The sequence below is a fragment of the Corynebacterium sp. ACRQJ genome (assembly GCF_022346045.1).
Classification (GTDB): domain Bacteria; phylum Actinomycetota; class Actinomycetes; order Mycobacteriales; family Mycobacteriaceae; genus Corynebacterium; species Corynebacterium evansiae.
This window is the reverse complement of record NZ_JAKRMT010000005.1, coordinates 1-57,671: the sequence shown is the minus strand read 5'-3', so window position 1 is coordinate 57,671 and position 57,671 is coordinate 1. Positions and strand designations below refer to the sequence as shown.

The following is a 57,671-nucleotide window of genomic DNA, read 5'->3' as shown; positions in this document are numbered from 1 at the left end:
GGGCACTGATCGGCTCGATGTACGTGATTGTGCGCTGCACGCCCCGCTTGGCCGGGTTGCCGGGTTTGTTGGGCTTGCTGGGCTTATTGTCGGGCTGAGCGGGCTGGGTAGCCGCGTTGGTCTCCGGCGCCTTCTGATCGGCATTCGCGGTAGCCTTCTGCCCGGTCTCCGCGGCGGCCTTGTCACCAGTTTTCGCGGTGGTCTGGTTCTTCGTCGCAGCCTGATCCTGCACCGGCGCCTTGGCCTGCTCCGCCGGAGCGTTTTTAGCCTTATCCGCCGTTGCCTTCGCGTTCTTTGCGTTCTTTGCCTTCGCATTCTGCGCGTTCGCTGCGTTCTTGGCGCTCTTGGCCTGCGCGTTCTTGGCATTCTTCGCGTTCTTCGCGTTCGGCGGGGGCGTTTTGTGCGTCATCGCATCTCCGTACTTGTTCGTACTCTTCAGTACTCGTTCGTGCTCGGTTGTGCTCTTTTGTGCCTTTACGACAGTAGCCTAGCGGTATCGACCGCCAGGCTACTTTGGTTCAAGGCTTACCCTGCAGGCCTACCCGGACTGCCCGGGGTACTCGGCCTACTCGGATTCCGTTTCCGCCTTCGCGGTGGCCTCGGCAGACTCCTCTGCTTCTTCCTCCACGTTGCGGTCCACGGCAACCAGCTCGTTGCCCTTGGCCAGGTCCACCAGGCGCACGCCCATCGTCGCGCGGCCGCTGTGGCGGATCTGGCTGACCTCGGTGCGGATCACGCCGCCGTTGGAGGTCATGGCCAGGATCTCGTCGTCGTCATTGACTGTCAGCGCGCCGATCAGCTTGCCGCGCTTCTTGTCGTACTTGAACGCAACCACGCCCAGGCCGCCACGGCCCTTCGTCGGGTACTCCTCCATCGGAGTGCGCTTGCCGTAACCACCGGAGGTAGCCACGAACAGGGAAGAATCCTCTGCCACGACCGTCAGCGCCAGCAGCTGGTCCTCCTCGCGGAAGCGCATGCCCTTCACACCGGCGGTAGCGCGACCCATCGGGCGCAGCGTCTCATCGTCGGCGGTGAAGCGCATAGCCTGGCCCTCTTCGGAAACCAGCAGCAGGTCGTCCTCGGCGGTGCACAGCTGCGCACCGACCAGGCGGTCACCCTCGTTGAGGTTGATGGCGATCAGGCCGCCGGAACGGGCAGTGTCATAATCCGTCAGGCGGGACTTCTTCACCCGGCCATGTGCGGTAGCCAGCACCAGGTACGGGGCATCCTCGTAGGACTGGATCTGGATAACCTGGGCGATCTGCTCGCCCGGCTGGAACTCCAGCAGGTTAGCCACGTGCTGGCCACGGGCCGTGCGGGTGGCCTCCGGCAGCTCGAAGGCGCGCAGGCGATACACGCGGCCGAAGTTGGTGAAGAACAGGATCGTGTCGTGCGTCGAGCAGACGAAGAAGTGGCGCACCACGTCATCCTGCTTCAACTCGGCACCGCGCACGCCCTTGCCGCCGCGGCGCTGGCTGCGGTAGCTATCCACCTTCGTGCGCTTCGCATAGCCGGTGGAGGTGATGGTCACAACCACGTTCTCGCGGGCAATTAGGTCTTCCTCGGACACGTCGCCGGAAGCGGCGATGATCTGCGTGCGGCGCTCATCGCCGTACTTATCCACGATCTCAGCCAGCTCGGTGCGGACGATGTCGCGCTGGCGCTGCGGGGATTCCAGGATCGCCTTCAGGTCGGCGATCGTCTCCTCCAGCTCCGCCAACTCGTCAATGATCTTCTGGCGCTCCATCGCGGCCAGGCGGCGCAGCTGCATAGCCAGGATGTGGTCTGCCTGCACCTCGTCGACGTCCAGCAGGTCGATCAGACCGGTGCGGGCCTCGTCCACCGTCGGGGAGCGACGGATCAGGGCGATGACCTCGTCCAGCATGTCCAGCGCCTTCACCAGGCCGCGCAGGATGTGGGCACGCTTCTCAGCCTCGTCCAGGCGGAACTGGGTGCGGCGCACAATCACGTCGATCTGGTGGTCCACGTAGTGGCGCAGCATCTGGTCCAGGCGCAGGGTGCGCGGCACGCCGTCCACGATGGACAGCATGTTGGATCCGAAGCTGGTTTGCAGCTGGGAGTGCTTGTACAGGTTGTTCAGCACCACGCGCGGCACAGCGTCGCGCTTCAGAGTGATGACGATGCGCATTCCCACGCGGTCGGAGGACTCATCGTCGATCTTGGAGATGCCGGCGATCTTGCCGTCGCGAATCTGCTCCGCGATCGAGGCCACCAGGTTATCCGGGTTCACCTGGTAGGGCAGCTCGGTGATGATGATGACCTGGCGGTTGCCCTCTTCCTCAATGCTGGTCACGCCACGCATGCGGATGGAGCCACGGCCGGTGCGGTAGGTGTCCTGGATGCCCTTGTCGCCGACGATCAGGCCAGCAGTCGGGAAGTCCGGTCCCTTCACCCGCTCCATGCAGGCTTCCAGCGCGTCGGCTTCCTCTGCATCCGGGTTGTCGAGCAGCCAGTAGATGGCTTCCGCCAGCTCGTTCAGGTTGTGCGGCGGGATGTTCGTAGCCATGCCCACGGCGATGCCGCCGGAGCCGTTCATCAGCAGGTTCGGCACGCGGGACGGCAGCACTGTCGGCTCGGTGGTCTTGCCGTCGTAGTTGGGCTGGAACTCGACGGTGTTCTCGCGGATGTCGCGCACCATCTCCATCGCCAGGGGCGTCATGCGGCACTCGGTGTAACGCATGGCGGCCGCGCCGTCGTTACCGCGGGAACCGAAGTTGCCCTGGCCGTCGACCAGCGGATAGCGCATGGACCACGGCTGGGCCAGGCGCACGAGGGTGGCGTAGATCGCGATATCGCCGTGCGGGTGGTAGTTACCCATCGTGTCGGCGACGGGCTTCGCGGACTTCACGTAGCTGCGCTCGGGGCGGTAGCCGTTGTCGAACATCGCGTAGAGGATGCGTCGGTGCACGGGCTTCAGACCGTCACGGACTTCGGGCAGGGCGCGTCCGACGATCACGCTCATGGCGTAATCGATGTAGCTGGACTTCATTTCCTCCTGCAGATCGATCGGTGTGACTCGATCAAAGAGGTTGTCGCTACCGTTGTTGTCGTCGCTCACTGTTTTGAGAAGCCTTTCTGTTTAGCCTTCAGACCTATCCATTCTACCCCCTTGTTGTGGGTTTCCTGCGCTTTGGAGGCTTTGTGACGCCACCTTTCCCGCCCCGTTAGGTGAATTCGAGACAGGATCGTCTCTACGGCTTGAACTGATTTGGAACTTATAAATGAATTGTTAATACGTCAGTTACCCCCATAAGTGGGTAAACTAAAGTGGCTGGTGTGAAAAGTTGCGTATATGTGCAATCTCGCGCTGACCAGTCTCTTTAAAGAGAAAGCCTTGTTAACCCACCTGAGCAGGGATTTTTGTAATTTCTAGCACTGAAAAATCCCAGGGCGAAAGCTACTTTAAAAATGTCCGACGTTTCACCCAGAAGCCAAACGGTTTGGCTGCACACGAAAACATAGGAGAAAGACATGAAGCTGTCCAAGAAGATCACCGCTACCGCCGCTGCTACCGCTCTGGCTTCCGCAGCCCTGCTGACCCCGGTTGCTAACGCTCAGGAAGGAAGCGCTGGCAACGCTCCGGCTGCAGAGAACGAGAACACCCAGCCGGAGGACAACGGCGCCGAGGGCGAGGGCGACCAGACCGGCGACGAGACCGGCAACGAGGACGAGAACCCGGCCGGCTCCTCCAACATGAGCAAGGAAGATAAGATCGCTGCCGGCATCGGCGGCACCATCGTTGGCCTGGGCGTTCTGGGTGCAATCCTGGGCAACGCCGGCGACAAGGGCGAGGACAAGGCCGACGACGAGGCTGAGGCTCCGAAGGACGGCGAGAAGGAAGAAGCTCCGGCTGAGGGCGAGGGCAAGCCCGAGGCACCGGCTGAAGAGGCTCCAGCCAAGGAGGACATCGAGGCTCCGGCAGCTGAAGCACCGGCCGAGGGCGAGGCTGAGGCACCGGTCGCAGAGGCTCCGGCTGCAGACGCTGAGGCACCGGCAGAGCGCAACGTTCAGCTGGCTAACACCGGCGTTAAGCCGGAGATCTCCATCCTGGCTGGCCTGGCTCTGATCTCCATGGTCGCAGGCGCTTGGATGATGTTCGCTCGCCGCCAGGCATAACTCACGCTTCCACTGCGTAATCACGGAAAGGCGGATCACGCCTTCCGTTTAACCCACGAACCCGCGGCTCCTTCTCACTCTGGAAGGGACCGCGGGTTTTCCCATGCGTTCGAATGCTTTAGGCACGCTCCGGGCGCACCGCTAGTCGGCCATCCCCCTCCAGAACTCCTCCAGCCGATCGGAAACCAGCTCCGGCTCCCGCGCCCAGCGGTTATGCCCCAGCTGCGAATCGAGCTCTTCGACCTGCACCACATCGGCGGGCAACTCCGACCCCAGGTTCTCCGCGGAAGCAGTCGGACAATCCTCGTCGTTCGCGCAGCGCGTTAGCAGCACCGGTGTGCGCACGGACTTCTTCGCCTCTTCGTAGTCCATGTCCTGGTCCGCCAGCTTGTGCAGGCGGTTCGTTTGTCCATAACGGAACCACTCGCGCAGTTGGGTACCCGATTGGCGCCCATAGCCCGCCAAATCCAACACGCCCGCCGGCTGGTACCCAAACAGCAGGATATTCAGCATGATCTGGTAGGTACCGAAGCGCAGGCGCGTACGCTGCTTACCCTCAAACCCCTTGTAATACGGAGTGCCGGAACCCACGCCCATCATCCCGCGAATGCCCAGCTCTGCAGCCTCGGGGCGCGCAAGAAACAGCGCACCGATCTGTCCGCCCATCGAATGGCAAAGCATTAACGTGGGGTGATCCTTATTGACGCCCAACGCTTCCTTCGCAGCCCGAATCGTTCGCGGATAATCCTCAGAGGCCAGGTGGTGGTAACCCCACTGGTGCTTGCGGGTGGCCACGGCCGTGGAACTACCCTGCCCACGCAGCTCGCCGGTAACCACCGGGTATCCCCGGTCCGCCAACTCCCAGGCGATTGGGTCGTAATAGCGGGCACCCATTCCAAAGCCCGGCCAGACCACGATCAGCGGGCGGGCACGATCCCACGCGGCATCCGCTGGGCTGTTCGCTGAGTTCGCAGCGCTGCTGGAGGCGGTGGCGTCCGTACCTTCCTCCCCCACCTTCGCCGTGCCGGGCAGGAACAGGCGAACCTGCGACGTGGTGCCGTCGGCCATCTCAACCGGCAGCAGGGTCGGCTCGCGGCGCGGCTGCGTACGAGTGGTTTTCCCTTGGTGTTTCGAATCGCTCACAACACTCGATTAAACATCAAGGAAGCGCACGTCGCGCGCGTTCTTGGTAATGAAGCTGCGGCGAGCCACAACGTCGTCGCCCATCAGCACACTGAAGATCTCGTCGGCGGCCGCGGCATCCTCCAGATCCACGCGACGCAGGGTGCGCACCGTCGGATCCATGGTGGTTTCCCACAGCTCCTTGGCGTTCATCTCACCCAGACCCTTGTAGCGCTGGATGCCATCGTCCTTGTTGATCTTCCGGCCCTGCGCCAGGCCCTCCTCGAGCTGCTCGTCGCGCTCGCGGTCGCTGAAGGCAAAGCCCGGCTCGCCCTTCGCCCACTTCAGCTTGTACAGCGGTGGCTGGGCCAGGTACACGTAGCCCTCCTCCACCAGTGGACGCATGAAGCGGAACAGCAGGGTAAGCAGCAGCGTGGCGATGTGCTGGCCATCCACATCGGCGTCGGCCATCAGCACAATCTTGTGGTAACGCAGCTTCTTGATGTCGAACTCGTCGTGGATGCCGGTGCCCAGGGCCGTAATAATGGCCTGGACCTCGTTGTTCTTCAGAACCTTATCCATGCGGGCCTTCTCCACGTTCAGGATCTTGCCGCGCAGCGGCAGGATGGCCTGGTACATGGAATCGCGGCCGGACTTCGCGGAACCACCTGCGGAATCGCCCTCCACGATGTACAGCTCGCTGAGCTTCGGATCGCGGGAACGGCAATCGGCCAGCTTGCCCGGCAGGCCGCCGATGTCGGAGGCGGACTTGCGGCGCACCATGTCGCGGGCTTTGCGGGCGGCATCGCGAGCGTGGGCGGAGGCCACCGCCTTGTCCACGATGGCCTTCGCCTCCGCCGGGTTGGCATCCAGCCAATCCGCCAGGTGCTCGTTTACGGCCCTTTGCACGAAGCCCTTGATCTCGGTGTTGCCGAGCTTGGTCTTAGTCTGACCCTCGAACTGCGGGTCGCCGACGCGCACGGAGATAACCGCCGCGAGGCCTTCGCGCACGTCGTCACCGCTAAGCTTCGGATCCTTGGCCTTCAGCAGCTTGTGCTCGCGGGCATAGCGGTTCATCAGGGAGGTCAGCGCCGCGCGGAAGCCTTCCTCGTGCGTACCACCCTCGAAGGTGTTGATGGTGTTGGCGAAGGTGTGAACGGACTGGCTAAAGCCGCTGTTCCACTGCAGCGCAACCTCTACCTCGTGGTCCTCCTCGGCCACGTCGAAGGAGATGATGGTCGGGTGGATCGCGGTGCGCTTGCGGTTGATGTAGGCGACGTAGTCCTTCAGGCCCTCCGGGTAGTGGAAGACGCGGGTGCGCGGACCCTTTTTCTTCTCTGCCTCTGCCGCCTTTTCCTCGGCGGACTTCGGTGCCGCCGCATCCTCGGCTGCGGTCTCCAGCTCTTCGTCGTCCTCGAGGTTCTCGCGCTCGTCGACGAGCTTGATGGTCAGGCCCTTGTTCAGGAAGGCCATCTCCTGCAGGCGCTTCGCCACGGTGTCGAAGTTGAACTCGACGGTCTCGAAGATCTCCGGGTCCGGCCAGAAGCGCTGTTTCGTTCCGCTACCGCGGGCCTTCTTCACCTGCTGCAGCTCCTCGGGCACAGCCTCGTTGAAGTTCTGACGCCACAGGTACCCATCCCGCTTAATCTCAGTCTCCATGCGGGTAGACAGGGCGTTAACCACCGAGATACCCACACCGTGCAGACCACCGGATACGGCATAGGAGTCCGAGTCGAACTTGCCGCCCGCGTGCAGCTGCGTCATAACAACCTGCACGGTCGGCGGGCCGGTCGGGTGATCCTCCACCGGAATACCACGGCCGTCGTCGATGACCTCCACGCCACCGTCGGCCAGCAGCGTTACGCTGACTTCCTTGGCGTAACCCGCCATGGCCTCGTCAACCGAGTTGTCCACAACCTCCCACACCAGGTGGTGCAGGCCGCGCTCGCCGGTGGAACCGATGTACATACCGGGGCGCTTGCGAACGGCCTCCAAGCCCTCGAGGATCGTAATTGAACTCGCGCCGTAGTCGCTCTGCTTCTGTGGTTCAGCCACGGTGGGTCAAACTCCTTTTCTCGCGCGTAAATAACCACCCCATTCTAGCGCGTCGCGGGCCTAAAGGTGCCATTGGACAGGCCGTTTGAGCTATTTGAACCGTGTTTAGATCATCCGAAGTCGTCTCGCGGCCCGCGCCCTTGCACGCGCAACTTGCCGTATTTCGGCCGGCGGATGTTGGGTCCCTCGATCCGCAGCTGCGCCACCACGTCCTCGCCCGCACGCTTGGCAATGGCCTGCAGAATTACGGTCTGCATGTAGCGCAGCTGAGTGGTCCACGGGGTGGAATCGCACTCGATCACCAGAATCTGCGCTTCCTCCTCATACCGCACCGGGCGGGTGTGTTCGGCGATCTTGTCACCCACCAGCTCCGGCCAGGCGTTCATGATCCGTGCAACGCTCACCCGCTGCTGCCAGCCCTGCCGCTTGATCTCGCGCCCAATCAGCGCACCGAAACGCTTCGGGTCGCGGTAACTACGATCGAGCCGCCCATCCATGCGGGTCTTGTACCTGGTCGCCTTGCGGAACGTTGTCTTCTTGTTCTTTTTTGGTGACGCCACCAGCGGCAACTCGGCCTGTGGGGAACCACCGGCCTTCTTCATGGCGGCGAGGGCTTGGGCTACTGGGTCAGTCGCCATTGGCCTCGCCATCCTTCACAATGCGTTCCGTCGCGGCAGTCTTGAGTTCATCAATAGTGTAGATCTTTGCTACATCCCGCAGGGCTTCTGGAATGTCCTCATCCACCGCGGCCGTGATGAGGACCTGCTCTGCGCTGGAAATGAGGTCGACGAGGTGGTGGCGTCGAGAAGAATCGAGCTCCGCAAAAACATCGTCGAGGATCACGACGGGCTCAACCCCGTCCCCGCGCTGCATAAAAAACGCGGCGAGCCGCAGCGAGAGGGCAAATGACCAAGATTCGCCGTGCGAGGCGTAACCCTTGGCTGGCTGGTGGCCGAGGATCAAGTTCACGTCGTCGCGGTGGGGACCAAGCAGCGTGGTGCCGCGCTCGACCTCCTGGGGGCGCTTGGTGGCGAAGGCCTGCAGCAGCGTGGCCTCGGCGATCTCGGGGCTGAGAAGTGCCGTGGGCTGGTCTGGCTCGCTGACGCCCAGGCGAATGCCCAGGTCAGCGAGCTCCGCATCGATGGTGGACGTGTAAGACATGTGCGCGGGGCGCGACTGTGGAGCCAATGATTGGTAGGTCTGCTGCAGGTGCGGGGCAAGGTCGTGGACGATCTGCACCCGCGCCGACATGATCTGCCCACCCAGCGCGGCCAACTGGCTATCCCAAACATCGAGAGTGGCCAGGGCGGATTCCGCATCGGCCTTGATGTCCTCCGAGAGGTTGTGGCTGGCCCCCTTCGGGGCGCCGACGACAAGCCGCAGGGCGAAGGCCGACTGCCGCAGCAGCGCGTTCCGCTGGCGCAGGGCCTTGTCGTAGTCCGCCTTCACGGCAGCTAGGCGCGGATATCTGGAAATCATGATTGTGTCTAGGAAATGACGCCGCTGCTCGGGTTCGCCGCGGATCAGCGCCAGATCCTCCGGGGAAAACAGCGTGGTTCGCACAACCCCCAGCAGATCCCGCTGGGAATTCATGGCAGCGCGGTTTATGTGCGCGCGATTCGAGCCGCGAGCGCGGATGGCCAGGTGAGCGGTGAGCTCGCGGCCATTATTCACGGCGGTAGCGGAGATGTTGGCGATGTCTTCCCCACGCCGCACCAGGGCGGCGTCGGTGTTGACGCGGTGCGAGCTTAGGTGGGCTAGGTAACCGAGTGCCTCGACGATGTTGGTTTTCCCGTGGCCATTAGGGCCGGAAAAGATCGTGATGCCAGGGCTGAGCTGCAGGTCGAGTTCCTCCCACGACCTGTAATTACTCAGACGAAGATTGGAGACGTACACGGTTAGCCAGAAATCAACCTAGAAAAACAACCTCGAGAATCAACCTCGGCCTAGCCTGGCTTAACCCGGCAGGCGTACTGGCATCAGCAGGTAAGTGAAGTCCGTTTCCGGGGTTGCGAAGTTGCCCTCTGCATCGGCCTCGGGCAGCTCGCCCGGATCCGGCAGCAGGATCGCGGGGCGGGAGGCCATGGTGAAGCCGAAGACCACGCGCGGGGTGTGGATGGCGGCCAGGCCTTCCTTCAGGTAACTGGGGTTAAACGCGATGACCAGCGGCTCGCCGGCGAAAGCGCAGTCCAGGGTTTCCGTAGCGGAACCGACATCGCTGCCACCTGCGGAAAGGGTGACGGTGTTGTCCTTGAAGTCCATCCGGATCTGGGAGTTCCGCTCAGCGACGATGGAGACGCGCTTGATGGCCTCCTGCAGCGGGGCGATCTCCACGCTTGCGAGGGCGGTGTGCGTCTTCGGCAGCAGCGGGCGGAACTTCGGGAACTCCGCGTCGAGCAGGCGCGTGGTGGTATGCCGCGATTCGGTGGAGATACCCAGCAGACCATCGGCGCCGATGTCCTCACCGGTGCCCACTGCGATCTCGATGGGGTCGGTGTTATTCGGATCCATGGAACGCGCGGTATCCGCCAGAGTACGGGCCGGGATCAGCAACTTCGCCTGAGCGTCGGCCTGCGCCGGATTCCACTGGAAGCTGCGGACGGCCAGGCGGAAGCGGTCAGTGGCGACCATAATGACATTCTCACCGTCGATTTCCACGTGTACGCCGGTGAGCATCGGCAGGGTGTCGTCGCGGCCGGCCGCCACAGCGACCTGCGAGATAGATTCCGCAAAGAGGTTCGGGTCGATAGTGCCGGTGACCTCGGGCAGCTCCGGCAGAACCGGGTAATCCTCGATGGTCATTGCGGGCAGTTCGAACTTGGACTTGCCAGTCTTGAGAGTCACGGTAGTGCCGTCGAACTCGATGTTGATCGGCTTATTCGGCAAAGAGCCAACGATGTCGGAGGCCAGCTTGCCGGCTACGAGAATCTTGCCGGGCTCGTTGACCTCGGCATTGATGCGCACGCGAGTGGAAACCTCGCGGTCGAATCCGGAAAGCTCCAACCCTTCGTCGTCGGCGACAATCATCACGCCGCGCAGGATGGGCTGGGTCGGCTTGCTAGGCAGGGAGCGGGCTACCCAACCGAGGGCGGATGCGAAGTCATCCTTGGGAACAATGAAACTCACTGTTTGGCTATCCATGCTCAATCTAACTTCCGTGCTCTCGTCGCTCTCGTGGTTTTCGAGGTTCTCGGGGTCTAGCGGGCCTCGAGGTTCGTCTGATCAAGATTAACCCACAAGCTCTATTTCTGTTTATTCCCTTTTATTTAGAGAGATAGCAGTCGTAGTAGGTGTTGTGGATCCTGTGCACAAACCCTAATCGATGCATGTCGCACCGCAGGTTCGGGTGTTGATGATCCGGTGGACAAGCTGTGAATAACAGATCTCGACTGTGGATAACTTCGGCGGGTCGCGAGTTGTACACATCTTCTCCACTGCTGTTTACCCAGTTTAGGCGCAGTTTTCCCCAGGGGGCGGGGCGCTGTTTTGTGACGCAGCTAACTTTTCATCCTCTGCGGCGCACCCGGAGCCCGCCGAAACCGCTACCCCTTGAATTACAACTTTGAAATTACATCTGTGGAAAACCCTGTGGAATTGTGGATAACTCAGTTGAATCCTGATCTAGTAAAGGTCAGAGCCTCGTGAGTTATCCCCAGGCTCGCTGTGGATAACTCGGCGAATCTGGGGAAAACTGTGGGAAACTAGCGCCCTGCACTGCCGCCGGGGGTGCTACTACCGGCCGACGAAGCTAATCCCGGGCATGGGACTTGATCTTTTGTGTTAGTTCCTGCACCTGATCGAAGACCTTCTTGTTCTCCGACAGGGATTCCCGCACGCGCCGCTCCGCGTACATCACAGTGGTGTGGTCGCGGCCGCCAAATGCGCTTCCCAGCTTCGGCAGGGATAGATCCGTCAGCTCGCGGCACAGATACATGGCGATCTGCCGGGCCTGCACAAACTTCTTGGCCCTACCCTTCCCCACCAGCTCGTCCGTGGTCAGGTTGAAGTAGTTCGCCACTACCTCGATGACGTGCTGCGGCACGATTTCCACGTCCTGATCCGCCGGCGAAATATCGCGCAGCGCAATCTCGGCGGTCTCCACCGTCAAAGGTTCGTGGCTCAGCGCGCAGTAGGCCGTCACGCGGATCAAAGCACCGTCGAGCTCGCGGATGGACTTTTCGTAGCGGCTGGCGATCAGCACCTTCACGTCCTCCGGCAACTGCACGTTGTCGGATTCGGCCTTCTTCGTCAGAATCGCAATGCGCGTCTCCAGATCCGGAGTCTGCACGTCCGTAATCAGGCCGCCTTCGAAGCGCGTCCGCAGGCGATCCTCCAGGGTGGTCAGCTGCCGGGGAGGTCGGTCGGAGCTCAAGACGATCTGCTTATTCGCCTGGTGCAGTGCGTTGAACGTGTGGAAGAACTCCTCCTGCGTGGACTCTTTGTTCTGCAGGAACTGAATATCATCCACGATCAGCATGTCCAGGTTGCGGTAGCGCCGCTTGAAGGACTCACGGGTGTCGTTAGCAATCGAGTTAATGAAGTCGTTCGTCAGCTCCTCCGAGCTCACATACTTCACCCGCATATTCGGCTGCAGTTCTTTGGCGTAGTGCCCGATGGCGTGCAGCAGGTGTGTTTTGCCCAGGCCCGATTCGCCCCAGATAAACAGGGGGTTATAAGCCTTGGCCGGTGCCTCGGCCACGGCGCGGCAAGCCGCGGCGGCGAAGTTATTCGAGGAGCCAACCACGAAGTTTTCGAACGTGTAGTTCTTGTTCAGCAGCGATTCGCCGTCGAGCCCGTCGTTGAAACTCGAGGACGGCTGCGGCGAAGAGGTATGGGGCGAAGAGGTGTGCGAGGAAGGAGTATGCCGCGGGGCTGGACGGTGCGCGGTCTCCTTGTTCGTCCAGCGCGTAGGCGTCGGAGACGGGTTCGGGTCGATATGGTTCTCCGACGCAGCGTATTGCCCGGCGAGTTCGTCGGCGTCATGCTCCCGACGCCGCGCCGCTTCCTCAGCAGTTTCGGCCGCGCCGCTATCCCCAGCCTGCGCCGCGCCGTCCCTCTGCTCGGCCTTGTTGACCAGCTCCTCTACCTGCGACATCGAAAGGTCGTCTGCGGTTGCCACCGACCCTTTTTGTGACGCCCCTTCGTGGGTATCGCCGGCAGCATCAGCATCGGTGTGGCTGTCGTTGGCTGCCTCGGCGCGATCCTCGGTTTCACCGTTAGTGCTGGTGATGGCGAGGCTTACGGAGAGATCCAGCCGCGTCTTGAGGACGTGCTTGATGGGATCGATCAGGTCTTTCTCGATCGATTCCTTGGTCCACTTGTTCGGGGTCTCCAGCACCACAATGCGGCCCATGAGCCCCACCGGCCTGACCTTGCGCAGCAGGGAGCGCTGCTTGGGGGAGATCGCCGGCAGGTCCGGATCGGGATTAGCCGACGAGCTATCGGCAAGCCAATCGTGCATGATGGCATCCCACATGTCTGGGAAGTGTTCCTCGATGGAGAAATTCGAGTGGCTCATGGGGCTCCAGGGTTGGTCGGGGGTGGCCGAAAGGTTAACGGGGGTTAAACCACGGGTGGTTTAGCTAGTCGGGCTGTTCTGTAGTTGTTCACGGCCCAGTGCACAGTGCGAAACACCGATTGTCCTGCGTTTCCACACAGTTATACACACCTGTGGATAACTTCTCTGCACATGTTATCCCCAAGGTACAGCGCTCTTGTGGATAACTCTAATTAAAGTGTGAAAATGCCCGTGACATGCATGTATAAGGTGTAAAGTAAAGGTTTAATGTTTGGGGGTGGAGGAGTTTTCCACAAGGCCAATCGATATTTGACGAAGTCCGTTTCCGTCCTTAAGGGTTTTTGTTCACACCCAGACTTCGGCGGCAGAAATGGGTGATTGCGGTGCGGTTTTATGCCCATTGAGGTGGCACTTCTCGCGCTAGTTACCGTAGTGACTCTCTAAAATTTGGATAACTTCCGTCACAGCACGTATCCTTGACTCGTCTATGGCAACCCACGTACGACAGCAGGTCACCACGCTGTCTATCGGGTGCCTCCGGTACCGGCTCTTAGGTCCTCCGGGACTTTGCCGGTGCAATTGTCCACTTAAATTTGTGGGCGCGCCGCTGGCTTAAGCGTTGATCCCAGCTCATGAAGGGGCTGGGTGTCTGTTGTGGCTGCACGTGGCTCGTCCGCTGATAGCGAAAGTTAAGGAGTGAAGTACCGTGGCCAAGGGCAAGCGTACTTTCCAGCCCAACAACCGTCGTCGTGCACGTGTGCACGGTTTCCGTACCCGTATGCGTACCCGCGCCGGCCGTGCCATCGTTTCCGCACGCCGCAACAAGGGCCGCAAGTCCCTGACTGCCTAAATTAGGCACAGACGTTCGCTCCACCCCAATACTCTTGGGGTGGATTGTCGTAGGGGCGTCAATAAATAGGAAAGAGCCACCACAGTGCTAGCTCCCCAGCACCGGCTTCGGTCGACTGCCTTGTTTGGGCAGACGATACGGAAGGGTCGGAAGAAGGGCAGCCGCACTGTGGTGGTTCACGTTTGGGCGGGTGGCGGCGGAGCCGAAGAGCTTCCGCTGCCTTTGCAGGAGGGGGCGACTGCCGGGCCGCGCATGGGACTCGTGGTTTCGAAGGCGGTCGGCAACGCCGTGACCAGGCATAATACCTCGCGGAAACTCCGCCATGCCTTCCGTGCCGTGTTGGATGAAGGGCTGCAGGAAGGCAGCCTGGAGTTTCCCGTCGGCACCACGGTAGTGATCCGTGCGTTGCCTAAGAGCGCCACTGCGAGCTTTGAGGAGTTGGTCGGCGATGTGCGCAGCTGCATCCGGCGAGCCCTCGCCCACTAGTGGCCACTCTCCCACTTCCGAGCCCTCGCCCAATGGTGATGCGAGTACCACTAGTGATGGCCGTAGTGGCCGGCCGGGTGTCGGGGCCCGAATGGCTCGCCGATTGATCCTTGGTTACCAAAGTTATGTGTCACCCCTTAAAATGGGGCCAACATGCCGTTTTGATCCTACGTGCAGCAACTACGCCTTAACCGCTATAGGCCGCCATGGCCTGATTAAGGGGTCGCTTCTCGCGTTGGGTCGTTTGGCCCGCTGTGGGCCTTGGCATCCGGGAGGTTGGGATCCTGTCCCGCCTCGTCGTCCCCTGTGCTCGTGGGGCGGGCGGCGCCGCTAGCTGTGTTCCTTCGTTGGACGCCAACTATCGGCGGCGCCGGCCCTACGGGCCTTAATAGATCAACTTCAGGAGAAACCTCGAGTCGCCATGGATTTTGTTTATTATCCAGTGTCCGGCGTTTTGTGGTTCTGGCATAAGCTGTTCAGCTACGTCCTGAGCCCAGATTCGGGCATCACTTGGGCGCTGGCAATCATGTTCCTCGTGTTCACCATTCGTATCCTCTTGGTGAAGCCGATGGCTAATCAGCTGCGTTCCAGCCGCAAGATGCAAGAAATGCAGCCAAAGATGCAGGAGCTGCAGCGAAAGTACAAGAACGATCGTCAGACGCTGGCGATTGAGATGCGCAAGCTGCAGAAGGAAATGGGCGTAAACCCGTTGGCTTCCTGCCTGCCGATGCTTGTGCAGATGCCTATCTTCCTTGGCCTGTTCCACGTGCTTCGTTCCTTCAACCGCACGGGCACCGGTGTGGGTCAGCTGGGAATGACGGTCGAGGAGACTCGTAATACGCCGAACTACTTCTTCGGTGTGGACGAGGTTCAGTCCTTCCTGGACGCTCGTATCTTCGGTACTCCCCTGTCCGGTTTTATCTCCATGGACCCGGCCAACTACCGCGCGTTCTCCGCGGATGGTCACGTGGACTTCACCCGAACCAACATCATCCTGGTCGTTGTCCCGCTGATGCTGCTGGCTTCCGTGCTGATGCACTTCTCGGCCCGCATGTCTATGGATCGTGCTGCAAAGCGCCGTGCGGAGAACCCGATTAAGGCTAACGACCCTAAGGCCATGCAGTCCCAGATGCAGATGGACATGATGCAAAAGCTGATGCTGTGGGTCATGCCGGTTCTGTACCTAATGGGTGGCTTCGCTTGGCAGGTTGGTCTTGCCCTGTACATGGCTACCAACATGACGTGGTCCTACCTGCAGCAGTACTTCCTCTACAAGAAGATGGATGCTGAGGAGGAGGCGGAGAAAGAAGCTATCGCGGCTTCCAAGCGCACCTCTGCTCCGAAAGTCGGCGCCCGCCCGGATAACCCCAAGAAGAAGGGTAAGAAGCGGAAGTAGCCCTAAACCGCGTTGAACCGTCACCGTTATGGTGGCGGTTCTTTTGTTTTCTCTAGTTTCTCTGCACAATCCGTTCGCGGCTTGAAGACTCGGGTGCTGCTTTGAGGTCAACGGACTATAGAATGGGCGGAGTAATAGAAGCCGAATGTTTCACGTGAAACATCGTGTGGAACAACCCGGATTGTTTCACGTGAAACATTGCCCCTACCTCCCACCGTTGAAGGAGTGTCTAGATGGCAAATCGAGACGACGTGAACATTCAAAGCCCGGAACTAGGTGAACCTCCAGCGGCCGCCCAGGAGGTTTTCGGCGATCGTCTTCCCCTTGCCCGGGAGTATGCGGAGTTCTTGGCAACAGCCGGCATTGAAAGAGGACTGTTAGGCCCACGCGAGGTTCCACGTATCTGGGAGCGGCACGTACTTAACTCCGCTGTCCTTGGGGAAGTTATTGATGAGGGATGCCGTGTTGTCGATATTGGCTCCGGTGCCGGTCTACCAGGTATCCCGTTGGCGATCGCGCGTCCGGATCTAAAGGTTCAGCTCCTGGAGCCACTGCTACGACGCTATAACTTCCTGTCCGAGATCAACGACCGACTCGATCTGGGGTGCGAGGTCGTCCGCGGTCGTGCCGAAGAGCCAGATGTAGTTAGAGCTTTGGGCGGTGCAGACGTTGCTACGTCTCGAGCTGTGGCACCGCTCGGTAAACTCACCCGTTGGTCACTGCCTCTGGTGCGCGTTGGTGGAGCGATGAAGGCCCTTAAGGGTGGTTCGGTCGCAGAGGAACTCGAGCGAGACGCCAAAGAGATTGCTAAAGCGGGTGGCGGGGATGGAACCATCCAGCTAGTAGGCGAGTCTAAGGTGGCGGAACCTACACACGTGATCACTATTCCGCGCATCAAGTAGGGCTCTCATTGTGGCCTCTGTGAGGCTGATCTATCCTTTACATACACCTCGATGTTTCACGTGAAACATCATCTTTCGACTTCAGGATTGGACATAGATGTCGACCTTCGACATGGATGAAACACCCATCGGGCGAGCTGCCCAACAGGCTGCGCGCTTGAAGAACCCGAATCGGAACAAACTTCCGAGGCCGGAGAAGTGCAGGAAGATCACCATTGCCAACCAAAAGGGTGGCGTGGGCAAGACGACCTCTACTGTTAACCTGGCGTGGTCCCTCTCCCTTTTGGGCATGAAGGTGCTCGTTATCGACCTGGATCCTCAAGGCAACGCATCGACGGCACTTGATGCGGTGCATCATGTCGGCACGCCTTCGTCTTATGAGGTACTGCTGAATGAGATGTCTGTCGATGAAGTGATGCAGGGCAACGACGAGAACGAGAACATCTTCTGCGTCCCAGCAACCATCGATCTGGCGGGAGCCGAGATCAATCTGGTTAACGAAGTTCGACGTGAGTATCGACTTTCCTCCGCGCTCAGCGACGGATGGATGGAAGAGCACGGTTTCGATTACGTGTTCATTGACTGCCCCCCTTCCCTCGGGCTTCTCACGATCAACGCAATGACGGCCGTGGATGAGGTACTGATCCCAATTCAGTGCGAGTACTACGCCCTGGAAGGCGTAAGCCAGTTGATCGATAACATCGCAATGATTCGCGAGAACCTGAACCCGAACCTGCACATTTCGGGCGTACTTTTAACGATGTATGATGGTCGCACTCGGCTTTCGCAGAACGTTAGCGACGATGTTCGAACTCACTTCGGATCCGTGGTTCTGGATAACCATATTCCGCGTAATGTGAAGGTATCCGAGGCTCCGAGTTACAACATGACAGTGCTGCAGTACGACGGCGGCGCCCCTGGGGCGCTTGCCTATTATGACGCAGCGAAGGAATTCGCTCAGCGCGGCGATTACCTCCCGACAACCGAAACCGCGCCGATTGGAATTGCCCCCGAACTTCATGATCAGGGTGATTAATAGTGGGGAAACGCAATAAAAAGGATTCCAAACTGTCGAAGAAAGATCTAAAGTCCGCTGAAAATAGCGTTTCGAAGGATTCGCGTAAAGTTTCAAAGCCGCACAATGTGGCCAATTCACCTCAGAGTCAGGAGAGTCCGTTGCCGAAGAAAACGCCGGCGGGCGCGAAGATGCCCGAAAATGCTGGTAGAAGCTTAGCGTCGGAAGCAGGGCGAGCTCTGGGTGCTACCAAGTCCAGTGGTGGCTCTCGAAAGCCGCAGATGCCCTCTCCTAACGCTGTAGGCAATGCTCGACGGGGCGGACTTGGTCGAGGTCTTGCATCGCTCATCCCGACCGGACCTGCTCGCCCCTCTCTTGGGGATGGTGCAGCCGACATTGTATTGGGTAGCGGGAAGAGCATCGGTAGCGGTGGAAAGAAGGCCGATGCTGGTTCACCGTCCGGTAACGGCGGCAAGGGTGATCGCGCGGTAGAAGATTCTGCCAGATCTCAGAAGAGCCCTGTGAACCCTCAAGCGGATCAAAGTGACTCTGACAAGCCGAATTTCGATCGACCTGATGAGAATCTGGGGGGTACCCCGAGTATGGGCGCGAAACGTCACAGTGACGCTTCGCGTACGGTTATCCGAGAGGCTTCCGGTACGGAACGCGACGCCATCGAGAACCGTTCCGCTACCTCGAGCGACGTGAATGTTTCACGTGAAACATCGCAAGATGATTTCGGGGCAACCTACCAAGAGCTCCCCCTCGGTGCCATTCGTACAAATGCAAAGCAGCCGCGCGAGGTATTCGACGAGGAGGCCCTTCAGGAGCTCGTCCACTCCATTAAGGAGTTCGGGCTTATGCAGCCGATCGTCGTGCGCAGGGCCCCAGACGAGGATTCCACGTATGAGCTCATTATGGGTGAGCGACGCCTGCGCGCAGCAAAACGAGCGGGTTTCGAAGTAATTCCCGCCATCGTCCGCGAGACCGCAGACGACGAGATGCTGCGCGACGCGCTGCTGGAGAACATTCACCGCGTCCAGTTGAATCCGCTGGAAGAAGCCGCGGCGTATCAGCAGCTTATGGAGGAGTTCGGCGTAACCCAGGAACAGCTGGCTAAGAAGATCGGTCGATCTCGTCCTCTGATCACTAACATGATCCGCCTTCTCCAGTTGCCTGTATCCGTGCAGCGGCGAGTCGGCGCCGGAGTCCTTAGTGCAGGTCACGCTCGCGCTCTCCTGGGCTTAAAGAGCGGCGCTGAGGAACAGGAGAAGCTTGCCACCCGTGTTGTAAGCGAGGGATTGAGCGTGCGCGCCACGGAGGAAGCGGTGACCCTCCTGAACCGTGGCGATAAGGCAGCCAGTGCTACGAAGGCTACTGGACGCAGCCCCCAACAGCTGCCCGAAGATGTCTCCAACTGGGTGGATAATGCCTCCGATGCATTGGAGACCAAGGTCAGTGTCCAAATGGGGAAGAAAAAGGGCAAGATCGTTGTTGAATTTGGAGGCCCTGAGGACTTCGACAGAATCATTGAGCTGTTGAAGTTTAAGAAGCACTAAATCGCTTAGCTAAACCCAGACAAAGCCAACCGGCATGTAGCTAACCCAGACTAAGAGAACCACCGGAAGGCCAACCCAGACAAACTGAACCAGCGGAAGTTAACCTTAAGAAAAGGAGCAAATTTCTATGTCCTTGACCGTTACCGAAGCCATTTCAACCCGCCGGGCAACGCGCCAGTACACCGACCAGGCGATTCCAACGGAAGTTTTGGATCGGGTAGTTGAGAATGCTCTTGAAGCCCCTAGCGCGTTCAACGCGCAGATGCGTGACCTGGTAGTAGTCCAGGATCAGGCCGTTAAGCAGGCGATTTTCGATGCTTCGGGACAGCAGCAGTTCCTGGATGCTCCGGTCGTCTTCGTTGTGGTCGGCCGCTCCGAGGTGGTGCCTGACGACGCTGAAGAGGTTCTGGGAGCAGAGCTTACGGAGAAGGTTCGTGGCTTCAATGGCTCCGCGTCCCCGGAGAAGCTGCGCGAAATTGGTATCAGGGATGCCATGCTCGTTGCTGGATTTTTGCTTCTTGCAGCCCAGGAACAGGGTCTTGCCACCTCCCCCACCACCGGTTGGAACGAAGAGGGCGTCAAGAAGGCAATTGGCCTCGAGGGGCGCGATGATCGTTCGATCGCACTCGTAGTGGCAGCCGGCTACCCCAATGAGGAGCCCACTCACCCGGGTCGTGCGGTGAACCGCCGAGTGGATAACCACTATTAAACGCAGAATCCTCCACTCTGAACCCCGATGTTTCACGTGAAACATCGGGGTTTTGTGTAGCAAGAAACTAGCGATTTCGCCACGGGAACGATTGGTGCCCTATAGGATCTTCGTAGAAACCAACCGCACGCAGCTGATTGTGCATTCCAGACTCGCTACTTTCAGGGACTCTTGGATGTCTTCAATGAACAGAAAGGAGCGCTGTGGAAGTACACATTAAAGCCATCACTCCTCAGTGTTCCGAAGATCTCGAGCCCAGTGCTGCGGCATCGACATTCTGGGCGCTCCCCCCGGGTTACGAGAATCAGAATAGTTCGTCAAAAGACCCGGTATTTGATAAGCAGGTATGGCTGCAGAACGTCCTCCTGGAATGGGGAATCTGCGGATACACGGCGTTTGTCGGCACCGGAGATGCAGGCACCCGACCGGTCCCTGCTGCGACGGTATTCTTTGCCCCCGCGCGCTATATGCAAGGCATTGCGAACCTGCCAACTGCACCGATTTCCCCTGATGCAATCCTTCTGAGCACGGTGCACGTGGCTGTGCCATACATGGGTCTATACCTAGAGCATCAACTCATCGATACCGTGCTTACCGAGGCGCACCGGCGCGGGGTGAAGGCCGTGGAGGCTTTCGCTCGAGTTGAGGACTTTGACGAGGAACTTGCTAGGCAGCTTAGTGAGGCTTCGTGGCCGACGGCGCAGGAAGATCCGGAGGAGCCTAAGTGGTCACCAGAGGAACAAAATCGCAGGTACAGTGCCCTTGAATCCCTGAATTATGTGCCCGAATCCTATCGGGGTTGGAAGACGGCCGCGGAAACCCACGGGATAGACGAGGACATTCTGGATAGTGCCCCGATGCTCTCCGAGGACATCCTTGAGGCGGAGGGTTTCAAGGTGGTCAAGCATCACCGACACTTCCCGCGATATCGCTTTGAGATCAGCGGGTCGCATAGCCTTTTTGGGGACTTCGCTGAGGAGGATCACGCACAGGTCAACGGACCGGAGAAGCTCTCCACGGTTATCGGTGGCAACCGGACGCCAAAAGCATCTGGGGTGCTCGGAAGCCTTGAAACTCCGGAAACGTTCGGGACTACTGGACAGCGCGAGACGAGCAACCGGGTCTCCGCGCCTAGTCCGGTGCAGAATCTACTTGTTCGGAAGCTCTTCCTGTAGCAGCTCCACAAAGCTAAAGGTGCCAGTAGCGTGGACATCCTTATCCAGCAGGTATAGGCGCTTAACGGCCACAACGATGGCCTCGGCGATGGTATCGCGCATCGCAGGATCAGTGAGGATCTCAACATCCTTAGGGCTGGTCAGGTAACCGGGCACGACCTGCACCGTCGGCATGCTGGTTAGGCGCAGAATGTCCCATGTCTGACCGTGGTTAAAGCAGTTCTGAAGCGGAGTGCGGGCCACAATCTCGCGCTGAATAAAGCCAGAGAGCTTCTCGCCCACCATCGATGAGTAGCCCGTCAGCGAGCCGAAGTAGAACGTAGCCGCGCCGTTGGCCTTCTCATTCGGATAAATATCGGCACGCAGGCTAATCATGACGTCTGCGCCGAAAGCATTCGCGATATTGGCACGATCCTGGTTAGTGGGATTGGCAGACCGGGGGCGCGAAAGAATCGTCTCCATCCCCGCTGCGATCATACGGCCTTCTACCCTGCCGGCGAGATCCCAGAGGATCTCCTCCTCCGAAATCTGTCCGAAGGGGCCGTCAACGATGTATCCCTTGTCCGAGCCACCTAGGCCCGGGTCGATCACCACACGCTTGCCGGTCAGCTGCGGTCCGGCAGAGCGAATCTGCTCCTTCTCACGGATGGACTGAGGCGAGCCGCCGGTGATCCTCCGCCCCAGGTAAGACAGTGCGCGCAGGGTGTCTGGGCCGACAACCCCGTCGTTATTCAGCCCGTAGTTCAGCTGGTAGTTCACCACGGCGGAGTGGGTACGCGGACCGAAGTGGCCATCCACACGGCTGGTGTAAAAGCCTAGGTCGTGCAGCTGAGTCTGCAGCTGCGCCACGTCGTCGCCGACGAACTGGTTGCCCTGCAGCGAGAGCACACGCGCCCCCAGGGTGTAGGAGGCCTCACGTAGCGCACGCAATGTGCCGGGAGTGATGGTGCCGTCGGCAATGATGCCACGCTGCTGCTGAAACGCCTTCAGCGCCTCCGCCAGGGCCTCGTCGAAAACTTCTTCCTCGCTGGTCCAGCGCTGCGACTTACTGCCGGTCGTGTCGCCTTCATACCCTTCCAGCAGACCGAGGCGCGCCAAGGTGCCGCGGACCTCAGCGACGCGCGGGCTGCGGTCGCCGACCTGGAGAAGCAAACGATCCACTGGGTTCAACACTCCAATTCTTCAAACTTTCGCGGCACTAAAGCCACTGTATCCACTGTGAGACAAATCACATTTAAGATCTTTCGCCGACAGTGGCGAGTCATAGATGCAATTCTAGGGACAAATCCGCCGATCTGCTTTACTTGCAGGTCAGGCGTGTTTTATCAGCTGTTTTCTAAAGCTGCGCTTCAATCGCAGATCGCAGCGTGTCCCGATCCTGAGCGCCGGTGAATTCCGCGACCTTCTCCCCGTCCTTGAAAATCATTAGGGCGGGGATGGACATGACCTGGAACATAGCGCCCAGCATGCGCTCCTCATCGACGTTCACCTTGGCAATCTTCGCCTTGCCATCGAACTCCGCCGCCAGTTCGTCGAGAATGGGCGTCATAGCTAGGCAAGGGCGGCACCATTCGGCCCAGAAGTCGACTAGAACAGGCTGGGTAGCCTCGACGACCTCGGACTTGAAGCTGGACTGGGTGACGTTCACGATGTCGGACATAGTGGCGACAAACCTCCTGGTTGGGAGCGCTTTTCTTTAGGTTGGAGGTTACCCTTCAACGTGTAAATATCCTATGTCCGACCGGCCATAGTTACCTAACGGTGACCGAACTTGTCCGATCCGTTACAGGGCCGGTGGTCCGTTACAAGGCCGGCGCCCCGCCACAGGCCGGCGCCCTGCCGCAGCCAGTGTGCTTCTACAGGGTGGCGAGGTAGGCCTCGGCGTCCAGGGCGGCGCGGCAGCCGGAGCCAGCTGCGGTGATGGCCTGCTGGTAGTGGGAATCCACCAGGTCGCCGGCTGCGAACACGCCCGGCAGGCTAGTGCAGGTGGAGGGCTCCTCGACCTTCACGTACCCGTTCTCCTGCAGCTCCACTTGGCCCTCGAAGACGGTGGTGCGCGGGTCGTGGCCGATGGCTACGAACATGGCATCCATCGCAACGTCCTTCTGCTCGCCGGTCTGGGTATCCTCCACCACCAGCGTCTCCACGGACTTGTCGCCCTTGACCTCCACGACCTTCGCGTTGGTCAGGAACTTGATCTTCGGGTTGTTGCGGGCGCGCTCCTCCATGATCTTGGAGGCGCGGAACTCGTCACGGCGGTGAATGATGGTGACGTTCTCGCCGAACTTCGTCAGGAAGTCGGCCTCTTCCATGGCGGAATCGCCACCGCCCACCACGGCGATCTGCTTGTCCTTGAAGAAGAAGCCATCGCACGTCGCACAGGCGGATACGCCGCGGCCCAGCATCTCCTGCTCGCCGGGAACGTGCAGGTAGCGCGGAGCAGCACCGGTAGCCAGGATCACCGTACGGGCCTGGTACTCCTCGCCATAGGCCCACACCTTCTTGATCTCGCCGGTCAGGTCGACCTTCTCCACGTCCTCTTGGCGCAGGTCAGCGCCGAAACGCTCGGCCTGGGCGCGCATCTCTTCCATCAGGTCCGGGCCCATAATGCCCTTCTGAAAGCCCGGGAAGTTCTCCACCTCGGTGGTCTGCATCAGCAGGCCGCCGTACTCCACGCCCTCGAAAACCACCGGGTTCAGCTCAGCGCGTGCTGCGTACACGGCGGCGGTGTAGCCGGCCGGGCCGGAACCGATGATGATGACGTCGTGAACCTTGCCTGCCTCCGCGTTCGCAGCGCCGTCCGCACTGGTGGCGCTGGCATTATCCGCGTCCGCGGCCTTCGAATCATTGCTGAGAATACCGCTGGCCTGCAGGAATGGCTGGTTCATATCTATCCTTTGAGGTCGAAGATGTTGTTCACCCCAGTCTAACCGGCCACGGCCATTCCGTATTCCCCTGCCCCGCCGAGGTGCTCGCACATCATCCGCTTCGCTCGGTTCTTCCGCGATTTCACGGTGCCCACGGGAATCCCCAGTTGCTCCGCGGTTGTGGCCTCGCTCAACCCCCGAATTTCCGTCAGCACCATCACGTCTCGCATCTCGGGCGAGAGTTGCCGCAGGCTGCGGTGCACATCCAGCCGGGCGACGGTGGCTTCCTCCCGCATCCCCCGCGCAGGCAGCGTCCGCGTGCGCTCGTTGAAATCCTCGCGCCCCGGCTGTGCTTCGCGGCTGTAGCGCTGCATGTACGACAGCGCCGCGTTGCGCATGATCGTGGCCATCCAGGTGCTCACGCTGGCGGAGCGCTCCCCGTTGAAGCGCGCGGCGAAGCGATGCACGCGCAGCAGTCCCTCCTGGTAAACGTCCATCTGGTGAGCCTCGGGCACGTTGACTCGCCGCACCGCCCACCACAGCGTGCGCTGGTGGCGGTCGATCAGCTCGCGGAACGCGCCGGGTTGCCCCTCGTTATGGCCGCGCAGCAGCTCGTGGTCGCTTTGTTGCGCTGGCCGTGTGTTGCTCTTTGTTCTTTGTGACGCCCCCAGCATCATCTTCCCCCTAGTGTGTCTTCGGGAGCCGTGCCGCCCCCGTGCCCAACACTCTATTCCTCGGCGGGCAGATTGTGGGTACGAAGTCCTCGGCCTGTGGATAACTGGGAACGGCGCCTGCCTCATTGTGAACTTCACAGTTGAGGCAGGCGCCGTGATGCGCTATGGGAGCGCGGGCGTTCTGAGCGTCTGTCCGACCAGCTATCCGACGGGTTGTACGGGGCGTGCGGGGCGGGAGCCCTCTTCCGTGTTGGCTTCGTCAGCGTCCGGGTCGTCGGCATCTTCGTCACTGGTCTGCTCTAGCCAGTTTCCGACGGCGGTAACCTCCGCCAGCGTGGCGGATCGCGGCAGCGGCAGGCCGGTGATCCAGATCAGCAGGCGGTTGCCCTTGGCGGCGCTGACCTTATCGGTATCGTATTTGCCCTTCTCACTACCCTTCTGGCTTCCCGCGGCGTCCTCGTTCTCGCCGTCGCTGTTGCCTTCACCCGGCGCGGCGGAGGAACCCTCGCGGCCGGCACCCCAGCCGGAGTCGCCAGTTGTATCTGCGTGGTCCGCACCCATGCCGGCCAGATCCACGGTCACGTCATCGGCGTCCGCATGCACGGTCTTCAGCAGCGTCGTCTGGTCCAGGGAGGCCAGCTTGCCGTTGGTGTCAGCCTGCGCCAAGCGCAGCTCCAGGGTGGTTCCCTGGGTCAGGCCGCGCAGCTGAACCTGCGACAGGGCAGTGCCCTCTGGCAGCGTCATCAAGAGACCAATTCCGGGCTTCGTGGTGCCAGGCTCGCCGCCCAGCTGCACGGATGCAGGGTTGGACTGCCAGAACGTCTCCGGGTCGCCATCGGTGATCAGGCGCGCCAGATCCGGGCGGTCCAGCGGCCAGCTCACGTCGGCGGGCAGCCACTCGAGGGGACGGCTCAGAGGAACCTCCGCCGGGTCCACCCCACGGACTGCCTGCGCACCCTGGCGCAACGAGTCGGTGGACAGCGGCGAATCCTTCCGGTCGCCGCCGACCACACTGACCACCGCCGCAACCAGCGCGGCGATAACCAGCACGGAGGCGAACGCGATGACGGCAGCGGCTGCCATGCCCACCGGGCGGTTGCCGCGGGCACCGAAGCCGGACTGTGCACTCGGGTCCGGAGTTGAATCCTCCTTGATGGCCAGCCCGCCAGCCTGTAGCTCTCGCAGATCCTTCGCTACCTTGCGCAGGTCCTCCGGACCCACCTTCTCGCCGTCGAGCTCGTAGATCTTCTTGTAGGTGCGGGTGAGGTTCTCCGGCACCTCCTCGTAGGGAACGTGCTCCAGCAGCAGGCGCAGCGCCACGGCCACGCCGTGTGCATCCTGCGCCGTGTCATCGTTCGGCAGCACACCCGGGAAGGCCAGCACGGCCGCGCCATCGGTGCCGATGCGCACGCGGTCGCGGTGATCCAAGCCCAGCGAGGTGCCGCTGTCCTCGGCCTGCGCGGCAGCGTCGGCCAGGGAGGACACGGCGAAGGCAGCCGCCAGTGGCTCCGGTTGGCTCTCCGCCACGGTGGTCAGCGGGGAACCCTGCACCCAGCGGGACACGATGACCACCAGGTTGCCGTAGTCGATCACGCGGTTGACCTGCGCCATACCCGGCACGTCGAATTGCTTTAGCTTCGCGGAGAGGCGCAGCATCTCGTCCTTCGCACGCGCCACCTCCACGCCGTTGACGGGCACAGATACTCCAGGATCGACCTGCGAGCGGGCATAAGCCACCGGATCCATGATGGTCAGAGCCACGATGTCGCCAGTAGCCAGCTCGCGGCCTTGCCAGAAGCGGGCGGCAGACCAACCGCCGTGGTCGGCAAGCAGGCGGTAGCGGCCCTCCAGCAGTGGAGCGCCCGGAACCAGGCGCGGACCGCGCACCCGGCCCGCCGCCAGTGGCGGCAGCGCCACGCCGGCCATCATGTGGTCCAGAGCAATGGCCTCCCGGGCGGCCAGCTCCTGGGCCGACAGGCGACGGGGCTGGTCCTCTTCGATGGGTTGCTCGTCGCTGGGAAGTGGGCGTCGAGAAGGAAGAACCCGCGACATACCCGGGATGCGCGACAGGGCGCCCACCAGGGTTTGGATCTCCGGCAGCGGGGCACGCACCAGGATCAGCCCGGTAACGCCCAGGAACAGCACGCCGGCGATGAGCAGGCGGATGATGAACCAGGGGTTGGCGAGCGTCGGGAATGCGAAGTGCGTCAGCAGCACGTCCACCCGCCAGGCGACGAGCGCGCCGATCAGCGAGGAACCCAGCGCCCACAGCACGGTCTTCGTCACCTTGCGGAACTGCAGGTCCCCCAGCGAGCGCCGCAGCAGGCGGTCGCCGATGATCGCGCCGGCCATAAAGCCCAGGCCATTGGCGGCACCCAGCAGCACCACGACCAGGCGCGGCTCGGTGGCGATCTGCGGGGCGATGTAGGCGAAGGTCAGCTTCGTCGCGGTAATGCCCGCGATGATGAAGGTGGGGGTCCAGACCTCCTCGCGGGCGTAGAACACGCGCAGGTGCAGCAGCACCAGGGCGTAGGGGATCAGGGTGAACGCGGAGAAGCTGATGGTCCAGCCCAGCACGTTCGCGTCCTCCAGGGAGAACTCCTTGTAGGCGAACAGCGCGGCGGAGATCAGGGTGCCGAAGCAGGTGAAGAACACGATGATTGGCACCATCGCCAGCATCGTCAGCTTCGAGGCGACGGTCAGGTCGCGCACCACGGCCTTGTCGTCACCCTCCGCGGCGTTGCGGGACAGGCGGGGCATGACGGCCGTCAGCAACGTCACGCCGATCACGCCATAGGGCATCTGCAGCAGCTGCCATGCCTGCATGTAGATCGTCGGCGCGACCTCCCACGTGTCGGAGGCGATGCGGTTGTTCAGCAGCCAACCGACCTGGGAGATAGCTACGTACACCACGATGGCGATGGCCATGCCGCCGAAGGATTTCAGGCGCTCGTCGATCCCCCACAGCGGGCGCAGGTTAATGCCGGCCTTGCGCAGGAAGGGCACCATGATCAGCGCCTGCATGACCACACCCGCGGTGGTGCCGAGACCCAGCAGCAGCACGTGCGGGTCGGTAATAGTCACGTTGTCCGTGGGCTGCAGCTTCGTATCCCGTGGCAGGAACATGTACAGCCCCAGCACGGCTAGCGTGACCACGTTGTTGGCCACGGGCGCCCACGCGCCGGGTTTGAATACTCCCTTGGTGTTCAGGATCGCCATGAACACGGCAAACATGGCGTAGAACATGATCTGCGGCAGCACCAGGTAGGCGAATGCCGTGGACATGCCGATGTTCACGTGGCCTTCGGAATCCAGGCTCATGCGCACCAGCAGCGGCGCACATGCCACGGAGACCAGGGTGATCACCAGGGTCAGCGAGAACGTGAGCGTCAAGAGTCTTCGTATGAAAGCCTCGCCGCGGTCCGCGTCCTCCTTCTCGGCGCGCACCAGCACGGGCACGACCAGGGAGGTCAGCACCGCGCCGAGCACCAGCTCGGTCACGAGGTTCGGCAGCGTGTTGGCCGTGTTGAAGGCACTGGCCACCGCACCGCCCAGCGCGGAGGCGATGAACACCGTGCGCAGGAAGCCCGTGATGCGGCTGATTAGGGTGGCGATGGCCATGGAACCGCCGGCGCGGACGATCTGCTCGTCGCTCTGCTTTTGGCTCTGGCCGTCTGTGTTGTCGCCGCTGCCACTGTTGCCAGTGCTGCCACTGCCGCCAGTGTTCGCGCCGTTGCCGGTCGTTTCGTCGGCTGCGGTCGCGGTGGCGCTCGCACTGGCTGCGGTCGCGGTGCCCGCGGTTGCGGTCGTGGCTGCCGCGCCCTGAGCCACGGTCGTGCCGTCGCCGTTGTGGGCACTGTTGCTTTGGCCGCTCTGGCCACCGTTGCTCTGGCTCTGGCCGCTCTGGGAGGTCGGGGCTACCTCTGTAGGGCTTTGTGACGCCCCGTCTCCACCCGTCGGCGCTCCAGCCTTCGCGCGGTCTTTCTTCGGCGCTAGCGCCGGCGGCTGGGTCGCACGGAAACGTCCGCGCTGTCCGGCCGAGAGCCTAGCCGGTTGGTCATCCCTCTCTTGCTCAGAAGTCACTACTCCATCTTTATGCAACAACCGTGCATTCCCTAACGGAGCTCTGGGCGTGTCTAGTTTTGATCGCCTTCCTGCGGTCGCGGGGCAGGCCGAAGAGCAGTGGCCGTTTTGCGCTTAGAGGCGCGCCCACTCCGGCGGTCCCACAGCATCTTGCCGGCCGCGCCGATGCCCAGCAGCAGCCCGGCAATGATGGTCACCCCACGGGAGGACAGCCCCGGCACGGACTGCACGCGCAGCTCCACCGGATCCGAAATGCGGGTTCCGTCCTCCAGATCCCCCTTGCCGTCCTGGCTGTTGGTCGCCAGCCACAAAGATAGGTTGACCTGCTCGGACGTGTCCGCGATGTCGGTAGTTAGCGACCAGGTGATGGAGCCCTTCGCCGGGATCGTCGGCGAGGCCGTGGAATCCACGTGGACGGTGACATCCGTGTCGGCGTCAGAAGAATAACCAACCTTGGCCGTCACCGGCAGGGGCAGTCCATTGCGCGCAACCACCAGCAACGGCGAGGAATCCGACGTGCGGGTAAAGACGTTGCCCGGTGGCAGCAGGCTGATGGAGCGGCGCAGCTGGGAGGTGACCTGCCCCACGCGGGCGAGGTTGGTGCCGAGTTGCTCACGCAGGACGTCCACGTGGCCGCGCTCGCGCTTGCGGTAGGTGGAAAGGCCGCGCAGAAGGTCGGAGAACAGGGGGCTGGTGAAGCCCTCGCGGGTCAGCGCAATGGCGGAGTCATTCTGCATGAACAGGGTAAGTTCCCGCAGCTTGCGGGCGGTATCCGCCACCGTTCCGAGGTAAGGTGCGGAATACGCGCCGGGGTCGGTGTAGGGCACCGTGGTGCTGCCCGAGCCCACATCCGCCAGGTCGATGCCGCGGGGCTGCACGGCCTCCGGCAGCGGGGCGGGCGTGGCCGAGTGATTGTCCAGGTGCTGGCTGATGGTTTGCAGGAAGCTGCTGGCCTGGGTCTTGTTCACGGACCACGCGGCGGGCGGTACGGCGAGGGTCGGGCGGCCGGAGTCGAGCTCCAGGTTCAGTACCGCCTGCGCGTCGGCCAGGCGGGCGACGGCGCTATCCTCGGTGAGGTTAAAGCGCAGGTCAGGGTTCGAATATGCGGCAATCTCCGGGTGCTGGCCGGTGGCCTTGAGCACCGTGCCGAGGTCCGCGGAGTACGTCAGCGCGGTGGCGGTGGTCTGCGCTGCTCCGTTGGCCGGTGCGTCGCCCTGCGCGCCGACCTCCTCGCCGGCGTTGCCGGTCCGCGTTGCACCTGGGAGGTTCACCAGGCGCTGGTTCCATGCCTCGTCGGTGGGGTTGGGCTCGGCGGAGTCTGCGCCGCCTGTGCCGGCCTGGTTGCCCTGCTCGCCCTCGACACCGTCGGTGCCTATGCCGTCTGGGTCTGCCGCCGGGTCCGGCGCAGCCGCCGGCTGCTCGATGTTGACCGTATTCTCCGCCACCAGAGCGGTGACGTGCCCGGCCTGCGGTATTGCCGGCTTACCCTGCACGGTCTGCTCAAACCGGCGCGATTGGTCGGCCTCGATCGGCTCCACACCCTCCGGAGTCTTGCTGATCCCTGCCGCCAGAACCTGCTGTGCCTCCGGGGCGACGTAGCCGGCGTCCGGGATTACCACGTTCTGCGTCGGCACTACGCCCAGGATCCGCTGAATCACCCCGGCGCCCGTGCCCAGCGCGCGCACGCGCAGCCAGTCGGAATCCACCTGCGAAAGCCCATTGATGTCCGCCCCGGCGTACGGCAACGCCACCGAGCAGTTGCTCTGCACGACTTCCCGCAGGTCAGCGATCCATTTCTTCGCATCCGCATTGCCGGGCATGTGCTGGGCTTCCACTTCTTCGCCACCCAGGATCTGGTCCCAGGAGTCGCGTAGCCGCTGCGGTTCCTCCACCGGGTCGGGAGTGCGCTCGCCCACGAAATATCCCTCGGCCAGGCGGTTTACCGTATCCAGCAGCTCCGGGTCGATGGCGATGCACGTCGCCTGCTTCAGCTTGCTCGACTTCGCCTCGCGGTACGCATCCAGCAGCCCCCGCAGCCTGCCGCCCTCACCGACCTCGGCCGCCAGCACGTCCTTCGTCACAAACGCGGGCCGCCGCTTCGGCGCATCGCCCGTCTGCCCCGCCGCCATGTACGTAGGCCCCGCCAGCGGATACACGACCGTCACTGGGGTGCTGGGTTGGTCTTCCTTTCTTGTGGACGCCCCCACGCTCAGCGTGGTTCGCGCCACCGCCAGGTACTGTGTACCTCCCTGCTCCGGGCTCTCCGGGTTCGTGTCCTGGCCGCTCAGGCTAAACAACAGGGGATAAGCGCCGGGTTCCTCAAAAGCATGAGGCGGAAGGTTCAGCGGTTGGGGCGAGGGGGCGTCACGAGAAGAATCGATGGAAGCACCGGCCGCAGGAACGGTGACCGTGACCTCGCGCGTCTCGCCGGGGCTGAGCGTGCCGTCGAGCTGCAGAGGCTGGCTGCTGAGGGAGTATTCGCCCTGGTTGGCAAGCTGCGCGACGCGCACCTCCGCGGCAGTGGCGGCCGAGCGATAGAACAAGGTGAGCGAAAGATTGTTCAGCGCGTGGGAGCGGTCGTTGCGGATGCGGAGGGTATAAGTCTGGCCAGCGGCGGCGTGGACGCTTGAGCTGGTGCCAATACCGATGATCTCCAAGTCCACGTCCTGCTGAGGATCCGTCGCGCGGGCCAGCGGGTTGGCCCAGGTGGAATCCTCGCGAACCGCGGGATCGGTGGGATCCGGGGCCTGCCCTTGGGCTGAGTCTTGAGTGGTGGAGGCCGAGGGGGCGTCATTAATAGGGTCAGCAACCGCCGGGGCCACAGGCAGGGCAAACAGGCCACAGAGCGCGACAGAAACACCAAACGCCGTGCAGGCGTGGGGGAATCTAGACATTGCGCTCACCTTTGTGCACGATTACACGCTTACGTAAGTAATTAGTAGTTGTTAGTCGCTATTAGTTCTAACAGCATCGGCTGGCAATCCGTTAGCGCTCCTTAGCGTGGCGTGGCACGGCCAGCTTCGGCCTCGGCGCGGGCGAGGTTGGCGAGGTTATCGAAGGCTTGGCGGGCAAGGCGCCGCTCGTCGGCATAGGCCAGGTGCTCGATCAGGCGGTTCACGGGCAGCCAGCGGACTTCGGTGACCTCCGGGTCCTCGTCGTTCAGGTCCCCATCGACATAGCGAAGCAGGTGGTGGTGGACGGTTTTATGGATGCGGATGCCCTCCGAGACAAACCAATAGTCAATGGTGCCGAGGTCTGCGATGACCTCCCCGGCCACGCCCGTTTCCTCCCACACCTCGCGTTCTGCGGTGGCGTGCTGGGATTCATCCGGTTCGATGTGCCCCTTCGGCATGGACCACAGCAGTCTGCCGCGGCGATCCAGGCGGCCGATGAGGGCCACATAGATTGCGGAGAAGTCGACCTCGCCATTAGGCTGCACGGCTTCCGCCAGGCCGGAGAGGACCAGGCCGCCCGCGGAGGTCTCCACGGAGGTCGGCAGGCTGGAGTGCTCGTCGAAAGAACGCGGGCGCGAGTTGTTGCGGTTGCGCTGGCGGTTGCGATTGTTGGAGTTGGCGCCCTTCTTGCGGTGGGACTGGTTCCGGTTGCTCTTGCGTTTGCCCTGGTTGGAGCTGTTCTGGGAGTTCTGGGAGTTCTGGCCGCTTTGGTTGCGCTGGCTGTTGCCCTGCTGGCCGGAACGGCCGCCTTGCTGCTGGGCGTTTTGGCCGCTCTGGCCGTTGCCAGAGCGGTGCCTTCTTCTTGAACGGCGGCGCCGGCGGCGGGGCGTGCCGTTTCCGGTGCTGTCGTTTCCACTCATTCTGATAACGATAGCCGGTTATCTGTGCAATGTGGAACTGAATGGAAGCGAGTGGAGGCGAAATTGTAACTGAATTTGTAACTAGTTGCGGGTGGTGCGCGGGCTGGGCACGTGGGATGGGCTGCGGGCGGTGCGTAGGCGGTGTGCGGGTATTGGTGGTGCGCGTGTGCAGGCTTCTGGGGGTTCCGGCAGGGCCGTAAGCCGGTGAATGTCGTTAGAACGGGAATACGTTATTGAAAGCGAGCGTCGATTATGTAAAGTGCCTGGTCAGAGGATTGCGGGTTTTCTGGGCGTCAGCTTTTGCTCGGCGTATTCCCGTTCTAACGACATTTGCCGCCCATCTAGGGAGATTTTGAGGGGGACTTGGCGCCTGTGCGCGGGGTTGGGGAGGATCTGAGGGGGACTTGGCGCCTGTGCGGGAGGTTTGGGAGGTTATGAGGGGGCCGCTGGCCCGTCCGAGGGGGCTAGTAGAATCTGGCAACGTGACGAAACCCGCCCACTCCCCCGCAAACTCGGATCCTGCGCAGCCCGGCAAGGCGGCACAGCAGGCCAAGCAGGCACAGCCAGCCCAGCAGGTACAGCAGGACACTGCGCCGGAAAAGCCGCGCACCATTGAAGGCATGCTGCAGGAGGCCTTTACCTCCCTGCGCGCGCTTGACCGCGACCTTTTGCCACTCACCCAGGCATTCCACGACGCTGGCCACAGCCTCTACCTCGTCGGCGGGTCGGTGCGGGATGCCCTGTTGGGGCGCCTCTCCCACGACCTGGACTTCACCACCGACGCCCGGCCGCAGGCCATCGTCGACATTGTCACGCCCCTGGCGGAGACAGTGTGGGACACGGGCATTGAATACGGCACCGTATCGGCGCTGGTCAAGGGTCAGATCCTGGAGATCACTACCTTTCGCGCCGACCAATATGACGGCCAGTCCCGCAACCCCGAAGTCTCCTTCGGTGACAGCCTCGACGGAGACCTCATCCGCCGTGACTTCCGTGCCAATGCCATCGCACTGGAGCTCTCCCCCGACGGAAACCACCAGCTCCGCGACCCCCTAAATGGCCTCGAAGACCTCCAGGCCGGAGTGTTAGACACCCCGGACAGCCCAGAGATCAGCTTCAACGACGACCCGCTGCGCATGCTCCGCGCGTGCCGATTCGTCTCGCAGCTGGAGTTCGGCGTCACAAAGAGAGTCAAGGAAGCAATGACGGCGATGAGCGAGCAGATCAGCCGCATCACCGTCGAGCGCGTGGCCGTCGAACTGAACAAGCTGATGCTTGGCGCGGCGCCGTGGGTGGGCCTGGACCTGATGGTCGAGACCGGGCTGGCCGACCACGTGCTGCCGGAACTGCCAGCTTTGAAGCTCACGCAGGACGAGCACCGCCAGCACAAGGACGTGTACTGGCACTCGCTGAAGGTGCTGCGCAACGCCGTGAACCTAGAGGCAGAGCGCGGGCTGGAGCCCTCGCTGGAACTGCGCATGGCCGCGCTGCTGCATGACATCGGAAAGCCCGATACCAGGGCTTTTACCGAATCTGGCGCGGTGACCTTCCACCAGCACGAAGTCGTCGGAGCGCGCATCACTCGCCGCCGCCTGCGCAAACTGAAGTACTCCAAGCAGCACGTCCAGGACATCGGCCAGCTGGTGTTTTTGCACATGCGCTTCCACGGCTACGCCGATACGCAGGGCAAGGGGCAGAACCAGGATGCTCGCCGCGGTGCGGGGGAAAAGGACAACAACGAATCCACCTGGACCGACTCCGCCGTGCGCCGTTACGTCAACGACGCCGGCGAGCTGCTGCCACTGCTGCACCTGCTGGTGCGCGCCGATTGCACCACCCGCAACCAGCGAAAAGCCCAGAGGCTGCAGCGCACCTACGATAATTTGGAAAAGCGTATCGAGCAGCTGCAGGAGCAGGAGGACCTCGCCGCTGTCCGCCCCGACCTGGACGGCAACGAGATCATGCAGATCCTGGACCTCAAGCCCGGCCCCGATGTGGGCAAGGCCTGGGCGTACTTGAAGGAGCTGCGGCTGGATCGCGGGCCGATGGAGCGTGAGGACGCCATCGCCGCGCTGAAACAATGGTGGGGCGAACAGAAAGGTGGGTCGCAAAAGTGAGCGCTGACCAGCAGCCGAATGGCACAGAGAACCAGTTCAACGTGCGGCCCGGTGACGTGATCTTCCAGGCGCCCGCCGTGGTTGTGGATCCGGAAGGCTACCTGGACACCGCCGACATCGAGCCCGCACACCTGGAGGCGTTCGTGGATGCCTTCGGCACCTCCCCCGGTGTGCTCGCCGTGCCGGGGCTGCCCGGCGCGGACGCGCTACTCGTGCTGGAAGTTCAGGACGACCCGGATGCCGGCGGCGCCACCATCGTGGCTGTCCGCTTGGGCCTCATGAGCAGTGAAGCCGTTGCCAATCACCTGCCCTCTCTAGCGGAGAAGCTCACCAAGCCGAAGGTCTTCTTTATCGGCGGCGACAACGAACCCGTCGTGCTTGCCGTCGGCCTGTTGGACGCTGACCGTTTGGAGCTGGACGCTGCGGGCGCCTCTGCGGCGAGCAGCAGCCCTGAAGCCAACGCGGCCCCTGCCGCCCGCTTCGGCGCGCGCGGGCAGTTCATGCTGATCAGCACTGCTGAAGAAGCACCCAGCGTGGACGAGCAGGTAGCGCAGGTTGTCGGCCACGTGGATCCCTCCATGCTGCGCGGCCTGCGGCTCTTCCACAGCTACGTCCTCCTCAACGACGCCGACGTGCGCGGCTGGCTGGATTCCGGGATTGCCGGCCTCCAGGACGCAACCGCAGAAGATGTGTTCACGGACCGACCGGCGGAGACGTGGCGTCAGATTATGAAGAACAGCCCCTTCCCCAAGAACCTGTTCGCAACCTGGGCGAGCCACCCGGAGCGCAACTAGATGGCCGCGAGCAGCACCCACCGCGACAGGAACGCTGACTGGCGCGCCGGGATCGCCGACGCCTGGCCCGTGGCCTTGGGCATGGTGCCGCTGGGCCTGGCCTTTGGCCTGCTGATCACCCAGGTCGGCTTCGCCTGGTGGTGGGCGCCGATCTTCTCCTTCGTCATCTACGCGGGCTCCATGGAGTTCCTGGCGGTGTCGCTGGTCACGGGTGGCGTGGGTCCGCTGAGCGCGGCGCTGTACGGGTTCCTGGTGAACTTCCGCCACGCCTTCTACGCCCTGAACTACCCCATCGCCCAGGTGCGCGGCTGGCTGGCCAGGGCTTATGGCATCTATGCGCTGACAGATGAGACGTATGCGATCCTCGCCGCCCGGCGCGACGCGAAGTGGTCGACTGCCCGCGTGATGGCGGTGCAGATTCTGCTGCAGATCGGCTGGGTCGGCGGTGGTGTGCTCGGCGCGCTGTTCGGCAGTGCTCTGCCCTTCGAGATCCAGGGCATGGAGTTTGCGCTGATCGCCCTGTTCACGGTGCTGGCGATCGAGGCTTTCGTGAGCTTCAAGGACCTCTCCCTGCCGATCGTGGCGGCGCTATGCGGGCTGGTCGGCCTGCTGATCTCGCCGGACAACATGCTGATGATCGGCATGAGCCTGTACTTTGTGAGCCTCATCGTGCGCTTCCTGTGCCCGCCGCTGGACCGCGCGCTGCGGCTGAAGGTCGGCGCGGATAACGCCGCCTCCCGGGAGGTGGAGTAGATGCCCACCACTGTCGCGCTTGCTGCGCCCGCCGTACACCTACAGGCCGCCGCGGGTCTCCCCGAGGGCGTGGAACTTGGCCCCACCCTCGCGATTCTCGGCTCGATATTCATGGTTACGCTCGCCCTGCGCGGCCTGCCTTTCGCCGCGCTGCGCTTCTTCCGCGAATCCGACCTGGTCGCCTGGCTGGGCCTGGCCATGCCCGTTGGCGTGATGACCCTCCTGGTCGTCTACACCGTCTCCGGCCAGGCCGACGCGCCGGGTGGCTTCGCGGCGGTCGCCATCGCCCTGACCTTCACCGTCGCCCTGCACCTCTGGCGCCGCTCGGCCACGTTGTCGATCTTGCTGGGCACGGTGCTGTATCTGGTGCTGGTGAACCTTATTTTTTGACGCCCCCTCCCCCGCCGCACCTAGCCCCAGCACCGTAGAATAGCGCCCATGCCGACCCCTGATTTCATCGTTGAACTGCGCAAGAAAATCGGCCACGACGAGCTGTGGCTGCCCGGCGTGACGGCCATTGTCATCCGAGACGTCCCAGAGGACGCACCCATCTGGGCCGTGCCGGAGGTGCTGTTGGTGAAGCGCGCCGACGACGGTCAGTGGACCCCCGTGACGGGGATCGTGGACCCGCGGGAGGAGCCGCACCTGGCGGCCATCCGCGAGGTGCGAGAGGAAACTGGCCTGCACGTGCAGGTGGATGCGCTGCTGGGCGTGGGCCAGGTCGGCCCCGTGGAATACCCGAATGGGGATGTGACCAGCTACGTGGACACCACCGTTCGCTGCACCGTGATTCCCGACCCCGAGACCGGCGAGTTCAATGACGAGCCGGTGATCGGCGACGACGAGTCCACGCAGGTGGGCTGGTATTCGATCTCCCAGATGCCGCCGATGCAGCCGCGTTTCCGCCTGGTGATTGCCGACGCGGTGGCGCAGATGAAGCACCCGGCGGGCTTCCGCCCGCGCATGGGTTACGTCAAGCGGCTGCAGAAGCCGGAATAGTGCGGCAAGTGTGCGGCAGGCTCCGTGCCCGCGTTAGCCCGAGCTCCTACCAGGTGTGAGCGCCCGCGGTCTTCTCGCCCTCCGGGAAGCGCGCGGCATAGGTGCTGGCACGCAAGGAGCAGATCACCAGCTGCACCTGGTGGAAGATCATCAGCGGCAGGATCATCATGCCCAGGCTCGCCCCGCCGAACATCACCGCCGCCATCGGTAGCCCCGAGGCCAGGGACTTCTTGGTGCCAGCGAACTGGATGGCCACCTGGTCGGCGTAGTTGAATCCCAGTTTCCGCGAGGTCACGCTCGTCACGCCCAGCATCAGATGCACCAGCGCGATGGAGCCCAGCACCAGGCCCAGAATCGTCAGCCAGTTGACGGAACCCCACACGCCGGAGACGATGCCCTCCGAGAAGCTGACGTACACCACCAGGCCGATGGAGATCTGGTCCACCTTCTTCGTCGCCTTGGAGGCCGCGAACTTGAACACCCACCTGCGCAGCAGCTGGCCGATGGCAAACGGCAGCAGTAGCTGGACTCCGATGTCGAGGAACGTGGTGGCGTCAATATGAAAGCCTTCCGAAGAAGACATCAGCAGCAGCACCAGCAACGGTGTGAAAAGAACTCCCAGCAGGCTAGAGACGCTGGCCGCGACGATCGAGGCGGCGACGTGGCCGCGCGCGATGCTGGTGAAGGCGACGGAGGATTGCACCGTCGATGGCACGAGGGTGCAGAAGAGAATGCCCAGGTAAAGCTCGTTTCCGACGACCGCCTTCAGTGGCATCATCGCCACGCCGATCAGAGGGAAGACCACGAAGGTAAACACCATGATCAGCAGGTGCAGCCGCCAGTGCATCAGGCCCTTCAGGGCTTCCTGCGGCGACAGGCGCGCGCCGTAGAGGAAAAACAGGAACGCAATGGCGACCTTCGTGATGACGTTGGCGACATCCGCCGCCTCGCCGCGCACGGGCAAAATGATCGCCGCGACGACCGCGATGACGATCAGGACGATGAGGAAGTCCGGCCGGTAGTTAATGATGCGGTGCCATAGCGACTGTTTTTCTACCATGGGTCTTTATCTTATTGACGCCCTCGCCTCTGCGAACCTTGACCGTCCACAACGGGCCAGGCGCGGGTGGGGTGGGCGCCTGCGGGGGCCGGGGCGCAGAGTGGTGCGTGGACCCGCGCGCGGCGCCGGGGGTTAGACGATGGCGCGGTCGAGCTCCGCGACGGTTTGCTTCGGGATCAGCGCCGCCACGGCCGCGGCGATGCCGAGGATCACCGCTGCGACGATGAACGCGGTGATATAACCCGCGGCAGAATCCGAGCCCTGCGGGGAGCCCGCGACCTGGAAGACCGGCAGCACGGCGAAGGACACGCCCGCGCCCAGGTTGAAGGCTGCGGAGTTCATGCCGGGCAGGAAGCCCTCGTTATCCTTCGGGGAGTTCACCACGCCCAGGTTGTTGATGACGATGTTGCCGATACCCGCGTAGGTAACACCCAGCAGGATCACTGTGATGATCAGCACCGGCAGCGAGTGCACGCCGACGAACGCCAGAGCCAGCATGAGGGCCGCACTGGCGAGGTTGGCGATGATGATCAGTCGTCCGTAGCCGACCCTCGGTGCCCAGCGTCCAGCAAAGGGGCCGACGGCCCAGCCGATGAGGGCGTAGGGGGTCAGCAGCCACAGGGAGGCCTTGTCGGCCTCCAGGCCGAAGCCCGCATCCGGGTTTTGCGCCAGGGAGATAGCCAGGCCGTTGACCGCGGCGAACACGCCGGTCATGGTCAGCACCGTGGTGGCCAGCAGCGCCCAGGTGTGGCGGCGGGCCAGGTACTTCGGGGCGACCAGCGGCTGGTCGTGGCGGTTTTCGTACTTCCAGAAGGCCAGGAAGACGACCGCGCCGACGATGAACATGGCGATGACGTACAGCCAGTTCGCTGCCCCGGCCTTGCCTGCCTCGTTGACGCCCAACGTGATGCACAGCACCGATACCACCAGCAGAGCAGCGCCCGCCCAGTCCATCTTCACGTTGTCCGACGGCTTGGATTCCGGTGCGCCGAAGGCAACGACCAGGGTGGCGATGATGCCAATGATGGCGATGAGCCAGAAGACGGACCGGAAGCCCCACTGCTCGGCCATCCAGCCGGCCAGGATCACGTCGATACCGGCGACGCCGCCGTTGATGGCGGCAAGCAGACCCATGAGCGTGCCTAGGCGGACCTCCTCCTTGACCTGGCTGCGCAGGATGATCAGGGTCATGGGGATCGTCGGCCCGGCGATGCCCTGCATGGCGCGGGCGACCATCAGCACGCCAATGTTCGGCGCCAGCGCGGCAATGAGACCGCCGAGGGACATAACGCCCAGCATGATGACGAGGATCTTCCGGCGGCCGACAATGTCGGACAGTCGCGGCAGGAACAGACCGCACATGGCTCCACCGGTGAAGAAGGCGGTCTGGGTGAGACCCGTGGCGGCCTCGTCGGTGTTCAGCTCGCGAGCCATGGTCGCCAACACCGGCGAGAGCATGGAGGCGTTCAGCTGAAACGCGACGGCCGCGGTGATCAGCACCGTCATCAACAGGCCGATGCCGCCGGGGCGGGAGTCGACCGGATCCGGGGAAGCTGCTGCGGTTGTAGCAGGGGCTCCAGTGGCTGTGGCTCCGTCGGCCTCGCCACCGGGCTTTCCGGATGGTGCGTTGTCGGCGTGCGGATTAGTGGAGTTCATGGGCGGCTCCGATTCAGCGTCAATTGAAAACCAATTGGAGTTTCAGTAGTTGCAGCTAGAACTCTAAGCGATGAACGCGCGCCTGACTAGAACCCCGTACTTGCGCCCGACTAAAACCCCGTATTCCCGATCCGCTGCAGCGCGTCGACCAGCAGGTTCCAGAAGCGCTCTGCGTCGACGTCCACAGCCACGCGGGTGCGCAGGGTAGCGCCCGCTGCGGTGGCGGAGGCGGTGGCGTCAATATCAGAATCATCCGCCGTGCCCAGTGCCGTCGGGTCCTGCCCGCCCTCCTGGCTACCCCAGGTGCGGCGCAGATCCACGACGGTCGCCCCGCGCGTCAGCTCGCCCTTGGTCTCCACGTCGATCGGCGCCAGGATTGTGCGCACGACCTGCGGATCTGCCACGGCTGCGACGGCCAGCGGGTCGTGCATCGGCGGGCCGGGGTAGTGGCGCTCCTTCATGTACGCGCCGCCGAAGAACTCCACCAGCTCTGCGATGAACTTCGCCACGTCCGTGTTGACCTCCGCCAGCTGAGCCATCCGCTGCGGCGTGGCCAGCACCTTGTGTGTGACATCCAGCCCGACCATCGTCACCGGCCAGCCCGCGCCAAACACGATCTTCGCGGCCTCCGGGTCTGCCAGGATGTTGAACTCGGCGCTCGGGGTCATGTTGCCAGCGTGGTGTGCGCCGCCCATTAGGGTGACGCCACCTACGCGCTCCACCAGCTCGGGATACATGCGGGCGAACAGGGCGATGTTGGTCAGCGCTCCCGTGGGGACGAGGGTGACGGTCCCCGGCTCGTTCTCGCGAATGATGTCCGCGATGAGGTTCACCGCGTGGCGGGGATCCAGCTCGGCCCCGGCGGCGGGCAGCTGCGGGCCGTCCAGGCCGCTATCCCCGTGGATTTCCTCCGGAATGATCTGCGGCGCAACTAGCGGGCGGTCCGCCCCGGCGGCGAAGGGAATGCCGGTGATGTTGCCGACTCGCGCCAGGGCCAGGGCGTTCTTGGTGACTTTCTCCAATGTCTGGTTGCCCGCCACCGTCGTGACCGCCAGCAGATCCAGGTTAGGGTTACCCCAGGCCAGGAGCATGGCGATTGCGTCGTCGTGCCCCGGATCGCAGTCCAGGATGATCTTCTGAGTCATTTATGCGTCTCCTAGTCGACGGATTTCGTTCTCGGTGGCGTAGCTGCCTGCCGCGCCGCGCTTCTGCGTGGCGAGAGCCCCGGCCGCCGCGCCCAACGTGCACGCATCCACCAGGGTCTCCCCTTGCGCCAGCGCCGCCGCGAGCGTGCCGCAGAACGCATCGCCTGCACCAGTGGTGTCCACGACGCGCTCGACGTAGACGGCGGGGATGTGCACCGGTTCGGCGTCACCCTCCAAGATCATGGCGCCGCGCTGCCCCAAAGTAACCACCACAGAGCGAGCGATGGGGCGCAGGCGCTCCAGCAGCTCTTCGATGGGCGTACCGGGGGCGGCATCGAGCACTGCGGCGGCCTCGCCCTCGTTCAGCACCAGCGGGTCGGCCGCGGCGAGCAGGTCGGGGTCGCGCGTGGTCACGGGCGCGAGGTTCAGCACCAGCCGCGAGTCCGAATTCGCCACCAGCTTCGGCAGCTCCGCGCTGTGCTCGGGGGTCAGTTCGCCCTGCGCAAGCACGATAGGTACGGGTCCCTGGCGGCGCAATTCCTCCACGGTTTCACGTTGCTGAGCCGGGCTGACCAGCTCGTTTGCGCCCGAGGTGACGATGATGATGTTCTCGCCGCTCGGGTCGTTCATGATGAACGCGCGGCCGGTTGGCTGCCGGCTACTTACGATGTAGTCGGTGTTCACACCGTGTTCGCGCAGCTCTGTGATCGCAAGTTCGCCCTGCGGATCGGTGCCTACCGCAGACAAAAGCACGGTATTGACGCCCATGTGTGCGCAGGCTGCCGCCTGATTAGCGCCCTTTCCGCCCAGCCCCTCTATGCCGGGTTCTGCGATGGTTGTTTCCCCTGGTTGGGGGAAATTCTGGACGGTGACGAAGGTGTCGACGTTGGTGGTGCCGGATACGACGACGGTGGCGTTGGAGTCTCTCATGGTTCCCCAGAATACTGGGTTGCCGGGCGCGGTGGAGCTGCGGCGACGGGTGCAGTGGTGCTGGGCTAGGCCCGTGTGGGGTCTTGCGCTGGATTCTACGCTGGGTTCTGGGCCGAGTCTTGCGCCGAGGCGGCCCGCTGGGCGGCCTCCCAGTCCACGCCGCCGCCCTCGCAGGAGCCGTTCAGCGAGCAGCTGCCGCACGCCTGACCGCTTGCGCACGCCTCCGCGCTCACCGCGCCAGCTTCGGCGCCGACGCCAGAGCCGTCGGAACAGCAAGCGCCAGCGGAGTCGGAAGCGCCGGGGGCCTCGCTGGAATCGTCGCAGCAGGAGTCCGAGGTGGCGTCACCGCTAGAGCAACAAGAAGAATTGGCGGCCTCGAGCTGGGCGGCACGGGCGTCCAGGCGCGCGACGGCGTGGGCGCCCAACGCGGAGCCCAGGCCGATCAAGAAAGCGGCACCGACCAGCAACAATGCAAATACCAGCCACATCCAACCGCTCACCTTCAGGGTGATCAGCGCCGCGCCGAGGAACGCCGCACCAGCTCCCATCCAGGCAGGGCCGACGATGCGGTGCGCGGTGTTCCAGAGCTCCTCGGTCTTGCGAACCTCCGGAATGCGCAGGCCAACGACCGGATTACCCGGCAACTTCCCCACAGCCCCCAGCAGACCCGCGATGAAAAAGGCCAGGCCCACGACTACCAACACAACGGTCAACACGATCATGCGAAACAGTCTATTACTGCAGGTGGCCAACAAGCCAAACGCAATAACCTGCCCTGTCCAGACGACCTACTAGACTGTTAAAACATGACTAACGGCAGCACTGAAGACAATTCCTACCGCTACACTCCTGGCCTCGCGGCCAAGATCGAGGCCAAGTGGCAGAAGCACTGGGCCGACAACGGCACGTTTAACGCCCCGAACCCGACGGGCGACCTGGCGGAGCCGGGCGTGGAGCTGCCGGAGGACCGCAAGTTTATCCAGGACATGTTCCCCTACCCTTCCGGCGTGGGCCTGCACGTTGGCCACCCGCTGGGTTATATCGGCACGGATGTGTTTGCGCGCTTCCACCGCATGAAGGGCGCGAATGTGCTGCATACGCTGGGTTACGATGCGTTCGGCCTGCCCGCCGAGCAGTACGCCGTGCAGACCGGCACCCACCCGCGCACCACCACCATGGCCAACATTGCCAACATGGAGCGCCAGCTGGGCCGCCTGGGCCTGGGTCACGATAAGCGCCGCAGCTTCGCCACCACGGATACGGATTACTACCGCTGGACGCAGTGGATCTTCCTGCAGATTTACAACTCCTGGTTCGACCCGGAGGCCAAGAACGCCAACGGCACCCTGGGCAAGGCCCGCCCGATTAAGGAGCTGGAGGAGAAGCTCGCTGCCGAGCGCTCCGACTGGGCGGACCTGAGTGCTGCCGAGAAGCAGGAGATCCTGGATAGCTACCGCCTGGTCTACCGCTCGAACTCGACGGTGAACTGGTGCCCCGGCCTGGGCACCGTGCTGGCGAACGAGGAGGTCACGGCGGAGGGCCGCTCCGAGCGCGGCAATTTCCCCGTCTTCCGCAAGAACCTGCAGCAGTGGATGATGCGCATCACCGCGTACTCCGACCGCCTGATCGACGACCTGGAGTACCTGGACTGGCCGGAGAAGGTGAAGTCCATGCAGCGCAACTGGATCGGCCGGTCGCGCGGCGCGGAGGTCACGTTCGACTGCCTTGGCCACGACATTGACGTGTTCACCACGCGCCCGGACACGCTGTTCGGCGCGACGTACATGGTGCTGGCCCCGGAGCACGAGCTGGTGGATACGCTCGTTGCGCAGTCCGGTGCTTCTCCTGCGGGTAAGGACGCCTACACGGATGTCGACCCACGGTGGACCTACGGCCAGGCAGACCCAGCTGCCGCGGTGGAGGCATACCGCGCGGCAATTGCTGCTAAGTCGGACCTGGAACGTCAGGAGAACAAGGAGAAGACGGGCGTTTTCCTGGGCGTTTACGCCACCAACCCGGTGAACGGTGCGCAGGTACCGGTCTTCATCGCTGATTACGTGCTGACGGGCTACGGCACCGGCGCGATCATGGCTGTGCCGGCGCACGATACCCGCGACTTTGAGTTCGCCACCGAGTTCGGGCTGCCGGTCGTGCCGGTCCTGGCGCCGGAGGGCGCTGAGGCTGGCGAGGCTGGCGAGGGTGAGGCTGGCGCGGGCGAGGGCGCCGAGCTCACCGAGGCTTTCACCGAGGACGGCCCGCACATCAACTCCAACAACTCCGACGGCCTGGAGCTCAACGGCCTGGGCAAGGCGGAAGCTATCGACAAAGCCATCGAGTGGTTGGAATCCAAGGGTGTAGGCAGCGGCAAGATCCAGTACAAGCTGCGTGACTGGCTGTTCGCCCGCCAGCGCTACTGGGGCGAGCCCTTCCCCATCGTCTATGACGAAGACGGTACGGCACACGGCCTGCCGGAGGACATGCTCCCCGTCGAGCTGCCCGAAGTGGAAGACTACAAGCCCGTCAGCTTCGACCCGGACGACAAGGACTCCGCCCCCCAGCCCCCGCTGGCCAAGGCCAAGGAGTGGGTCGAAGTCACCCTGGATCTCGGCGACGGAGAAAAGACCTACTACCGCGACACGAACGTTATGCCGCAGTGGGCAGGTTCTTCCTGGTACCAGCTGCGTTACATCGACCCGAACAACGACAATGCCCTGGTAGACATTGAAAACGAACGCTACTGGGTCGGTCCGCGCGAAGGCCGCCCCTCCGGCGGCGTGGACCTGTACGTCGGCGGCGTGGAGCACGCCGTGCTGCACCTGCTGTACGCCCGCTTCTGGCACAAGGTGCTGTTCGACCTCGGCGTAGTCTCCAGCTTCGAGCCCTACTACCGCCTCTACAACCAGGGCTACATCCAGGCCTACGCCTACACGGATTCCCGCGGCGTGTACGTTCCCGCGGAGGAGGTCACCGAACGCGACGGTAAGTTCTTCTGGGTTCGCAAGGCGGATGATGCTGAGGGCGTCACAAAGGAAGAAGAAGTATTCCAGGAATACGGCAAGATGGGTAAGTCCCTCAAGAACGCCGTCTCGCCCGACGAGATCTGCGACGACTACGGTGCGGATACCCTGCGTGTTTACGAGATGGCGATGGGTCCGCTCGACACGTCGCGGCCGTGGGCTACGAAGGACGTGGTTGGCGCGCAGCGATTCCTGCAGCGTGCGTGGCGCCTCGCCGTCGACGAGAACACGGGTAAGGGCTCTGTGAGCGATGACGCCCTCACGGATGAAGACCTAAAGGCCCTGCACAGGACCATCGCGGGGGTTCACGAAAACTATGCGGAGCTGCGCGACAACACGGCCGTGGCGAAGCTGATTGAGTACGTGAACTATCTGACGAAGACCTACTCCGCTGGGGCGGCTCCGCGAGCGGCCGTGGAGCCGCTGGTGCAGATGCTGTCGCCGGTGGCGCCGCACATCGCCGAGGAGATGTGGGAGATCCTTGGCCACTCCGAGGGCATCACTTATGAGCGCTTCCCCGAGTGGGACGAGAAGTGGCTGGTAGATGACACTATCGAGCTGCCTGTGCAGGTGATGGGCAAGCTGCGCGGCCGCATTAACGTGGCGGCGGATGCTTCGCGGGAGGACATTGAGGCTGCTGCGCTGGAGGAGCCGAATGTTGCTTCGCACATTGAGGGCAAGACGGTGGCGAAGATCATCGTGGTGCCGGGCAAGATGGTGAATATCGTCGCGAAGTAGCGCCCGCGCTGGGGCGCCCGCTGGGCATGGGTGCCGCGGGGGTGCCCGCTGGCGCGCCCGGGCTGGAGTTCTCCTTCTTCCGGCGCCCCGACCCTACCCTGCGGCGGCGCTGTTCTAGTGCTGTCGGGCCGCAGGTCTATTTTTCCCGGCGGCACGGTGGGGGTGCGTGCGCCTTCATTACAGTCACGGACGGAAGCTGCGGACTCTAAGGCGCAGAATAGAACTAAGGTGCGAGTTTATGCATCTGAAATGTCACAGTGACGCTTCCGAAAGGCGTGGATTGGGCTTTTGCGAGGCGTTGATGACGGGCTGGATGGCCTGCTCGAGGGGCGAATGTCCCAAATTCCACGTCTTAAAACATAACTATTCTATTCCTGCAGGTCAGAGCGTCGCTATTTTGGGCTTCAAACCCTCTACTTTCAATAACTCGACGATTTGGGACATTACCCCGCCTAAGGCTCTGTGATCGCCCTCGGAGACGTGTCAATTGGAGTGTCTCGCTGGCTGGGTCTAGCCCGGAGTGGCTAGCTCAGATGGGTTCAAAGAGGACGGTCCGCAGGGGGATTGTCCCAAATCTTCCACTCTGTTTTTATAAGTTTCTATTCCCGCAGGTCAGAAGGTTGTAAGATCTGCGCTTCACAGATGCTACTGGCCGAAAGTGGAAGATTTGGGACATCTCCTGAGTGCCCGGGCGCAGGTAGGCGGTGCTGGCGGGTGGAGTAAGTGGAGGTGGAGCGCGGAGACTAGCGGAGAGGGAGCGTGCTGGCGGGTGGAGTAAGTGGAGGTGGAGCGCGGAGACTAGCGGAGAGGGAGCGCAGGGTCAGGGGAACCAGGAGAACTAGGGGAACTAGCGGTCCTAGAGGTTGTGGTCGAGGAGCAAGTACGCGCCGACCGACGTGATCCAAGCCATGCAGAACGGCATGATGAACCAGATCACCGCTACCCATGGGCGCCAGCGCTGGTGGTTCTTCCACTTGTAGTAGGTGATGAAAGCCGAGCCGAAAAGCCCAAAGAAAGCCACGGAAGTGGGCACTATGGCGAACAGCAGCTGGAAGGTCCGGCTGCACAGCTGTGCGGAGGAGTCTGCATCGCAGTAGGGGCCGCCGATTACCTTGGAGGAAATCCAAATCAGGATCGCAGACAAAGTGGTGGCCACGATCACGCCAACGAAGAACCAAATTGCCTGGCGAGTGGACTTATTGTTGCGCTCGAGGCGGAGCAACGGGTCGGCCTCGTAGTCCAACTCGGTGGGGGCGCTGGGGCGATCCAGCTCGGACATTTCGAGATGGGAGCCCTCGGGCGAGGAGGCGCCTGGCTGGGAGCTTGCGGGAGTGGAGCCGTCGGACTGGGAGGAAGGGTCCGGTTTATCAGCAGGTGAGGGGCCGTTGTTCAAACCATCATTGCTCATAATGACCTCAAATCTACACTCCTCGGTGCTTAATCAGAACCCGTGCGAGCTCACGAACCGGGGCGGCACGCTGAGGAGCGCTAGACGGTGCTCAGCAGGACCGGCACCGGGCTGTGCCGCAGAATCTGGTTCGTCGACGGGCCAATGAACACGCGGTGGAAACCACCCAGCGTGCTGGATCCCATCACCAGCAGATCGCCCTTCTTCCACTTCAGGGCGTTAATCGCGCCGGACCAGCCGTAGCCGCTGCCGACCTCCATCTGCACGGTCAGGTCGCTGTGCCTGTTCAGCGCACGGTCCCGGCCACGGTCCAGCAGCGCCAGCGCCTGCTCACGCCACTCGACCATCATGTCCGAGTTGTCGATGAACTCCGTCTCCGTCGGGTACATCGTCGCCCCGCGCGGGCTAAACGCCACCAGCCGCAGCGGAACATTCCAACGGTGCGCCAGGTCGGCGGCGCGGCGCAGGGCCTCGTGCGACTGGTCGGTGTCGATGTAACTGCAGTTGACCCTGGTGACGCCACGTTTCGACAGCTTCGGCGTCCGCGGAGCCAGCAGTAGTGGCAGCGGGGCGTAGTGCAGCAGTGCGTCCGCCGTCGAGCCGATTCGGAAGCGAGAATGCGGCGCGGCGGGGTGGGAGCCCAAGATCATCATGTCGGCGTTGAACTCGGCGGCGGCGTCAATAAGAGCCTTCGTTTCCGAGTGATCAACAGTGACGGTGGAGGGCTCGTCGGCGTCCAGCATCTGCTCCGGCAGCTTGGCCAGAGCGAGGGCCTTCCGCGCGGCAGAGGAGACAGCCTTGGATTCCTTGTCGAGCCACTCCGAGTAGCTGTCGAACTCCAGCTCCGGCTGCGCCGTCCAAGACCGCGAGATGACCGTAGCGGTGCGCAGGGCAATGGTTTCCGTGCGGGCGATCCAGGCGGCGACCTGCGCAGCCTCGTCACCTGCGGATTCGGGGCGCCACGTGAGGAGTAGACGGAGGGGGTTAGGGGTGTTGCTCAAGGAAGATTGCTCGCTAGCTCCAGCTTTAGTGCTGGTCGTTGTTCAGCTTTGCCTCTATGGATTCAGTGTAGCGGCGCAGAACCAGCTCGATGACAGAGGTGGCGTCTGCAACTTCCTTGAGTTCTTCCTCGCTGAGGCTGTCCAGCATGCTGGCCAGCTGCTCGGCGCGCTCCTCACCCAGGCGCTCGAGCTCCTCGCGACCCTTATCGGTGAGGGCGACGCTCACGCCGCGGCGGTCGGAGGTGTCGCGCACGCGGGTGACCAGTTCCATCGTCTCCAGCTGGTTGACCGCGTTGGAGGCGGTGGGCATGCGGATCGTCTCGGTCGCCGCGATCTGGCTGATGCGCATTGGGCCGTTTTCCTCGAGAATCATGAGGATCGACAGTTGCGCCATGCTGATGTGCGAGCTCTCCGTTTGGCGGAAGTACAGCAGGTACAGGCGCGTCAACGGGAGGCGCAGTTTCTTGGCAATTTCAAGAGATGTGGAAGCCATAGGTACTAAAATACAACAGTTTTGCAAGTAAATGCTCATGAGGGTTGCCTAGTACGGCAGTTTCGCCCCCTACGGATGAAAACAAGTGCCGGTGACGCCCACTGTTGCATAGGCGTGCACCGACACTCCTGCCGGAAACTCCCACCCCCCGGAAGCTCCAGGCGCCACGTGCCCAGCGCTTAAGCGCCGTTGATGAACTCTTCCAGCTGCGCGCGGGCGACGTCGTCCGGCAGCTGCGTCGGCGGGGACTTCATCAGGTAGCTGGAGGCTGCCTCAACCGGGCCGGCCACTCCCCTGTCCAGCGCGATCTTCGCGGCGCGCACTGCGTCGATGATGATGCCCGCGGAGTTCGGGGAGTCCCAGACTTCCAGCTTGTACTCCAGGTTCAGAGGCACTTCGCCGAAGGCGGAGCCCTCGAGGCGGACGTAGGCCCACTTGCGGTCGTCCAGCCACTCCACGTAGTCGGACGGGCCAATGTGGACATTGCGGTCGTGGACCTTGCCGGCCAGCGGGCTTTCCTGCAGGTTGGAGGTCACCGCTTGGGTCTTGGAGATCTTCTTGGATTCCAGACGGTCGCGGTCCAGCATGTTCTTGAAGTCCATGTTGCCGCCGACGTTCAGCTGCATGGTGCGCTCCAGGCGCACGCCGCGCTCCTCGAAGAGGCGGGCCAGCACGCGGTGGGTGATCGTGGCGCCGACCTGGGACTTAATGTCGTCGCCGACGATCGGCAGGCCAGCTGCGCGGAACTTTTCGGCCCACTCCGGGTCGGAGGCGATGAATACCGGCAGGGCGTTGACGAAGGCGCAGCCTGCGTCGATGGCGCACTGTGCGTAGAAGCGGTCGGCCTCCTCGGAGCCGACGGGCAGGTAGCTGACCAGCACGTCTACGTTTGCGTCGCGCAGGGCCTGCGGCACGTCGACGGGTTCTGCGTCGGATTCGGTGATGCTCTCCTGGTAGTGGCGGCCGAGGCCGTCGAAGGTGTGGCCGCGCTGCACGGTCACGCCGGTGTGCGGCACGTCGGCGATCTTGATGGTGCAGTTCATGCCCGCATCGATGGCTTCGGAGACGTCCTTGCCTACCTTGTCGGCATCCACGTCAAAGGCGGCGGTCACGTGCACGTCGCCGACCGAATAGGGGCCGAACTGGGTGTGCATGAGGCCGGGGACGTTCTCGGTCGCGGCGGCGTCGGAATACAGGTGAATTCCCTGGATCAGTGAGGTCGCGCAGTTGCCGAGACCCACGATTGCGATGTTGCAAGTCTTAGATGTCATGCGGTCAACGCTAGGTTGTGGGCTGGTGAAAACTGCTCCTCGTCGGCAGGTTTACCGATCAAGCCGGGCGGGTGTATCGATTAAGCTCGCGCGCGGTGGGGGTTGTCCGAGCCGTGTTTAGAATGTGGGTGTGTCGATTTCGCGAAGGGTTATTGATAGGTCACTCGATCGCCGTCGCACTCTGTCTCAGGTGCGTGGGGTCGGGCGCTTTGTTGGTGACGCCACCCCGCGGCTCCTTTCGTCCGCGGAGGTTCTAGGTCAGGCAGTCGACCGTCCGTGTCCGGTGTGCGGAAGGCATGATTTAAGGGAAACGCAGTGGATTCACGGCGACGTATTAGGTGAAAAGTCGGGTACAGCGCGTAGTGTAAGAGAGATCAATGGTGTTATTGATGCGCTAGTGAATGCGCAGCAGGATGCTGAGTTCTCGATACACACCGTTGAAGTGTGCATGAAGTGTAGATGGAATCACTTGATCCGAGAAGAGCTGATCGGAATCACGATCGACAATCAGGAGACTCGTCTAGTTGAGTAGCGACAAGCCGTCCAAGAACCCGTTCTCCCGCGGTGGTGCCGGAAATTCCGGTGCCGGCCGTGGCGGACAGCGGAAGCCGGGGCAACCGGGTAGGCCTGGCCAAGGTCAGGGTGCTCAGTCTGGCAAGCGTCGGGCTAAAAACGGCAAGCCTGCGCAGGGGCGCCCAGCACCGGGCCAGTCGGGTAAGCCTAGCCAGCCGGGCAAGCGCCGGGCTGCAAACGGCAAACCTGCGCAGGGTCAGGGTGCTCAGCCAGGTAAGCGCCGCAGTGCCCAGGGACGTCCTGCACAGGGTCGTCCTGCACAGGGTCAGGCTGCCCAGGGGCGCGCAGTGAAGGGTCGTCCGGCTAAGGGGCGCCCGGCGCATGGCAAGCCCGCACAGGGCAAGCCAGCGCAGGGTCGCGGCACCAAGCCGGTGAAGTCCGGAGGTTCCCGCCGGGCCGGAGCCGCAGCGGGAGCTGGGGCTGCAGCGGCGGGAGCGGCGGCGTCACAAAGAAAGAGGCCGCAGAACAACGGCCCCAGCAAGAATGGGCCCAATCAGAATGGACCACAGACTCGCGTGAAAAAGAATGGATCCCGCTCCGTGGGCGACGGAAAGCTGAAGGCAAGGACGCGCAAGAAGCGCAGCTGGCGCGATAAGCGCACCCTGCGAAACTTCTTCGCGGGGCTGGCGGCCGTCATGGCGGTGCTGATCATTGTGCCGCTGGTGGCGTTCTTTACGGCGTATTCGGTGACGAAGGTGCCGGAGCCGGAAGAGCTGGTGAACAACCAGATCTCCTACATCATGGCCAGTGACAACGACACTGAGCTGGCGCGCATCGTGCCGCCGGAAGGCAACCGCCAGAACGTCAAGATTGACGAGGTGCCGATGCCGGTCCGCCAGGCCGTGCTGGCTGCTGAGGACCGCGAGTTCTACAGCAACCCAGGCTTCTCCGTCTCCGGCTTCGCCCGCGCGGCGGTCGGCCAGGTGCTGGGCCGAGAAGGCGCCGGCGGTGGCTCGACCATTACTCAGCAGTACGTGAAGAACGCGCTGGTCGGCGACGAGTTCAGCCTGAGCCGTAAGGCCAAGGAGCTGGTTATCTCCGCGAAGATGGCCCGCGAATGGTCGAAGGACGAGATCCTCGAGGCTTACCTGAACACCATTTACTTCGGCCGCAATGCCTACGGCATCAGCGCGGCCTCTCACGCCTACTTCGACAAGGACGTCAAGGACCTCACCCCGGAGGAAGGCGCGGTGCTGGCCGCGACCATCCAGGCGCCCTCTGGCCTGGATCCGTGGACCAACCGCGAGCGTGCAGAAGCACGCTGGAACTATGTACTGGACGGCATGGTCAGCATCGACGCGATGAAGGAATCGGACCGGCGGAACGCCGCGTACCCGGACGTGAAGGACCCGGCGGAAACCGCGGAGAGCACCCAGGCCGTGGGAACCAACGGTTTGATCAAGACCAAGGTGATCGAGGAGCTTGAGCGCGCGGGCATCACCGAGGAACAGGTGAACACGGGTGGCCTGAAGATCACCACCACCATCGACGCAAAGATGCAGGCCGACGCGGTGGATGAGGTCCACAAGAAGCTCGAAGGCCAGCAGGAAGGCCTGCGTACGGCCGTGGTCTCGGTGGATCCGAAGACCGGTGGCGTGCGCTCCTGGTACGGCGGCGATAACCCAGTGGGCTTCGACTTCGCCGGAGGAGGCCTGCAGACCGGTTCTACGTTCAAGATTTTTGCGCTGGCCGCATACCTTGACCAGGGCGGCAGCATTTACGACCAGTTCGACTCCTCCCCCGTCATGACCGGTGACGCGCAGGTGAATAACGTCGGCGGCGCCAGCTGTGGCACATGTAGCATCGCCGAAGCGCTGAAGCAGTCGCTGAACACCAGCTTCATCCGCCTGACCCAGTCGTTGAAGGGCGGCCCGCAGGACGTCGCTGACATGGCGCACCGCCTGGGAGTGGCCGAGGAACTGCCGGGCGTGGGCAAGACGCTGCAGGAGGCAAACGGCAAGCCGGCAGAGGGCATCACTCTGGGTATGTACCAGTCCAGCCCGCTGGACATGGCCACCGCCCTGGCAACCCTGACTAACGGCGGCACCTACCACCGCCCACACTTCGTGGAGAAGGTGGAGAACTCCAACGGCGACGTGCTGCTGGATAACACCAACGACGACGGCGACCGCGTGGTCTCCGAGGAAGTCGCCAACGGCCTGATCCAGGCGATGCAGCCCATTGCGGCGTATTCCAACGGCAACTCGCTGGCCGGTGGCCGTCCCTCGGCTGCAAAGACCGGTACGGCGCAGCTGGGCGATACCGGCGAGAACAAGGACGCCTGGATGATTGGCTCGACCCCGCAGCTGTCTACCGCAGTGTGGGTTGGTACCGCCGAGGGTAAGCCGATTCATAACAGCTACGGCGGCATCATGTACGGCTCCGGCCTGCCCGCCCAGATCTGGAAGGGTGTGCTGGACCGCCAGCTGGAAGGCCAGGATGTCGAGCAGTTCGGTACCGGCCCAGCGGCTTCCGGCGGCGGTGGCGGTGGCCACGTCGGCGGCGAAGCTGCCCAGGGAAGCGACGAGGGTGCGCAGGAGCAGCCGGCGGAGCCGGAGTCTCCGGAACCGGCTTCACCGCCGGCGCCCGCGCCGCAGCCCGAGCCGCAGCGCCCGGCTCCGGGAGGTGGCAACCCGCCGCAGAACAATGACCTACAAGACCTAATCGATGGAATCCTCAACCCATAGGAAACCGACCGCCGGGAGTCCGGCCACGGGCTCGGCCACGAGCCGGGGCGCGGGCCAGCGCGTGCTGCCCTCCCGCACAGAGCCGATGGCCCGCGGATTCATCCGCTTCATCGGCGGCCCACCCGGCGCCCACGCCCTTATCGGCCGGGCGAGCTGGTGGACTCCCCTGCGCGTCCTGCTCGCCACCGCCGCCACCTTCCTAGTATTCGGTTGGCTGCAGAAGGCACAGTGCATCCGCACCGGGTTTGACGGCGATGGCAACCCCTTTGTGGACTGGTCCGGGAAGCGCCAGTTCACCTCCGCCTGCTACTCCGACACGGTTTCCCTGTATGCCGGCCGCGGGCTGGATAACCTCGACTTCCCCTACTTCACCTCCTTCGTCGACGACGGCGTCACGCGGTACATGGAATACCCCGTGCTCACGGGCCTGTACCAATGGCTGATGGCCGCGATCGCGCGCCCAGTGGAGGCCGTGTGGAACTTCCTCCCCCTGCCGCAGGCAGCGCCCGCGGCGATCTACTTCGGAGTCAACGCATTCTTCCTGGCCCTGTTCTGGCTGATCGCCACCGGCCTGATGACGAAACTCACCGGCAACCGAGTGTGGGACACGCTGCTGATGGCGGCCTCTCCCCTAGTCATCGTCCACGCCTTCACCAACTTCGACCTGCTGACCTGCGCGGCGGCCGTCGCCATCTTCCTCTTCTGGGCCAACCGGCGCCCCGGCTGGGCCGGCGTGGCCACGGGAGTGGGCGTGGCGCTGAAGCTATGGCCCGCGTTCATCGGCGGTGCACTGATCCTGCTGTGCCTGCGCCAGCGCGCCTGGGTTCCGCTGGCGAAGCTGGTCGGCTGGACTTTCGCCAGCTGGCTGATCATCAACCTGCCGATCATGGTTTTCGCGCCGGAGGGCTGGTCGCAGTTCTTCAAGCTGAACTCCGAACGCGGTTGGGAAGGCTCGACCATCTATGCCGTCATCGCTCACCTCTTGGGTAATGACGCCTGGAACGGCGTGTCTCCCACAAGGTCTGTCGAAGGCGCTGAAACTCTCAACCTGCTGACAGGCGTACTGCTGCTGGTCGCACTTCTGGCTCTGGCCTGGCTGGTCATCTTCGCAGCGCCGCGCACTCCGCGGGTCGGCCAGGTGGCGTTCTTGGCCACGCTGGCCTTCATGATCACCAACAAGGTGTGGAGCCCGCAGTACTCCATCTGGCTGGTGCCGCTGCTGGTGCTGGCTCTCCCCCGCTGGCGATTGGTCTTTGGCTGGGCGGCATTGGAGACTGTGTATTGGTACCTGCGCATGTGGCAGTTCCTGCCTGCGAACCAGGCGGCACCGAACTGGCTGGTCGATACCGTGACCATCGTCCGGCTCGGGTTGCTGGTGTTCATGGCAGTGCTCGTCATCCGGCAGATCATGGGCCGCAGCCCGGACCCGATCCGCGAAGCTCACGGAGGCCGCGATCCCCTGGCCGGAGTGCTGGCAGAGGAACCGGCGAATGCGCTGGAAGGCGCGCCAGCCGAGGCACCTGCGGATGCGCCAACCAACCAGTCCGCGCGCGAGAGCGGGAATGGTTCCGGCGGAGAAGTGGGCGTCAATAAGAAAGGCGCCGAAAAGAAAGAGAGCAACGATGGATAACACGACCATAATCATCACCATGGCCAGTGTGCTGGTGGGGTTCCTTTGCGTGGGCGGCAGTTTTGCGAGTTTTATGTACGGCAAGTCGAAGAAGCAGGTGTGGACGCTTTTCAGCTTCGCCGTCTTGTTCCTGACCATTGTTCCGGTGGGGCTGGCGGTCTTCGTAGCGGCGTAGGGGCGCGCAGCGCGGGAGCGGGGCTCGGCTTGGGGCGCGAGGGGGCATTTCTTAAAACGCGGGGGCACCAGGTAGGCTGAGAGAGTTGCTGACGCAACGACCCTCCTGCCATGCCCAAAAGGGGTATGGCCGAAACACAAGACCATAGGAGGTGATGAGGTCCGTGCGTCAATACGAGATGATGATCATCATCGACCCTTCCCAGGATGAACGCACCGTTGCCCCGTCGCTGGACAAGTACTTGGAAATTGTCCGCAAGGAAAACGGTTCCGTGGAAAAGGTTGATATCTGGGGCAAGCGTCGCCTCGAGTACCCGATCAACAAGAAGGACGAGGGCATCTACGTTGTTCTCGACCTGAAGTGTGAGTCGGCTACCGTGCTGGAAATTGACCGCCTGCTCAACATCAACGACCAGATCCTGCGCACCAAGGTGCTGCGGAAGGACCAGTAGCTTTCACAGCTGCAGGCTCCGAACGGACTGTACAGGCGCCTTTAAACCATTAACCTAAGCACTGTAACCACTAGGGCTTCTTTTTACGGACGCCCACACGTCACCACACAACGTTAGGAAAGAAACATGGCACAGGGAGATACCCAAATCACCGTGGTCGGCAACATCGTTGCGGATCCGGAACTGCGCTACACCCCCAACGGGGCCGCAGTGGCTAACTTCCGCGTGGCCTCCACGCCCCGTCGCTACGACCAGCAGGCTGGTCAGTTCGTCGACGGCGAGCCGCTGTTTTTGACCTGCAATGTGTGGCGCCAACCAGCCGAGAACGTGGCAAACAGCCTGAACAAGGGCGACCGCGTGATCGTGACCGGCCGACTGCGCCAGCGTTCCTACGAGGATCGCAACGGCGAGCGCCGCACCGTCTTCGAGATTGAGGTGGAAGAGGTCGGCCCTTCGCTGCGCTTCGCTACCGCGGAAATCAACAAGGCATACCGTGGCGGCAGCCAGGGCGGAAACGCCGGTGGCGGCGGAGGCTTCGGCGGTAATGCCGGCGGCTTCGGTGGCCAGGGTGGCCCGGGCCAGGGCGGCCAGGGTGGCCAGGGTAATGGTGGCGGCCAGGGAGGCTTCGGCGGGAACGCCGGCAACCAGGGCGGCCAGGGTAATCAGGGACAGAATAACCAGGGCTTCGGTGGCCACAATGCGGCCATGGATGATGACCCGTGGAACTCTGCCCCACAGTCCGGTTTTGGTGATGGCGACGACGAGCCGCCATTCTGATCGGCTAGCTAAAAAGCTGCTGGTCAGCGTTAAATTTTTTGAACATAATTGGTCAAACCAAAGCACAACGAAAGGCTGGATCATGAAGCTGATCCTCACCGCCAACGTTGACAAGCTCGGTGTCCCCGGTGACATCGTAGAGGTCAAGGCTGGCTACGGACGTAACTACCTGCTTCCGCGCGGCTACGCAATTGTTGCTACCCGCGGCGCTGAGAAGCAGATCGAAGGAATTAAGCGCGCGCAGGAAGCACGACAGATCCGCGACCTGGACCACGCACGCGAGGTTAAGGAAGAGCTGGAGAACCTGAGTGGCGTGACCGTAGCGGTCCGCACAGCAGAGACCGGCAAGATCTTCGGCTCTGTCACTGCAGATCAGATTGTTGATGCAGTGAAGAAGGCCAACGGTCGTTCCCTGGACAAGCACAGCATCAAGCTGCGCAAGGGCGATGTTAAGGCAACCGGCGTTTACTCTGTGGACGTTCAGCTGCACAACGACATCGTTGCATCCCTGAGCTTCGAGGTCGTTTCCGCGTAACTTCGCCCGGCTTGGCTCGGCATTTCAGTCGGCTTTGCTTGGCTGACCCTGGTCGGCTGATACTTCAGTTGGCGGGCTTGGCTCGGCTGATATTTCAGCTGGTCTGAAATTACCGGGAGCTTCTGCGCCCTGTGCCTAGACACCACAGGTCGCGTGATTCGTGCCTAGACACCACGGATCGAGTGCCAAGTGTTTGCCTAGTGTTAGGCGCACTGGCCGCGTGCTTAGACACCACGCGGCGGCATTCACATTCCGGAGCTGTGTAAAGAGCCGCTGAGCTGCTGAGCCGCTGAGCTGCTGAGCTGCGAAGATGCGCGTGCGACTATAACGCACCAGAAAAACTTAACTTAGACAACAGCAGGTTGAGGCCCCACGTTTTTGTGCGTGGGGCCTTTTCCGTTGCTCGGATTATGCTGCTGGACTGTATTGCTGGGGAGTGCTGGGCTGTATTGCCTGGCCGTGCCGCTGGACCATTCTGTTTGGCTGTATTGCTGCCCGAACTGCTTGGCTGTATTGCCTGATAGCCATCGCCAGCGGCGCAAAGTGTCGGAAATGGTGCATTTCTTAGGGCTAAATGTCGGAAAAGTTGCAAAACTAAAATTGGCGCCGAAAACGCGACCCTCGGAAAACTCGCTGACCTGCATGTTTACAAAATTGGTAATGGTTTGCGGTAACAAATTGCAACTTTTCCGACATTTAGGCCTCCATATCGCAGGCTTCTGGGCCATTCGGGGCTCCTGGTGGTCCGGAATGTCGTTAGATCGGGAATACGTCGGCCTGTTCAGGCTGTGCGGAGCCTCCGTTGGGCCGGAATGTCGCTAGAACGGGAATACGCCGACGCCCACGACGGCTTGCAAAACTCTGCAACGCCCTGACCTGCGCTTTTGCGGTATTGCAAATCAGTGTTAATAACGTATTCCCGTTCTAACGACATTCCCTTCTATACGTGGTCGCAAAAAGGTCTCCGCTTGCCCCGGAGGTCAAGTCCGGTGTAGTGGTGTAGCCGTTTGTGCTTTCGGCTCGATATGAAGTTCGGGGCTTGGTTAGGCGGTTAGCTGGTGGTGGTCGTCACGATGTTCTCCTGGGTGGTGCATGAGGT

48 protein-coding genes (1 of these 48 running past the window's edge) are annotated in these 57,671 nt (G+C 62.6%); 23 read left to right on the top strand and 25 right to left on the bottom strand.

Annotated features, from left to right (window positions below):
• Both MHX52_RS04365 and gyrA read right to left on the bottom strand, forming a co-directional pair.
• Nucleotides 1–409: the 5' portion of a DUF3566 domain-containing protein gene (locus MHX52_RS04365; protein ID WP_239316767.1), read on the bottom strand. 287 nt of this gene lie to the left of the window's left edge; the window shows 409 of its 696 coding nt (coding positions 1–409); the start codon lies at nt 407–409; its stop codon lies beyond the left edge, outside the window.
• A 156-nt stretch (nt 410–565) separates the two neighbouring features.
• Nucleotides 566–3,079 (bottom strand): DNA gyrase subunit A, encoded by a 2,514-nt coding sequence (gyrA, locus tag MHX52_RS04360; protein ID WP_239316765.1) that lies wholly within the window; start codon nt 3,077–3,079, stop codon nt 566–568.
• Between the two features lie 413 nt (nt 3,080–3,492).
• Between gyrA and MHX52_RS04355 the strand changes: the two genes are divergently transcribed.
• Nucleotides 3,493–4,137 (top strand): cell surface protein, encoded by a 645-nt coding sequence (locus MHX52_RS04355; protein WP_239316763.1) that lies wholly within the window; start codon nt 3,493–3,495, stop codon nt 4,135–4,137.
• A 141-nt stretch (nt 4,138–4,278) separates the two neighbouring features.
• Here the strand turns inward: MHX52_RS04355 and MHX52_RS04350 are convergent, their stop codons facing one another.
• From MHX52_RS04350 to dnaA, 6 genes are all read right to left on the bottom strand, one after another.
• On the bottom strand, nt 4,279–5,280 hold the full coding sequence (locus MHX52_RS04350) for an alpha/beta fold hydrolase (RefSeq protein ID WP_239316761.1): 1,002 nt from the start codon (nt 5,278–5,280) through the stop codon (nt 4,279–4,281).
• 9 nt (nt 5,281–5,289) lie between these two features.
• Entirely contained in the window at nt 5,290–7,314 is a 2,025-nt protein-coding gene (gene gyrB, locus MHX52_RS04345) for a DNA topoisomerase (ATP-hydrolyzing) subunit B (protein ID WP_035003291.1), read from the bottom strand.
• Between the two features lie 110 nt (nt 7,315–7,424).
• Entirely contained in the window at nt 7,425–7,952 is a 528-nt protein-coding gene (locus MHX52_RS04340; protein WP_011272777.1) for a DUF721 domain-containing protein, read from the bottom strand.
• Entirely contained in the window at nt 7,942–9,210 is a 1,269-nt protein-coding gene (recF, locus tag MHX52_RS04335; RefSeq protein ID WP_239316758.1) for a DNA replication/repair protein RecF, read from the bottom strand. The genes MHX52_RS04340 and recF overlap by 11 nt, the downstream gene beginning before the upstream one ends.
• Before the next feature lie 60 nt (nt 9,211–9,270).
• Nucleotides 9,271–10,455 carry a DNA polymerase III subunit beta gene (gene dnaN / locus MHX52_RS04330; RefSeq protein ID WP_239316756.1) on the bottom strand — a complete coding sequence of 395 codons (1,185 nt, stop codon included), beginning with the start codon at nt 10,453–10,455 and terminating at the stop codon, nt 9,271–9,273.
• A gap of 607 nt (nt 10,456–11,062) precedes the next feature.
• On the bottom strand, nt 11,063–12,832 hold the full coding sequence (gene dnaA / locus MHX52_RS04325; protein ID WP_239316754.1) for a chromosomal replication initiator protein DnaA: 1,770 nt from the start codon (nt 12,830–12,832) through the stop codon (nt 11,063–11,065).
• A gap of 706 nt (nt 12,833–13,538) precedes the next feature.
• On the opposite strand from dnaA, the gene rpmH reads away from it, so the two are divergent.
• The 9 genes from rpmH (at nt 13,539) to MHX52_RS04280 (ending at nt 20,924) form a co-directional block, all read left to right on the top strand.
• Nucleotides 13,539–13,682 (top strand): 50S ribosomal protein L34, encoded by a 144-nt coding sequence (gene rpmH, locus MHX52_RS04320; protein ID WP_005292556.1) that lies wholly within the window; start codon nt 13,539–13,541, stop codon nt 13,680–13,682.
• A gap of 84 nt (nt 13,683–13,766) precedes the next feature.
• Nucleotides 13,767–14,168, top strand: coding sequence for a ribonuclease P protein component (gene rnpA / locus MHX52_RS04315; protein WP_239316752.1), 402 nt, complete (start codon nt 13,767–13,769; stop codon nt 14,166–14,168).
• 91 nt (nt 14,169–14,259) lie between these two features.
• Nucleotides 14,260–14,502: a membrane protein insertion efficiency factor YidD gene (yidD, locus tag MHX52_RS04310; protein WP_080722668.1), complete on the top strand. Its 243-nt coding sequence runs from the start codon at nt 14,260–14,262 to the stop codon at nt 14,500–14,502.
• Nucleotides 14,503–14,589: 87 nt separating this feature from the next.
• Nucleotides 14,590–15,564 carry a membrane protein insertase YidC gene (yidC, locus tag MHX52_RS04305; protein WP_070488564.1) on the top strand — a complete coding sequence of 325 codons (975 nt, stop codon included), beginning with the start codon at nt 14,590–14,592 and terminating at the stop codon, nt 15,562–15,564.
• A gap of 233 nt (nt 15,565–15,797) precedes the next feature.
• On the top strand, nt 15,798–16,466 hold the full coding sequence (rsmG, locus tag MHX52_RS04300; protein ID WP_035003274.1) for a 16S rRNA (guanine(527)-N(7))-methyltransferase RsmG: 669 nt from the start codon (nt 15,798–15,800) through the stop codon (nt 16,464–16,466).
• Nucleotides 16,467–16,563: 97 nt separating this feature from the next.
• Nucleotides 16,564–17,502, top strand: a complete 939-nt coding sequence (locus MHX52_RS04295; protein ID WP_049050549.1) for a ParA family protein — start codon at nt 16,564–16,566, stop codon at nt 17,500–17,502.
• Nucleotides 17,503–17,762: 260 nt separating this feature from the next.
• On the top strand, nt 17,763–19,040 hold the full coding sequence (locus MHX52_RS04290) for a ParB/RepB/Spo0J family partition protein (protein WP_049050550.1): 1,278 nt from the start codon (nt 17,763–17,765) through the stop codon (nt 19,038–19,040).
• A 127-nt stretch (nt 19,041–19,167) separates the two neighbouring features.
• On the top strand, nt 19,168–19,749 hold the full coding sequence (locus tag MHX52_RS04285; protein WP_049050551.1) for a nitroreductase family protein: 582 nt from the start codon (nt 19,168–19,170) through the stop codon (nt 19,747–19,749).
• Nucleotides 19,750–19,952: 203 nt separating this feature from the next.
• Nucleotides 19,953–20,924 (top strand): hypothetical protein, encoded by a 972-nt coding sequence (locus tag MHX52_RS04280; RefSeq protein ID WP_239316751.1) that lies wholly within the window; start codon nt 19,953–19,955, stop codon nt 20,922–20,924.
• Here the strand turns inward: MHX52_RS04280 and MHX52_RS04275 are convergent.
• The 7 genes from MHX52_RS04275 to MHX52_RS04245 form a co-directional block, all read right to left on the bottom strand.
• A complete protein-coding gene (locus MHX52_RS04275; protein WP_035003397.1) occupies nt 20,898–22,085 on the bottom strand; it encodes an N-acetylmuramoyl-L-alanine amidase in 1,188 nt (395 codons plus the stop codon). The genes MHX52_RS04280 and MHX52_RS04275 overlap by 27 nt on opposite strands.
• Before the next feature lie 175 nt (nt 22,086–22,260).
• Complete coding sequence (gene trxA, locus MHX52_RS04270) at nt 22,261–22,584, bottom strand: thioredoxin (RefSeq protein WP_035003263.1); 324 nt, start codon at nt 22,582–22,584, stop codon at nt 22,261–22,263.
• Nucleotides 22,585–22,780: 196 nt separating this feature from the next.
• On the bottom strand, nt 22,781–23,812 hold the full coding sequence (trxB, locus tag MHX52_RS04265; RefSeq protein WP_239316749.1) for a thioredoxin-disulfide reductase: 1,032 nt from the start codon (nt 23,810–23,812) through the stop codon (nt 22,781–22,783).
• A 38-nt stretch (nt 23,813–23,850) separates the two neighbouring features.
• Nucleotides 23,851–24,468 (bottom strand): RNA polymerase sigma factor, encoded by a 618-nt coding sequence (locus MHX52_RS04260; protein WP_035003258.1) that lies wholly within the window; start codon nt 24,466–24,468, stop codon nt 23,851–23,853.
• A gap of 198 nt (nt 24,469–24,666) precedes the next feature.
• A complete protein-coding gene (locus tag MHX52_RS04255; RefSeq protein WP_239316747.1) occupies nt 24,667–28,548 on the bottom strand; it encodes a murein biosynthesis integral membrane protein MurJ in 3,882 nt (1,293 codons plus the stop codon).
• A gap of 53 nt (nt 28,549–28,601) precedes the next feature.
• Nucleotides 28,602–31,442: a hypothetical protein gene (locus MHX52_RS04250; protein ID WP_239316745.1), complete on the bottom strand. Its 2,841-nt coding sequence runs from the start codon at nt 31,440–31,442 to the stop codon at nt 28,602–28,604.
• A gap of 101 nt (nt 31,443–31,543) precedes the next feature.
• A complete protein-coding gene (locus tag MHX52_RS04245) occupies nt 31,544–32,362 on the bottom strand; it encodes an NUDIX hydrolase (RefSeq protein ID WP_239316744.1) in 819 nt (272 codons plus the stop codon).
• A 434-nt stretch (nt 32,363–32,796) separates the two neighbouring features.
• Here MHX52_RS04245 and MHX52_RS04240 point away from each other — a divergent pair, with 434 nt between their 5' ends.
• Genes MHX52_RS04240 through MHX52_RS04220 form a run of 5 tightly spaced genes read left to right on the top strand, consistent with a single transcriptional unit; the run spans nt 32,797 to nt 37,025 of the window.
• Nucleotides 32,797–34,479, top strand: coding sequence for a CCA tRNA nucleotidyltransferase (locus MHX52_RS04240; RefSeq protein WP_370642218.1), 1,683 nt, complete (start codon nt 32,797–32,799; stop codon nt 34,477–34,479).
• Nucleotides 34,476–35,273: a hypothetical protein gene (locus tag MHX52_RS04235; protein WP_239316743.1), complete on the top strand. Its 798-nt coding sequence runs from the start codon at nt 34,476–34,478 to the stop codon at nt 35,271–35,273. The genes MHX52_RS04240 and MHX52_RS04235 overlap by 4 nt, the downstream gene beginning before the upstream one ends.
• On the top strand, nt 35,274–36,026 hold the full coding sequence (locus MHX52_RS04230; protein WP_035003245.1) for an AzlC family ABC transporter permease: 753 nt from the start codon (nt 35,274–35,276) through the stop codon (nt 36,024–36,026).
• Nucleotides 36,027–36,416 carry a branched-chain amino acid transporter permease gene (locus MHX52_RS04225; RefSeq protein WP_035003242.1) on the top strand — a complete coding sequence of 130 codons (390 nt, stop codon included), beginning with the start codon at nt 36,027–36,029 and terminating at the stop codon, nt 36,414–36,416. It begins immediately after the preceding gene.
• Nucleotides 36,417–36,464: 48 nt separating this feature from the next.
• Nucleotides 36,465–37,025 (top strand): NUDIX domain-containing protein, encoded by a 561-nt coding sequence (locus MHX52_RS04220; RefSeq protein ID WP_034964123.1) that lies wholly within the window; start codon nt 36,465–36,467, stop codon nt 37,023–37,025.
• Nucleotides 37,026–37,071: 46 nt separating this feature from the next.
• On the opposite strand, the gene MHX52_RS04215 is transcribed toward MHX52_RS04220, so the two are convergent.
• The 5 genes from MHX52_RS04215 to MHX52_RS04195 all read right to left on the bottom strand — a co-directional run bounded on the left by MHX52_RS04215 (nt 37,072) and on the right by MHX52_RS04195 (nt 42,538).
• Nucleotides 37,072–38,085, bottom strand: coding sequence for a bile acid:sodium symporter family protein (locus MHX52_RS04215; protein WP_239316741.1), 1,014 nt, complete (start codon nt 38,083–38,085; stop codon nt 37,072–37,074).
• Nucleotides 38,086–38,217: 132 nt separating this feature from the next.
• The gene (locus MHX52_RS04210) at nt 38,218–39,591 is read right to left on the bottom strand and encodes an MFS transporter (protein WP_034985194.1); all 1,374 of its coding nucleotides are present in this window, start codon (nt 39,589–39,591) and stop codon (nt 38,218–38,220) included.
• A gap of 260 nt (nt 39,592–39,851) precedes the next feature.
• Entirely contained in the window at nt 39,852–40,886 is a 1,035-nt protein-coding gene (locus tag MHX52_RS04205) for a nucleoside hydrolase (RefSeq protein WP_239316739.1), read from the bottom strand.
• A complete protein-coding gene (locus MHX52_RS04200) occupies nt 40,887–41,816 on the bottom strand; it encodes a ribokinase (protein WP_239316737.1) in 930 nt (309 codons plus the stop codon).
• A 95-nt stretch (nt 41,817–41,911) separates the two neighbouring features.
• On the bottom strand, nt 41,912–42,538 hold the full coding sequence (locus tag MHX52_RS04195) for an SdpI family protein (RefSeq protein WP_070488580.1): 627 nt from the start codon (nt 42,536–42,538) through the stop codon (nt 41,912–41,914).
• Between the two features lie 84 nt (nt 42,539–42,622).
• Here MHX52_RS04195 and MHX52_RS04190 point away from each other — a divergent pair, with 84 nt between their 5' ends.
• Nucleotides 42,623–45,571, top strand: a complete 2,949-nt coding sequence (locus tag MHX52_RS04190; protein WP_239316735.1) for a leucine--tRNA ligase — start codon at nt 42,623–42,625, stop codon at nt 45,569–45,571.
• Between the two features lie 856 nt (nt 45,572–46,427).
• Here MHX52_RS04190 and MHX52_RS04185 read toward each other — a convergent pair.
• The 4 genes from MHX52_RS04185 to MHX52_RS04170 form a co-directional block, all read right to left on the bottom strand.
• Nucleotides 46,428–46,979: a hypothetical protein gene (locus MHX52_RS04185; RefSeq protein WP_239316733.1), complete on the bottom strand. Its 552-nt coding sequence runs from the start codon at nt 46,977–46,979 to the stop codon at nt 46,428–46,430.
• A gap of 80 nt (nt 46,980–47,059) precedes the next feature.
• Nucleotides 47,060–47,980, bottom strand: a complete 921-nt coding sequence (locus MHX52_RS04180; protein ID WP_239316731.1) for a universal stress protein — start codon at nt 47,978–47,980, stop codon at nt 47,060–47,062.
• Nucleotides 47,981–48,005: 25 nt separating this feature from the next.
• Nucleotides 48,006–48,473 carry a MarR family winged helix-turn-helix transcriptional regulator gene (locus MHX52_RS04175; RefSeq protein WP_034985170.1) on the bottom strand — a complete coding sequence of 156 codons (468 nt, stop codon included), beginning with the start codon at nt 48,471–48,473 and terminating at the stop codon, nt 48,006–48,008.
• A gap of 179 nt (nt 48,474–48,652) precedes the next feature.
• Nucleotides 48,653–49,744 carry an inositol-3-phosphate synthase gene (locus MHX52_RS04170; protein ID WP_034985171.1) on the bottom strand — a complete coding sequence of 364 codons (1,092 nt, stop codon included), beginning with the start codon at nt 49,742–49,744 and terminating at the stop codon, nt 48,653–48,655.
• Nucleotides 49,745–49,868: 124 nt separating this feature from the next.
• Here MHX52_RS04170 and MHX52_RS04165 point away from each other — a divergent pair, with 124 nt between their 5' ends.
• The 7 genes from MHX52_RS04165 to rplI all read left to right on the top strand — a co-directional run bounded on the left by MHX52_RS04165 (nt 49,869) and on the right by rplI (nt 56,572).
• The gene (locus MHX52_RS04165; RefSeq protein WP_049050566.1) at nt 49,869–50,276 is read left to right on the top strand and encodes a DUF5318 family protein; all 408 of its coding nucleotides are present in this window, start codon (nt 49,869–49,871) and stop codon (nt 50,274–50,276) included.
• On the top strand, nt 50,269–53,004 hold the full coding sequence (locus MHX52_RS04160) for a transglycosylase domain-containing protein (RefSeq protein ID WP_370642217.1): 2,736 nt from the start codon (nt 50,269–50,271) through the stop codon (nt 53,002–53,004). The genes MHX52_RS04165 and MHX52_RS04160 overlap by 8 nt, the downstream gene beginning before the upstream one ends.
• Nucleotides 52,985–54,634: a glycosyltransferase family 87 protein gene (locus MHX52_RS04155; RefSeq protein ID WP_239316729.1), complete on the top strand. Its 1,650-nt coding sequence runs from the start codon at nt 52,985–52,987 to the stop codon at nt 54,632–54,634. The genes MHX52_RS04160 and MHX52_RS04155 overlap by 20 nt, the downstream gene beginning before the upstream one ends.
• Nucleotides 54,627–54,809, top strand: coding sequence for a hypothetical protein (locus MHX52_RS04150; protein WP_034985176.1), 183 nt, complete (start codon nt 54,627–54,629; stop codon nt 54,807–54,809). Before MHX52_RS04155 ends, MHX52_RS04150 begins: the two co-directional genes overlap by 8 nt.
• A 163-nt stretch (nt 54,810–54,972) precedes the next feature.
• Nucleotides 54,973–55,260 carry a 30S ribosomal protein S6 gene (gene rpsF / locus MHX52_RS04145; RefSeq protein ID WP_035003609.1) on the top strand — a complete coding sequence of 96 codons (288 nt, stop codon included), beginning with the start codon at nt 54,973–54,975 and terminating at the stop codon, nt 55,258–55,260.
• 126 nt (nt 55,261–55,386) lie between these two features.
• Nucleotides 55,387–56,037, top strand: a complete 651-nt coding sequence (locus MHX52_RS04140; RefSeq protein WP_239316727.1) for a single-stranded DNA-binding protein — start codon at nt 55,387–55,389, stop codon at nt 56,035–56,037.
• Between the two features lie 82 nt (nt 56,038–56,119).
• A complete protein-coding gene (gene rplI / locus MHX52_RS04135) occupies nt 56,120–56,572 on the top strand; it encodes a 50S ribosomal protein L9 (protein ID WP_239316725.1) in 453 nt (150 codons plus the stop codon).
• 347 nt (nt 56,573–56,919) lie between these two features.
• On the opposite strand, the gene MHX52_RS04130 is transcribed toward rplI, so the two are convergent.
• Nucleotides 56,920–57,300: a hypothetical protein gene (locus tag MHX52_RS04130; protein WP_153246007.1), complete on the bottom strand. Its 381-nt coding sequence runs from the start codon at nt 57,298–57,300 to the stop codon at nt 56,920–56,922.
• Nucleotides 57,301–57,671 lie beyond the last annotated feature (371 nt).

Coding starts and splice junctions, on each gene's coding strand:
- rsmG (WP_035003274.1), top strand. CDS start 15,798: ATGGCAAATCGAGACGACGTGAACATTCAAAGCCCGGAACTAGGTGAA.
- MHX52_RS04210 (WP_034985194.1), bottom strand. CDS start 39,591: ATGACGGTGCTGATCACCGCGGCCGTCGCGTTTCAGCTGAACGCCTCC.
- MHX52_RS04295 (WP_049050549.1), top strand. CDS start 16,564: ATGTCGACCTTCGACATGGATGAAACACCCATCGGGCGAGCTGCCCAA.
- MHX52_RS04220 (WP_034964123.1), top strand. CDS start 36,465: ATGCCGACCCCTGATTTCATCGTTGAACTGCGCAAGAAAATCGGCCAC.
- MHX52_RS04150 (WP_034985176.1), top strand. CDS start 54,627: ATGGATAACACGACCATAATCATCACCATGGCCAGTGTGCTGGTGGGG.
- rplI (WP_239316725.1), top strand. CDS start 56,120: ATGAAGCTGATCCTCACCGCCAACGTTGACAAGCTCGGTGTCCCCGGT.
- MHX52_RS04260 (WP_035003258.1), bottom strand. CDS start 24,468: ATGATGCTGGGGGCGTCACAAAGAACAAAGAGCAACACACGGCCAGCG.
- MHX52_RS04240 (WP_370642218.1), top strand. CDS start 32,797: ATGAGGGGGCCGCTGGCCCGTCCGAGGGGGCTAGTAGAATCTGGCAAC.
- MHX52_RS04340 (WP_011272777.1), bottom strand. CDS start 7,952: ATGGCGACTGACCCAGTAGCCCAAGCCCTCGCCGCCATGAAGAAGGCC.
- yidD (WP_080722668.1), top strand. CDS start 14,260: ATGGCTCGCCGATTGATCCTTGGTTACCAAAGTTATGTGTCACCCCTT.
- dnaN (WP_239316756.1), bottom strand. CDS start 10,455: ATGGATAGCCAAACAGTGAGTTTCATTGTTCCCAAGGATGACTTCGCA.
- MHX52_RS04185 (WP_239316733.1), bottom strand. CDS start 46,979: ATGAGCAATGATGGTTTGAACAACGGCCCCTCACCTGCTGATAAACCG.
- MHX52_RS04205 (WP_239316739.1), bottom strand. CDS start 40,886: ATGACTCAGAAGATCATCCTGGACTGCGATCCGGGGCACGACGACGCA.
- MHX52_RS04355 (WP_239316763.1), top strand. CDS start 3,493: ATGAAGCTGTCCAAGAAGATCACCGCTACCGCCGCTGCTACCGCTCTG.
- trxB (WP_239316749.1), bottom strand. CDS start 23,812: ATGAACCAGCCATTCCTGCAGGCCAGCGGTATTCTCAGCAATGATTCG.
- MHX52_RS04215 (WP_239316741.1), bottom strand. CDS start 38,085: ATGGTAGAAAAACAGTCGCTATGGCACCGCATCATTAACTACCGGCCG.
- MHX52_RS04285 (WP_049050551.1), top strand. CDS start 19,168: ATGTCCTTGACCGTTACCGAAGCCATTTCAACCCGCCGGGCAACGCGC.
- MHX52_RS04130 (WP_153246007.1), bottom strand. CDS start 57,300: ATGGCCCAGAAGCCTGCGATATGGAGGCCTAAATGTCGGAAAAGTTGC.
- MHX52_RS04190 (WP_239316735.1), top strand. CDS start 42,623: ATGACTAACGGCAGCACTGAAGACAATTCCTACCGCTACACTCCTGGC.
- trxA (WP_035003263.1), bottom strand. CDS start 22,584: ATGTCCGACATCGTGAACGTCACCCAGTCCAGCTTCAAGTCCGAGGTC.
- MHX52_RS04140 (WP_239316727.1), top strand. CDS start 55,387: ATGGCACAGGGAGATACCCAAATCACCGTGGTCGGCAACATCGTTGCG.
- MHX52_RS04170 (WP_034985171.1), bottom strand. CDS start 49,744: ATGACATCTAAGACTTGCAACATCGCAATCGTGGGTCTCGGCAACTGC.
- MHX52_RS04290 (WP_049050550.1), top strand. CDS start 17,763: ATGCCCTCTCCTAACGCTGTAGGCAATGCTCGACGGGGCGGACTTGGT.
- MHX52_RS04225 (WP_035003242.1), top strand. CDS start 36,027: ATGCCCACCACTGTCGCGCTTGCTGCGCCCGCCGTACACCTACAGGCC.
- MHX52_RS04195 (WP_070488580.1), bottom strand. CDS start 42,538: ATGATCGTGTTGACCGTTGTGTTGGTAGTCGTGGGCCTGGCCTTTTTC.
- yidC (WP_070488564.1), top strand. CDS start 14,590: ATGGATTTTGTTTATTATCCAGTGTCCGGCGTTTTGTGGTTCTGGCAT.
- MHX52_RS04155 (WP_239316729.1), top strand. CDS start 52,985: ATGGAATCCTCAACCCATAGGAAACCGACCGCCGGGAGTCCGGCCACG.
- MHX52_RS04245 (WP_239316744.1), bottom strand. CDS start 32,362: ATGAGTGGAAACGACAGCACCGGAAACGGCACGCCCCGCCGCCGGCGC.
- MHX52_RS04200 (WP_239316737.1), bottom strand. CDS start 41,816: ATGAGAGACTCCAACGCCACCGTCGTCGTATCCGGCACCACCAACGTC.
- dnaA (WP_239316754.1), bottom strand. CDS start 12,832: ATGAGCCACTCGAATTTCTCCATCGAGGAACACTTCCCAGACATGTGG.
- MHX52_RS04250 (WP_239316745.1), bottom strand. CDS start 31,442: ATGTCTAGATTCCCCCACGCCTGCACGGCGTTTGGTGTTTCTGTCGCG.
- MHX52_RS04175 (WP_034985170.1), bottom strand. CDS start 48,473: ATGGCTTCCACATCTCTTGAAATTGCCAAGAAACTGCGCCTCCCGTTG.
- MHX52_RS04230 (WP_035003245.1), top strand. CDS start 35,274: ATGGCCGCGAGCAGCACCCACCGCGACAGGAACGCTGACTGGCGCGCC.